Annotated in this window: 47 protein-coding genes and 2 pseudogenes; 20 read left to right on the forward strand and 29 right to left on the reverse strand. The window is 36.7% G+C overall.

The window, feature by feature from the left end; all coding sequences use genetic code 11:
* Window positions 1–258: 258 nt before the first annotated feature.
* Window positions 259–1,011 (reverse strand): DUF3891 family protein, encoded by a 753-nt coding sequence (locus ACJ2A9_RS21560; RefSeq protein ID WP_441423768.1) that lies wholly within the window; start codon window positions 1,009–1,011, stop codon window positions 259–261.
* A 192-nt stretch (window positions 1,012–1,203) separates the two neighbouring features.
* On the opposite strand from ACJ2A9_RS21560, the gene ACJ2A9_RS21565 reads away from it, so the two are divergent.
* Entirely contained in the window at window positions 1,204–1,656 is a 453-nt protein-coding gene (locus ACJ2A9_RS21565) for a BsuPI-related putative proteinase inhibitor (RefSeq protein ID WP_441423769.1), read from the forward strand.
* A gap of 100 nt (window positions 1,657–1,756) precedes the next feature.
* Here ACJ2A9_RS21565 and ACJ2A9_RS21570 read toward each other — a convergent pair whose 3' ends face one another.
* Window positions 1,757–3,031 (reverse strand): MFS transporter, encoded by a 1,275-nt coding sequence (locus tag ACJ2A9_RS21570; RefSeq protein ID WP_441423770.1) that lies wholly within the window; start codon window positions 3,029–3,031, stop codon window positions 1,757–1,759.
* A gap of 294 nt (window positions 3,032–3,325) precedes the next feature.
* On the opposite strand from ACJ2A9_RS21570, the gene ACJ2A9_RS21575 reads away from it, so the two are divergent.
* The 4 genes from ACJ2A9_RS21575 (at window position 3,326) to ACJ2A9_RS21590 (ending at window position 7,060) form a co-directional block, all read left to right on the forward strand.
* On the forward strand, window positions 3,326–4,324 hold the full coding sequence (locus ACJ2A9_RS21575) for an ABC transporter ATP-binding protein (protein ID WP_441423771.1): 999 nt from the start codon (window positions 3,326–3,328) through the stop codon (window positions 4,322–4,324).
* Complete coding sequence (locus tag ACJ2A9_RS21580; protein ID WP_441423772.1) at window positions 4,321–5,112, forward strand: ABC transporter permease; 792 nt, start codon at window positions 4,321–4,323, stop codon at window positions 5,110–5,112. The genes ACJ2A9_RS21575 and ACJ2A9_RS21580 overlap by 4 nt, the downstream gene beginning before the upstream one ends.
* Window positions 5,113–5,115: 3 nt before the next feature.
* Window positions 5,116–5,901, forward strand: a complete 786-nt coding sequence (locus ACJ2A9_RS21585) for an ABC transporter permease (RefSeq protein WP_441423773.1) — start codon at window positions 5,116–5,118, stop codon at window positions 5,899–5,901.
* 382 nt (window positions 5,902–6,283) lie between these two features.
* Window positions 6,284–7,060: an SDR family NAD(P)-dependent oxidoreductase gene (locus ACJ2A9_RS21590; protein WP_441423774.1), complete on the forward strand. Its 777-nt coding sequence runs from the start codon at window positions 6,284–6,286 to the stop codon at window positions 7,058–7,060.
* Between the two features lie 122 nt (window positions 7,061–7,182).
* Here the strand turns inward: ACJ2A9_RS21590 and ACJ2A9_RS21595 are convergent, their stop codons facing one another.
* The 4 genes from ACJ2A9_RS21595 to ACJ2A9_RS21610 all read right to left on the reverse strand — a co-directional run bounded on the left by ACJ2A9_RS21595 (window position 7,183) and on the right by ACJ2A9_RS21610 (window position 10,428).
* Window positions 7,183–8,925, reverse strand: coding sequence for an adenine deaminase C-terminal domain-containing protein (locus ACJ2A9_RS21595; RefSeq protein WP_441423775.1), 1,743 nt, complete (start codon window positions 8,923–8,925; stop codon window positions 7,183–7,185).
* Window positions 8,926–9,312: 387 nt separating this feature from the next.
* Window positions 9,313–9,789, reverse strand: coding sequence for an inner membrane protein YiaA (gene yiaA, locus ACJ2A9_RS21600; RefSeq protein WP_441423776.1), 477 nt, complete (start codon window positions 9,787–9,789; stop codon window positions 9,313–9,315).
* A gap of 140 nt (window positions 9,790–9,929) precedes the next feature.
* Window positions 9,930–10,214: a hypothetical protein gene (locus tag ACJ2A9_RS21605; protein WP_441423777.1), complete on the reverse strand. Its 285-nt coding sequence runs from the start codon at window positions 10,212–10,214 to the stop codon at window positions 9,930–9,932.
* Between the two features lie 49 nt (window positions 10,215–10,263).
* The gene (locus tag ACJ2A9_RS21610; RefSeq protein WP_441423778.1) at window positions 10,264–10,428 is read right to left on the reverse strand and encodes a hypothetical protein; all 165 of its coding nucleotides are present in this window, start codon (window positions 10,426–10,428) and stop codon (window positions 10,264–10,266) included.
* A 189-nt stretch (window positions 10,429–10,617) separates the two neighbouring features.
* Here ACJ2A9_RS21610 and ACJ2A9_RS21615 point away from each other — a divergent pair, with 189 nt between their 5' ends.
* Together ACJ2A9_RS21615 and ACJ2A9_RS21620 are read left to right on the forward strand one after the other, a co-directional pair.
* Window positions 10,618–11,463, forward strand: coding sequence for a protein-glutamine gamma-glutamyltransferase (locus ACJ2A9_RS21615; protein ID WP_441423779.1), 846 nt, complete (start codon window positions 10,618–10,620; stop codon window positions 11,461–11,463).
* A gap of 120 nt (window positions 11,464–11,583) precedes the next feature.
* The gene (locus tag ACJ2A9_RS21620) at window positions 11,584–11,772 is read left to right on the forward strand and encodes a YjcZ family sporulation protein (RefSeq protein ID WP_441423780.1); all 189 of its coding nucleotides are present in this window, start codon (window positions 11,584–11,586) and stop codon (window positions 11,770–11,772) included.
* A 124-nt stretch (window positions 11,773–11,896) separates the two neighbouring features.
* Here ACJ2A9_RS21620 and ACJ2A9_RS21625 read toward each other — a convergent pair whose 3' ends face one another.
* The gene (locus tag ACJ2A9_RS21625) at window positions 11,897–13,021 is read right to left on the reverse strand and encodes a cysteine desulfurase family protein (RefSeq protein WP_441423781.1); all 1,125 of its coding nucleotides are present in this window, start codon (window positions 13,019–13,021) and stop codon (window positions 11,897–11,899) included.
* A 347-nt stretch (window positions 13,022–13,368) separates the two neighbouring features.
* Here ACJ2A9_RS21625 and ACJ2A9_RS21630 point away from each other — a divergent pair, with 347 nt between their 5' ends.
* The 3 genes from ACJ2A9_RS21630 to guaC all read left to right on the forward strand — a co-directional run bounded on the left by ACJ2A9_RS21630 (window position 13,369) and on the right by guaC (window position 15,243).
* Complete coding sequence (locus tag ACJ2A9_RS21630) at window positions 13,369–13,851, forward strand: DUF2975 domain-containing protein (protein ID WP_441423782.1); 483 nt, start codon at window positions 13,369–13,371, stop codon at window positions 13,849–13,851.
* A gap of 10 nt (window positions 13,852–13,861) precedes the next feature.
* Window positions 13,862–14,083, forward strand: coding sequence for a helix-turn-helix domain-containing protein (locus ACJ2A9_RS21635; protein WP_126431723.1), 222 nt, complete (start codon window positions 13,862–13,864; stop codon window positions 14,081–14,083).
* A 176-nt stretch (window positions 14,084–14,259) separates the two neighbouring features.
* The gene (gene guaC, locus ACJ2A9_RS21640) at window positions 14,260–15,243 is read left to right on the forward strand and encodes a GMP reductase (protein WP_441423783.1); all 984 of its coding nucleotides are present in this window, start codon (window positions 14,260–14,262) and stop codon (window positions 15,241–15,243) included.
* Window positions 15,244–15,418: 175 nt separating this feature from the next.
* On the opposite strand, the gene ACJ2A9_RS21645 is transcribed toward guaC, so the two are convergent.
* The 3 genes from ACJ2A9_RS21645 to ACJ2A9_RS21655 all read right to left on the reverse strand — a co-directional run bounded on the left by ACJ2A9_RS21645 (window position 15,419) and on the right by ACJ2A9_RS21655 (window position 17,806).
* The gene (locus ACJ2A9_RS21645) at window positions 15,419–15,592 is read right to left on the reverse strand and encodes a hypothetical protein (protein ID WP_441423784.1); all 174 of its coding nucleotides are present in this window, start codon (window positions 15,590–15,592) and stop codon (window positions 15,419–15,421) included.
* Window positions 15,593–15,644: 52 nt separating this feature from the next.
* On the reverse strand, window positions 15,645–16,727 hold the full coding sequence (locus ACJ2A9_RS21650) for an acyltransferase family protein (protein ID WP_441423785.1): 1,083 nt from the start codon (window positions 16,725–16,727) through the stop codon (window positions 15,645–15,647).
* Window positions 16,728–17,203: 476 nt separating this feature from the next.
* Complete coding sequence (locus tag ACJ2A9_RS21655) at window positions 17,204–17,806, reverse strand: YitT family protein (RefSeq protein WP_441423786.1); 603 nt, start codon at window positions 17,804–17,806, stop codon at window positions 17,204–17,206.
* Between the two features lie 192 nt (window positions 17,807–17,998).
* Here ACJ2A9_RS21655 and ACJ2A9_RS21660 point away from each other — a divergent pair, with 192 nt between their 5' ends.
* A complete protein-coding gene (locus tag ACJ2A9_RS21660) occupies window positions 17,999–18,169 on the forward strand; it encodes an imidazoleglycerol-phosphate dehydratase (RefSeq protein WP_441423787.1) in 171 nt (56 codons plus the stop codon).
* Window positions 18,170–18,348: 179 nt separating this feature from the next.
* Here the strand turns inward: ACJ2A9_RS21660 and ACJ2A9_RS21665 are convergent, their stop codons facing one another.
* The 4 genes and pseudogenes from ACJ2A9_RS21665 to ACJ2A9_RS21680 all read right to left on the reverse strand — a co-directional run.
* Complete coding sequence (locus tag ACJ2A9_RS21665) at window positions 18,349–19,950, reverse strand: ABC transporter permease (RefSeq protein WP_441423788.1); 1,602 nt, start codon at window positions 19,948–19,950, stop codon at window positions 18,349–18,351.
* Window positions 19,950–20,858 (reverse strand): ABC transporter ATP-binding protein, encoded by a 909-nt coding sequence (locus ACJ2A9_RS21670; protein ID WP_441423789.1) that lies wholly within the window; start codon window positions 20,856–20,858, stop codon window positions 19,950–19,952. The genes ACJ2A9_RS21665 and ACJ2A9_RS21670 overlap by 1 nt, the downstream gene beginning before the upstream one ends.
* Before the next feature lies 1 nt (window position 20,859).
* Window positions 20,860–21,312 carry a TetR/AcrR family transcriptional regulator gene (locus tag ACJ2A9_RS21675; RefSeq protein WP_441423790.1) on the reverse strand — a complete coding sequence of 151 codons (453 nt, stop codon included), beginning with the start codon at window positions 21,310–21,312 and terminating at the stop codon, window positions 20,860–20,862.
* 6 nt (window positions 21,313–21,318) lie between these two features.
* Window positions 21,319–21,489: pseudogene (locus ACJ2A9_RS21680) on the reverse strand (TetR/AcrR family transcriptional regulator); the annotation flags it as partial.
* 232 nt (window positions 21,490–21,721) lie between these two features.
* On the opposite strand from ACJ2A9_RS21680, the gene ACJ2A9_RS21685 reads away from it, so the two are divergent.
* Window positions 21,722–21,937 carry a hypothetical protein gene (locus tag ACJ2A9_RS21685; RefSeq protein WP_441423791.1) on the forward strand — a complete coding sequence of 72 codons (216 nt, stop codon included), beginning with the start codon at window positions 21,722–21,724 and terminating at the stop codon, window positions 21,935–21,937.
* Window positions 21,938–22,021: 84 nt separating this feature from the next.
* On the opposite strand, the pseudogene ACJ2A9_RS21690 reads toward ACJ2A9_RS21685, so the two are convergent.
* The 3 genes and pseudogenes from ACJ2A9_RS21690 to ACJ2A9_RS21700 all read right to left on the reverse strand — a co-directional run bounded on the left by ACJ2A9_RS21690 (window position 22,022) and on the right by ACJ2A9_RS21700 (window position 24,821).
* A pseudogene (locus tag ACJ2A9_RS21690) lies at window positions 22,022–23,359 on the reverse strand (flavin monoamine oxidase family protein).
* A gap of 138 nt (window positions 23,360–23,497) precedes the next feature.
* Window positions 23,498–24,370, reverse strand: a complete 873-nt coding sequence (locus ACJ2A9_RS21695; protein WP_441423792.1) for a polysaccharide deacetylase family protein — start codon at window positions 24,368–24,370, stop codon at window positions 23,498–23,500.
* Window positions 24,371–24,608: 238 nt separating this feature from the next.
* Window positions 24,609–24,821 carry a hypothetical protein gene (locus ACJ2A9_RS21700; RefSeq protein ID WP_441423793.1) on the reverse strand — a complete coding sequence of 71 codons (213 nt, stop codon included), beginning with the start codon at window positions 24,819–24,821 and terminating at the stop codon, window positions 24,609–24,611.
* 126 nt (window positions 24,822–24,947) lie between these two features.
* Here ACJ2A9_RS21700 and ACJ2A9_RS21705 point away from each other — a divergent pair, with 126 nt between their 5' ends.
* Window positions 24,948–25,397 carry a CBO0543 family protein gene (locus ACJ2A9_RS21705; RefSeq protein WP_441423794.1) on the forward strand — a complete coding sequence of 150 codons (450 nt, stop codon included), beginning with the start codon at window positions 24,948–24,950 and terminating at the stop codon, window positions 25,395–25,397.
* A gap of 4 nt (window positions 25,398–25,401) precedes the next feature.
* Window positions 25,402–25,890, forward strand: coding sequence for a CBO0543 family protein (locus ACJ2A9_RS21710; protein WP_441423795.1), 489 nt, complete (start codon window positions 25,402–25,404; stop codon window positions 25,888–25,890).
* 66 nt (window positions 25,891–25,956) lie between these two features.
* Here ACJ2A9_RS21710 and ACJ2A9_RS21715 read toward each other — a convergent pair whose 3' ends face one another.
* The gene (locus tag ACJ2A9_RS21715) at window positions 25,957–26,679 is read right to left on the reverse strand and encodes a DUF2161 domain-containing phosphodiesterase (RefSeq protein WP_441423796.1); all 723 of its coding nucleotides are present in this window, start codon (window positions 26,677–26,679) and stop codon (window positions 25,957–25,959) included.
* 292 nt (window positions 26,680–26,971) lie between these two features.
* Between ACJ2A9_RS21715 and ACJ2A9_RS21720 the strand changes: the two genes are divergently transcribed.
* Window positions 26,972–27,184: a small, acid-soluble spore protein, alpha/beta type gene (locus tag ACJ2A9_RS21720; protein ID WP_441423797.1), complete on the forward strand. Its 213-nt coding sequence runs from the start codon at window positions 26,972–26,974 to the stop codon at window positions 27,182–27,184.
* Window positions 27,185–27,726: 542 nt separating this feature from the next.
* Window positions 27,727–27,876, forward strand: a complete 150-nt coding sequence (locus ACJ2A9_RS21725; protein ID WP_441423798.1) for a hypothetical protein — start codon at window positions 27,727–27,729, stop codon at window positions 27,874–27,876.
* Between the two features lie 99 nt (window positions 27,877–27,975).
* Here ACJ2A9_RS21725 and ACJ2A9_RS21730 read toward each other — a convergent pair whose 3' ends face one another.
* From ACJ2A9_RS21730 to ACJ2A9_RS21760, 7 genes are all read right to left on the reverse strand, one after another.
* On the reverse strand, window positions 27,976–28,395 hold the full coding sequence (locus ACJ2A9_RS21730; RefSeq protein WP_441423799.1) for a hypothetical protein: 420 nt from the start codon (window positions 28,393–28,395) through the stop codon (window positions 27,976–27,978).
* Window positions 28,396–28,641: 246 nt separating this feature from the next.
* A complete protein-coding gene (locus ACJ2A9_RS21735; RefSeq protein WP_441423800.1) occupies window positions 28,642–29,064 on the reverse strand; it encodes a VOC family protein in 423 nt (140 codons plus the stop codon).
* 608 nt (window positions 29,065–29,672) lie between these two features.
* A complete protein-coding gene (locus ACJ2A9_RS21740; protein WP_441423801.1) occupies window positions 29,673–30,878 on the reverse strand; it encodes an FAD-dependent monooxygenase in 1,206 nt (401 codons plus the stop codon).
* Window positions 30,879–30,913: 35 nt separating this feature from the next.
* Window positions 30,914–32,026 (reverse strand): cupin domain-containing protein, encoded by a 1,113-nt coding sequence (locus ACJ2A9_RS21745; RefSeq protein ID WP_441423802.1) that lies wholly within the window; start codon window positions 32,024–32,026, stop codon window positions 30,914–30,916.
* 24 nt (window positions 32,027–32,050) lie between these two features.
* Window positions 32,051–32,536: a DinB family protein gene (locus tag ACJ2A9_RS21750; protein WP_441423803.1), complete on the reverse strand. Its 486-nt coding sequence runs from the start codon at window positions 32,534–32,536 to the stop codon at window positions 32,051–32,053.
* Between the two features lie 3 nt (window positions 32,537–32,539).
* Window positions 32,540–33,481 (reverse strand): fumarylacetoacetate hydrolase family protein, encoded by a 942-nt coding sequence (locus ACJ2A9_RS21755; RefSeq protein WP_441423804.1) that lies wholly within the window; start codon window positions 33,479–33,481, stop codon window positions 32,540–32,542.
* Window positions 33,482–33,526: 45 nt separating this feature from the next.
* The gene (locus tag ACJ2A9_RS21760) at window positions 33,527–33,778 is read right to left on the reverse strand and encodes a YciI family protein (protein WP_441423805.1); all 252 of its coding nucleotides are present in this window, start codon (window positions 33,776–33,778) and stop codon (window positions 33,527–33,529) included.
* Window positions 33,779–34,034: 256 nt separating this feature from the next.
* Here ACJ2A9_RS21760 and ACJ2A9_RS21765 point away from each other — a divergent pair, with 256 nt between their 5' ends.
* From ACJ2A9_RS21765 to ACJ2A9_RS21775, 3 genes are all read left to right on the forward strand, one after another.
* On the forward strand, window positions 34,035–34,805 hold the full coding sequence (locus tag ACJ2A9_RS21765) for an IclR family transcriptional regulator (protein WP_441423806.1): 771 nt from the start codon (window positions 34,035–34,037) through the stop codon (window positions 34,803–34,805).
* A 290-nt stretch (window positions 34,806–35,095) separates the two neighbouring features.
* Window positions 35,096–36,460 (forward strand): MFS transporter, encoded by a 1,365-nt coding sequence (locus tag ACJ2A9_RS21770; protein WP_441423807.1) that lies wholly within the window; start codon window positions 35,096–35,098, stop codon window positions 36,458–36,460.
* A gap of 217 nt (window positions 36,461–36,677) precedes the next feature.
* On the forward strand, window positions 36,678–38,030 hold the full coding sequence (locus tag ACJ2A9_RS21775) for a D-serine ammonia-lyase (protein WP_441423808.1): 1,353 nt from the start codon (window positions 36,678–36,680) through the stop codon (window positions 38,028–38,030).
* Between the two features lie 162 nt (window positions 38,031–38,192).
* Here ACJ2A9_RS21775 and ACJ2A9_RS21780 read toward each other — a convergent pair whose 3' ends face one another.
* From ACJ2A9_RS21780 to ACJ2A9_RS21790, 3 genes are read right to left on the reverse strand one after another with little or no spacing between them, the layout of a single operon-like run.
* A complete protein-coding gene (locus tag ACJ2A9_RS21780; RefSeq protein WP_441423809.1) occupies window positions 38,193–39,467 on the reverse strand; it encodes a TRAP transporter large permease in 1,275 nt (424 codons plus the stop codon).
* 13 nt (window positions 39,468–39,480) lie between these two features.
* Window positions 39,481–39,972: a TRAP transporter small permease gene (locus tag ACJ2A9_RS21785; protein WP_441423810.1), complete on the reverse strand. Its 492-nt coding sequence runs from the start codon at window positions 39,970–39,972 to the stop codon at window positions 39,481–39,483.
* 24 nt (window positions 39,973–39,996) lie between these two features.
* Complete coding sequence (locus ACJ2A9_RS21790; RefSeq protein ID WP_441423811.1) at window positions 39,997–41,007, reverse strand: TRAP transporter substrate-binding protein; 1,011 nt, start codon at window positions 41,005–41,007, stop codon at window positions 39,997–39,999.
* Window positions 41,008–41,500: 493 nt separating this feature from the next.
* On the opposite strand from ACJ2A9_RS21790, the gene ACJ2A9_RS21795 reads away from it, so the two are divergent.
* Window positions 41,501–41,947: a hypothetical protein gene (locus ACJ2A9_RS21795; protein WP_441423812.1), complete on the forward strand. Its 447-nt coding sequence runs from the start codon at window positions 41,501–41,503 to the stop codon at window positions 41,945–41,947.
* A gap of 132 nt (window positions 41,948–42,079) precedes the next feature.
* On the opposite strand, the gene ppc is transcribed toward ACJ2A9_RS21795, so the two are convergent.
* On the reverse strand, window positions 42,080–44,830 hold the full coding sequence (gene ppc / locus ACJ2A9_RS21800) for a phosphoenolpyruvate carboxylase (RefSeq protein ID WP_441423813.1): 2,751 nt from the start codon (window positions 44,828–44,830) through the stop codon (window positions 42,080–42,082).
* Window positions 44,831–45,032 lie beyond the last annotated feature (202 nt).

Genomic DNA, 45,032 nt, shown 5'->3' on the forward strand with positions numbered 1-45,032 from the left:
AACGTGTCGTTGTTAGCGACAAGATTTATTATATCACAACATTAAATTCTGCGCAACAACTTTTTTCGAAGGTTATTTCGTTAGAATCAAATGTATTTGCTCGCTCATCAGCGACAAGTAATACTTTATCACACAATAAAATTCTGCGCAAGGATTAATTTGAAAAGTTTTTTCTTCTATTAAACTCCCACTTGTACAGAGTTATAAATTTATCATAACCGAACTAATATAACAAGACTTTTGATACTAACTAGTTTGTTAGCACATGATAATATTAACTAAGTGCTCTTTCATCATTTCATTTTCATATGTCTTAACAAGTCCGTTTTTATTGATATCATCTTTCTTTATTTCTTTATATTTTATTTTTATTTCAAAGTTTTGTTCAAATGGAAAATTTGTGACTGTTAACTGGGATTTACTCACCCATTTAGCTACGATTTTGTTGCCATTAGTAAATGGGAGTAACTCAGACCGGTTCATTGCGGCTTTCGTCGGGACACCCGGTTCACTGTTACATAAATAAATTGATAAATGGTCACAAAATTGAAGGATATTCAGCTGGGTTTTTATGGATTCTTTCTTCTCATACGAATTTATTCCAGTTAGTTTTTTCAATTTCTGTTGTCTTTCTCTTTCATTTATCAAAAACCACTTTGCTTTCTCTGGATTTCGTCCAATCAGAGCGCAATAGTGCATACTGCAAAGTAATGCTGCATAAGGATTTTCATCTTCAATCGTGTCAATTCCGTGTTTATAATGTACAAGCCTAGGAACTAAAGGAAAATCAATAAAAGAATAGGGTGCATTGATTTCGTCATTCCAGAATGGTGAACTGTCTAAATCGATCCAGCATTTATCGTGTTGATAGACTCCATAAAGAAAATCTTCTCTTTTTGATAAATCACTAAGAAGTTCCTTTTTCCAATGTTCTGCTAACTGCCCTGATATTTCCGCATGATCATGTTGTGTAACCAATATAAAACTACTAAACGTTTCACGTACGATCATAATACCAACTCCTCTTGTTTCACTTTTCACAAAATTCCAAAATACGTTTCATTTCTATTATGTTTACTTTTCTTCTATTCTTGATAGTACTAATAGCACCTAGTACCCCTTTATTTCGTCCCTTTTTAACAACAACAATTCTTGCAACTTTTTTCCATTCAGCAACGTCTAATTTATAAAGGGGTGATCTATATGAAATTAATAATGAAACGGCATTTCTCTTTGTTGTTGATTTTCCTTATATCTGTCTTTACTATTATTAGTTGTTCTGTTAATCCTGAAATTGATCAATCAGAAAATACTGAGGGTGAAGTGATGAGTGTATTAAATGATCTTGGTGACGGAACATTCGAATACAAATTGACCAATCTGAATGAAAAAGAAATAACGTTTTATTTTACGAGTGGCCAACGTTTTGATTATTCTGTGAAAACAAAAGATGGTAAGGAACTCTTCCTCTTTTCCAGTGTGGCTTCCTTTATACAAGAAACAGGAAAAGAAACCTTAAAACAAGGGGAAGAATTAGCCTATACAATTGATTTAAAGGATTTGCACCTTGATAAAGGAGAATACATCCTCGAAGTCTGGCTAACTTCAACAGAAGAAGAAGATTGTCGCATAGCGATGGATTATAACGTCTACTAAATAAAAGTATTCTCAATAGACTGATATAGTAAATTGGCTATATCAGTTTTTTATCGTCAAAAAGACTGTTACTTATCAGACATCGCATAAAAACCCATTCCTATGTGGACGTTGAACTTTGACCCACCTGTTGATTAAACCTAGTATTAGAAAGCTTAAGTTGATCAGGAATAAGGTATGAAATAATTCCTGCGCTAATTAATATCAATGCCGATAAACCAAAAGAAAAGACATGGGTGCCAAATACCTCATAACCCCATCCTCCAAGAAACGATGAGATCGCTCCTCCAATTTGATGACCAAGATAAGCCCAGCCGTAAAGCACACCAAGAAGCTTTACACCAAACAGATCCCCTAAAATTGCCGAAGACATCGCAATACTTCCTGACCATACCAATCCACCTAAGGCAGCAACCAAAAAAAGTTGCCACGTACTCTGTGAAAATACTAACCCTAAAAACCCTAGACCACGGATAAAATAAATCCAAAATAATAGCTTCCTTTTAGCAAAACGATCAGCAATTGAAGCTAAAACAAGTGTACTAAATATAGCAACAATCCCAATCAATCCAACTCCAAATGAAGCAGTCGCAGCTGCAAAATGATGATCTACTAACATTGGAACTGCATGGGAACCTAGCAAATTCATACTGAACCCACAAGCAAATAATCCAGCTATAACCTGCCAATATGCTTTTGAACGAACGGCATCCCGCCAAGTAAGATTTTCTGTTACAACTAGAGTTGAGACCTTTGTTCCAGAAGAATCAACTTCTAAATCAGCCCCTTCTGGAACATCTTCTTTATAGATGAACATTGCAGCAGGAACAATGATCATGACGAAAATCAAGGCAAAAGTGAATAAAGTCCCTCGCCAACCAATTGTTTCAATCAAAAATGTAGCCAATGGATTAAAAATAGCAATACCGGCCATTGAACCTGTGGAAAGAGAAAACAATGCCCGCCCCCTTTGACGAACAAACCAGCGACTAATAATCGGTGTTACAGCAACCGGGCTTGTAAATGAAAGCCCAAATGATAATAGAACTCCATACATTAAGAAAAAGATCCAGACATTGTCTGTTAACACCGTTCCTACTATCGATAACTCTATAATGACAAGGCCGAGTAGAAGGACAAATTTTGTACTATATTTTCCACATAAATAACCCGCCAGAGGCATACCAACACCATACATGATCATACTGACAGCGATGATTGTTGAAATAAATGTTCGTGTCATTTGTAAATCTTCCATCATCGGTAACACAAATGGCCCTATCCCTAAGCGAAGCCCTACAGTTAACATCGTGATGACCATGCTTACAATAACGATATACCATCCGAAATAAATGCCCCGTCGCTTTTCCTCCATTATATTAACCTTCTTTCTGGATCACTCATTTATACTACGAATCCATCTATTTTTGACTACATTTGTATATCATTTAACAACTGTTTTTCATCTCCTTAATTTTTTAGTTCTATTCCAATGAACGATCCCCACTTTTCTTACATGCTTTTTACTTATTTTACAAACACTCTTTCACATATACAAGTCATCAAACTTGCCTGATATACTAACACACGTTAAAATTATAGTTTATATTAAACCTACAATCGCAGTATCTCTATCATTCTCAGTCATACTCAAGGAGATGATCTACACATGAACGTCATAGAAGTTCAAAATTTACGGAAAGAATTTAAATCATATTCAAGTCGGGCTGGATTAGCCGGGGCTTTTCGGGACTTATTTACACGAAATTATAAAGTGCTTGCGGCCGTTGATAATATTTCATTGAATGTGAAGCAAGGAGAGATGGTCGGCTATATTGGTGAAAATGGAGCGGGTAAGTCAACAACGATCAAAATGTTGACTGGAATCCTGACCCCGACATCAGGTTCGATTGTCGTAAATGGGATGAACCCTCATAAAGAACGCGAACAATTTGTGCGAACGATCGGTGTTGTTTTCGGGCAGCGATCACAGCTATGGTGGGATATCGCTGTTCAAGAATCGTTCAGGTTATTAAAAAAGGTATACCGTGTATCAGATGAAGATTATGAACGACATATGGGCCATGTCATTGAAACGCTAGAAATCGCCCCTTTATTAGATAAACCTGTTCGAAAGCTGTCGCTTGGGCAAAGAATGCGTTGTGAGTTAGCAGCTGCTCTTATTCATAATCCTCCACTCCTTTTTTTGGACGAGCCGACAATTGGTTTAGATGTATTAGTAAAGTTAAAAATTCGTAAGTTTTTAAAAGAAATCAATGAACAATACAAAACTACGATTCTACTAACAACACATGACTTAACTGATATCGAGGCATTATGTGAGCGTGTAGTCCTATTAGATGAAGGAAAAATCATTTATGACGGCAAGCTCAATCAGCTTCAAGGAAAGGCAGTGGAAGGAAAACAAGTCGAATTTGAATTTCTTCGAGTTGTTGGAAGTGAAGACCTCCCTTCGATCGCCAACGTAACTTGGGAACAGAAAGACGTTACGACATGGCTTGCCTATGTCAATGGTGACGAACAGCTTGTCTCGCAATTGATCAGTATTGTTGTCCAGAAGAACCCAATTAATAATGTAAAGATTAATGAAGTCTCAACAGAAGAAATTGTCCGAAAGATTTATGAAGAAGGAATGGCGATCTCATGAGCAAATATCTTGAAATGATCCGAATTCGTTTTTTAATGATGCTCGCCTATCGGACGAACTATTATAGCGGGATTTTAATTTACAGTATTAACATTGGGGCCTACTATTTTTTATGGTCAGCGATTTATGGCGGTAAAGAAGAAATCCAAGGGTTGTCGGTCCTGCAAATGACGACGTATATCGCCGTGGCCTGGATGGCACGAGCATTTTATTTTAACAATATCGATCGTGAAATTGCTGCTGAGATCAAGGACGGAAAAGTCGCGATTGAAATGATTCGTCCTTACAACTATTTAGGGATGAAAACGATGCAAGGATTAGGTGAAGGATTGTTCCGGTTATTGTTTTTCTCTGTCCCTGGCATGTTCATTGTTGCACTCATTTTTCCGATTAGCTTTTCAGCTAGTTTATCGACATGGCTGTTTTTCTTTATTTCGCTAGGGTTCAGTTTTATCATCAATACGCAAATTAACCTGCTTACGGGCATTATGACTTTCTTCCTTTTTAATAATACAGGGTTAATGCGAGCAAAACGTGTCATCATCGACTTGTTTTCTGGACTTCTCTTGCCGATCTCCTTTTACCCGCTTTGGGCTCAGTCAATCATGGCCTACCTGCCATTTCAGGCGATCAGCTATATTCCGAGCATGATTTTTACTGAAGGCTTTGTCGGCCAGGAGATTGCGAACGCCGTGATGCTGCAAGCGATGTGGGCAGTACTGCTACTAGTCCCGATCTCGCTATTATGGACACTTGCGAAAAAACAATTAATTGTACAAGGAGGCTAAACAATGTTTCATGTTTCAATGTTTTTTCAATATGCCTCTCAATATTTAAAAACAAGATTAACATACCGTGTGGATACCGTTGTCGAGATTCTATCTGATCTCTTATTTCAAGCTGTAAACTTAGTTTTCATCTTGGTCGTCTTTGGTCACACGTCATTCTTAAGCGGTTGGAGCCGTGATGAAATTATCTTTATTTATGGATTTTTCCTCGTTCCTTATGCGATCTTTTCATCCTTTTTTAACATCTGGGATTTTAATGAACGCTATATTGTCAAAGGTGAAATGGATCGTGTCTTAACCCGCCCTGTTCATAGCCTTTACCAAATTATTATGGAACGGATGGAGCTAGAGTCGTTATTCGGCGTCATCACGGGGTTAGTGATCATGGGGTATGCCGGGGCAAACCTCGGATTAACGTTTGCTTGGTACGATATTTTTATCTTTATTATAATGGTTGTTGGAGGGGCATTGATCTATGCCGGGATTTTTATTTCCCTTGCTGCGATCAGCTTTTGGTCAGATAGTCGAACAGATATTATGCCAATGATGTATAACATCGGCAATTACGGCCGCTATCCTGTAGATATTTACCATCGCGTCATTCGTTTTGTCTTAACATGGATTTTACCATTTGCCTTTGTCGGCGTGTATCCTGCAGCCTACTTTTTAAATCGAGAAGAATGGTATTTCTATGCATTTTTAACACCAGTGATGGGCATTATTTTTCTAACGATTGCAATTTCCCTCTGGAATGCCGGGGTAAAAAAGTACCGCGGTGCCGGTAACTGATTATTAATAGCGTCTCTTTTGTCCGCATAACAATGCGCCAATAGCATTATGCGGACACAGGGGACGCTATTTTTGTTAATATTACTATTTTCATAGCCTTCACGGACACCAGCGCTCTTATTTGCCATATTCAACCTCAATATTCCCGCTTTTCCCCTCAATAAGTGCTCACACGTCCGCTTACTCTCCAATTCATCTTCTTTTTTCATCAATGCGTCTCTCTTGTCCGCGTAGCCTCGCGCACATGCTCCATATAGACTTAAACATTGTAATTTCAATTGCAGTTCATTTCTTCTTTTTTTCATATAATAAAGTTATGTGTTTACATTATAATGTAAAAAGGTTCCCATCTTGATATAGACTTAAAGGAGATGCAACAGTTATGAATGGTAAAAATACAGTCTTAATTACGGGTGCAAGCAGTGGAATTGGCTATGAACTGGCAAAAATATATGCAGCTAATGGACAACATCTTATATTAGTGGCTAGAAATAAATCGAGATTAGAGGAAATTAAGGAGGAACTCCACACTCCTGAAAATAGCATAGATATTGTTGCGATTGATTTATCTGCTCCTCATTCACCGAAAGAACTGTATGAAGAAGTAAAACAAAGACAATTGTATGTTAATATTCTCATTAACAACGCTGGCTACGGCATGACAGGTAACTTCGTTGACATGGACATAACACAACAATTAAATATGATCCAATTAAATATTGTTTCATTAACACACCTGACTCACTTGTTCTTACAGGACATGGTAAAAAATAAGCATGGGAAAATATTGAATGTAGGTTCCGTAGCTTCATTTATATCTACACCATCAATGAGTGTTTATGCCGCTACAAAGGCCTTTGTTCTCTCTTTTTCCGAATCTTTAGGATCAGAGCTCCAAGGGAAAGGCAATTTCGTCGTCACCGCTCTTTGCCCAGGCCCGACAAAAACGAATTTTGCAAAAGTGGCAAATGTCGGGAAATTGGAAAAGTATTTTAATCAATACGGAACATCAGCTGCCCGCGTTGCTGAAGCAGGATACCGTGCTTTAGAAAATGGACAACCCGTTGTTATCCCTGGAAAACGCTTTTCCGCAGCAATCCGGCTCACTCGTTTTTTACCGAGAAGACTTCTGCAAAACTTACTGGCAAGAAACACATAATTGTTAAATTGGTCAGAATACAAATCAAATAAAACGAAACACTCTGTCATTTGGTTTAGTCATGACAGAGTGTTTTTTAAAGTATATCTCTATTCAATAAAAAAGCTCACCGGCTATCCTGTTCACCTTTTCGTCGGCTGTACTAAAACTTCACTATTTTTTACATCATATAAACCTATTTGTGTTAATCGAATAAATGGCAAATGAGTGGCAGAGAAAAATAATAATGTGAAGGCAGGATCATCATATTGAAATCCTCTTTCCTTTAGTAAAGCTATCATTTTTTTCTCATCGTTTATTAAAGTGCCCATATCTAGGTTAGACATCATTCCCCGTAATTGCAGAGGCATTTCGTGAATGATTTGATTTTCTTCCACCAAGACCATTCCGCCGCCGATTTCTTTCATACGTTCAAATGCCATTTGCATATCTGCTTTTCTCTTCCCAATGAGTAAAATATCTCCCGTACCGGAATAGGAACTCGCAAATCCTCCAAGTTGCTTAGCAAATCCTTTGACCAATGTATTGATTCGCCAAGATCCATCTCTGGCAATCCTCATCATGAAACATTCATCATGGTCTAATGATAATTCATCACAATTCACATCAAGATTGCTTTCATATGGTTTAGTAATGACATTATTTACTAAGTGAATACCAATTGAGTTTGAAAACTGAAATTCTTCCGCTTCTAAATTCCACTTTATAGATAGGGGAGGTAGTCCGTACTTGTCCCAATCGATCGACGTTGTATCATTCGTATCATTTCCATCTTTCTTTATCCACTTCCCTTTTGCGATGACACTAATCGGTGTCGGATTATCTTTGCTCTCTAATAGATTTATATTCGCGATTCTGCCAGTCGCAATGGACCCATGTAAATGTTCTAAATTATAATAGCGGGCAACATTATAACTTGCCATTTTATAAGCATCAATGAGTGGAATGCCATGATCAATCGCTTTTTTAATCAGTACATCATTTAATCCGTTTTCATAAAAGTAAGGATGAGATCCATCGGTGGTAAAGAAAAAACGATCAAATTTTTTCACACCTAACTCTAGTAATTCTTTTAAAAGAATATCTAAATCTGGACGTATAGATGAATGTCTAAGAGATACTGTATATCCTTGCATGAGGCGTGTAAGTGCTTCTTGGCCTGTCATTGCTTCATGATCGCAATCAGCGCCCAACAACATAAATTTTGCTAACGAAAGTTCGGAAGCTCCAGGAAAATGCCCTTCTATTTTCTTATGCAGCTTCTTTGTCTCTTGTACCCAGGAAAGCATTTGGTCGTCTCCATTTAATAACCTCGGCCACCCCGTCAGCTCTCCCCCTTGCAGCACATCTTCATGCTCGATCCAAGACATTACATCTTCATTATTAAAAATATCGTGATGATTCGGCAGCTCAGTTTGTGCATCAAAGCGACTCCACCAATACATACTTGATGGAATGTTTTTAAACTCTCTCAATAATTCAAAAGCAACATTCGTAGGAAGCTCAACGAAAAGTGCTATATTATCACTAATTAAAGTCGTTGTCCCGAATTGCCCGGCATATTTTGCAAACGTAACAGGATTGCAAAGCTGATAAGGATGACAGTGCGGCTCAATATATCCAGGTACTACATATTGCCCCTGACAATCAATAACTTCCGTTTCCTCTGCATCTTCCGGAAGATTTTCGCCAACATAAACAATTCGATCTTCATATATCCAAATATTTGCCACAACCCATTGATCCAAATACGTATTTAAATAGGTAGCGTTTTTCAGAATCAGATGCGGACTCCTTTCATTATCAATGACCGCTACATGGTTTCTTATTTGTTTATTGCTCCATCTATAATTTTGATCTCCCATCGTGTTCCCCCCAGATATGTAACTGAATTGAAGTATTGATACTACGAAAAACATGATTCAATATCTCTTACCGCAAAAATGCCACTAAAAACTATTATACATCCCGTTTTAATAGGATTTGATATTCTTTCTATAAAATTTTCTAAAATATTACAGTTACTAATCAGAATATTACAACATTTTTGACTATCAATCAACTATTCTGCATCTCTTTTACACAATAACAAAAGACTATATTCCTAGATCCGCAATGGAAAAAGTTCCTGCCTTATGACAGGAACGCACTCGAAATAGAAAAATCTATTAATCTTATTCTCTAAAACCGTTAAAAACAAGATCTTGACTGATACCCAATTAATTAATTCAATGACCCAGGTATTAAAGCCTTTATTTTAACTCTTTTTCTCTTGCTCTTTGTGTATCTCTAATATTTTTTTGAACCGTTATTGCTGCGAATAAACTAAGAACAAAGGCCATACCATAAAAACCTTTTTCACTTAATATGATACTTTCAGCATTATATAAACCAATTGCCATTAATGATATAGCTATAATTAGTGCAAACCAACTAACACCATAATAAATGCCAGTAACAGGGATACCTTCTTCTTTATCTCTTACTGCTTTCTGTAAAGAAATTGCTGAATATAATCCAAATACTAAAACGGCAAAATAATAACCTTTTTCATTCAGCTGCATTGTTGCATTAAACAATCCTATCAAATAGGCTGTAACACCTACTAATAACGCCGCCCAAGATGCTCCTTTAAATGCTGATGTCGGTTCACCTTCCTTTCTTTCCATTTGAGGTTCAGGTTTCTTAGGTTTGTCAATTTCCAATTCAACTTCATTACTTTTAGACATTAAATTTTCCTCCTTATTTTTTTCTATTTATTCTGTTATAGCTAGATCTTAACAGCCTTATTACATTTTATTCCTATTTTCCTTGTAATTAAAGTAAAAAAAGCTGTCGAGTTCATCCCGACAGCCTGACTTCTACATTATTATGAAACTACCTGATTATCAATCCAGTGGAAATCCGTGAATTGTGTGTTTTCTATAATTTCAATCGGAAACGCTATTTTAAAATAGGCTGTTATCATTGAACTTTCAAGTGTTTTAAGCAGTTGTGCCGATGAAATGTTATTTTTATTTAGAAACTCACGTACGTTATACGCCATCGTTGGGTTGGATTTATTCAATTTAACATGTTTATTTAGTCGTATCAGTTCAATAAATCTAGTAATTATTTCTTTCTCTACCACAGCATCTTTATTAACAAATTTCACTATCCATCAATCCTTTCCTAATATGGTTTGAAAATATAACCGCTATCTACTAAATCTCTTCCGTTTCATCCTTGTCACCTTTTCTAGTATCAAACGACTTATTCACGTGTTCATCGGATCCGTTTAGATTATGACACGTTTTCTGCTTGTCCAATTGATACTTAGCCCAGTAAAGTTCTTCTTCGGTATATAGGGATAATTCGATATTTGTCATAATCATCACTCCTTGTTTTGTTCATACTGTGATTATAAATTAAAGTTATAATTTTCAGATAAAACAGGTTAGTTTATATGACAAAGAAATATTCATAAACTTCTATTTTATAGAAAAACATTTTTAATACGAAACGTGAATACGATTGGTAGTAATACAGATGAAATGCAAGTTTAAATGGAGGATTGTATGATACAAATATCAGGGTTTCCGTTTCAACTAAATAACAACTGGCAACTTGGGGATATTGAAAAAACAATCATTAAACATATGCAAGACGCACCTGTTTCTTTTTCTTATTCTTCCCTCACTGAATTATCGTTTGAACTCAAAGTACGAAAAAACATCATAAACAGCGCAAAAGAAATGAAACAAAGTCAAGCTGCTTTTACGAGCTTTGAATATGCACGCTGTAATCCACAATACTGGCATTTAACACCGGCAGGAGGATTCCAATTAAAACCTGGTGTGAAACCTTCTGATGCGATTCAAGACATTTACCGAAACAGCTCATTATATGCATTTGAATGCGCAACCGCTTCTGTTATCGTCATTTACCATGCTGTTCTCAATAGTATTGGCACTCATTTATTTGATTCTCTGTTTCAAAATCTTTATTTATATAGTTGGCATACTGATTCTGACCTTGGTATTTTCACCTTTTATTCAAATCATTTTTTACCCGGCGATGTTGTTTACTTTAATAATCCCGACTATGATCCAAGAACGCCATGGTATAGAGGAATTAATGCCGTTCTTCTTAACGATGGCAGATTTTTTGGGCATGGATTTTCAATAAGAACTGCTGAACAAATGATTGAAATTCTAAACGAAAAGAGAATACCGGGCAGTCATCAATCTTCTTATTTCACAAACTTAGTAACAAGGCCTTCATTTAGCTATTTAGCCAGATTTGTAAGTCCAGAGCGAAGTCAACGCGGCTATAAATTGCAACATCCTATAAGGCACCATAACAAAAGTTCCATATCATATGTACAATATCTGCATTATCTAAATCAATTAATAAAGGTGTAAAAATGGAATAGATTCGCACAATCCCTGACATTAACCCAATTTTATTATAGACGGGCTCCAATTTGACCTCTGTGAGTATGATATGTAGTGTCAGATATACTAAATGAAAGGAAGATGGAAATGTATTCTAACGTAAATGCAGCTCCGACACTTGGCGCAAATGTTCCACCTATGCCTACCTATACAGCTCCTGCATATTCTTATGGCTGTCCTCCTACTAAACGTTACGATGATTTTATCTTAATTGTAGTGTTATTTATCTTATTAATCATTGTAGGGGTAAGTGCTTTTAATCATACAAAATGTTAACTTAATACCTCTTGCTAAAAAAGTTCCTGTAGAGTATTACTCATACAGGAACTTTTTGATGTTTTACGCTTACGATAATCCGCATCTTGACAGAAGCGGATTTAAACTCTGATTGATTATTGAGTTATTTTTTCATAACTTTTTCTAATAATTGTATGGCTTTCACAATTTCTTCTTTTGTCGTATATTTACCTAAACTAAACCGAATCGTTCCTTTTCCGATATGTTCGCTAATCCCCATAGCCTTTAATACAGCTGAAAGTTCAACGGTTCCTGAATGACATGCCGATCCCGTCGACGCTGCGATCTGGGGAACTTGCGCTAGTATATCTGCTCCCACTCGACCAACAAAGCTGACATTTAATGTATTCGGTAATATATCTTCTAATTTACCGTTCAAAACAACATCATCTCCGAACAAATTTTTAAGTTCTTCCCAAAAATAGTTTCTAAGTTTCTGAATACTGTCTATCTGCACCATATTTTTGTTTGCTAATTCACTGGCTTTACCTAGTGCAACAATCAGAGGGGTATTTTCAGTTCCAGCTCGCCTTCCTGCCTCATGACCGGCTCCATGTATGAATGATGCGATTGGGGTACCCCTCTTAATATAAAGTGCTCCAATGCCTTTTGGGGCATAAAATTTGTGTCCGGCTATTGAAAGTAAGTCAACCCCAAGCTCACTAACCTTTACTGGAACTTTACCGATTGATTGTGCTGCATCACTATGAAAAATAATGTTATGTTTCTTTGCTATGTTTGCAATTTCACAAATCGGCTGAATGGTTCCAATCTCATTATTTGCATGCATGATCGATATAAGAATGGTATTTTCTTTAATCTCATCTTCTATTTGCTCAATATTCACTACCCCATATTGATCAACATCAATGTAACTAACTTCTGCACCAATTGACTCTAAAAATTTGCAAGGATTTATAATCGCAGGATGTTCAATTTTCGTCGTGATGATATGGTTTCCTTTTGCTTTTAGTGCGGTAAACACACCCTTTAAGGCATGATTATTTGACTCACTGCCTCCACTTGTAAAAACAACTTCATCCGGCTCACAGCCGATTAAGCCAGCCACATTGCTTCTCGCATTTGTAATCGCTTCACGTACATCTGTACTTGCCCAATGACTTGAAGAAGGGTTCCCAAATCCTTTTGAAAAATAAGGCATCATGACTTCAATAACGACTGAATCAATCGGTGTGCTTGCATTGTAATCTAAATAAATATTATCCAACGGTACCGCTCCAATCCCATTATAAGCATTAGTTGTATTGATAATTTATCCCTTTCCTATGGGGTTACTTAAGTTGTTTTAATTATCATACTAAAGGCAAAGAAATTTTAACAGTAGAAGAAGCATTAATTCTATCTAAAGGATGAAGAACTCTTAATTAATCTGATATTAAATTGAATAAGTAAAGTTATAAAGCATTTCTTTTTAATGAGGAATTCTTTTTATATTCGCCTATGATTTTTACTTGAATAACAACATAAATATTATTAAATTAGATAAAAATTTATTGTAAAACGATAAATAACATGGTAAATTCAAATTGACAATAAATAAGTGAGGTGCTTTTTATGAAACGAGGATCAACACTCTTTTTAAAGATCGCTGTTATTCTCATTGGACTCCCAGTTCTTGCTTTATGTATATTTGGCTTACCTTGGATTGCTAAGGATGCAGCAGAAGGCAGTGTAAAGATGGCTTATGTGCTGTATGGAATTTTAATCATTATGTATGTATCAGCGCTACCGTTTTACGGTGCATTATATCAAGCGTTTAAACTTTTAAGTTATATTGACAAGAACAAAGCTTTCTCGGAATTATCTGTTAAAGCTTTAAAGAATATAAAAAACTGTGCAACCACAATTAGTATTTTGTATGTTGTTGGTCTGCCACTCTTCTATATTGTAGGTGAGGTAGACGATGCCCCAGGTGTTATATTGATCGGAATGATCTTTATCTTTGCTCCTATGGTCATTGCTGTCTTTGCTGCCGTTCTCCAAAGACTTTTACAAGAGGCTATTAATATAAAATCGGAAAATGACTTAACGGTCTGAGGTGAATAACATGGCAATAATAATCAATATTGATGTGATGCTGGCAAAAAGGAAAATGAGCGTGACAGAACTTTCGGAAAGGGTTGGAATCACAATGGCTAACCTATCTATTTTGAAAAATGGCAAGGCAAAGGCCATTCGATTATCAACTTTAGAGGCGATTTGTAAGGCTTTAGAATGTCAACCTGGTGATATTTTAGAATACCGTAGTGATGAAGACATCCAAGATTAATAATACAGTATTTGGAGCTAAAATATAAAAGCACTAAAACAACTCGTTCGTTTAGGTTAGGAATGCATAACGTTTAATTGATCAGGCCAACCTAACTCCATATGAAATTATAGCCTACTTATTTACAAAATTTCATTGACAGCAAATGGCGTTTAGTAAAATTTAGGAGTGACATCATGGATAACGTTTTTGATTATGAAGATATTCAGTTAATCCCAGCAAAAAGTGTCGTAAATAGCCGAACTGAATGCGATACATCAGTAACCTTTGGAAATCGTACTTTTAAATTACCGGTTGTACCCGCAAATATGCAAACGATTATTGATGAGAAGATTGCTGTTTATCTGGCCGAAAACGGTTATTTTTATATCATGCATCGGTTCCAGCCTGAGAAACGGATCTCTTTTATTGAGGATATGATTTCACGTGGCTTATACTCATCGATTAGTGTCGGTGTCAAAGATGATGAATATGAATTTGTCCAACAATTAGCTGACAAACAGCTTATACCAGAATTCATTACGATTGATATTGCCCATGGTCATTCCAATGCCGTTATCAAAATGATTCATCACATTAAGCAACTCCTGCCTGATAGTTTTGTTATTGCAGGGAATGTCGGTACACCTGAGGCAGTACGAGAATTAGAAAATGCCGGGGCAGACGCGACAAAAGTAGGAATTGGACCTGGGAAGGTTTGTATTACGAAAATAAAAACTGGCTTCGGTACAGGCGGATGGCAGTTAGCGGCACTTCGCTGGTGCGCAAAAGCAGCAAGCAAGCCCGTCATTGCTGATGGCGGAATTCGAACACATGGTGATATCGCGAAATCGGTTCGATTTGGTGCATGCATGGTGATGATTGGATCATTATTTGCAGGCCACGAAGAATCTCCGGGAGATACAATTGAGATTGAAGGTAAGCTTTGTAAGGAATACTTTGGCTCAGCTTCAGAATTTCAAAAAGGTGAAAAGAAAAATGTAGAAGGTAAAAAGATGTATGTTGAGCATAAAGGTTCATTACAGGATACATTAAAGGAAATGGAAGAAGATCTTCAGTCTTCAATTTCGTATGCAGGTGGAAACAAACTCGATGCCATCCGTCATGTCGATTATGTCGTTGTGAAAAATTCCATCTTTAACGGCGATAAGATTTATTAAAACAACAATCGTAAACAAAGAATGGGCATCTCAAAAACCTCTTTAATGAACTGCACCCCAATTGTTGGACACCATCTAACAATTGGAGGTGCAGTTTTTCTATTCTATTAAGCTCCAACAAAAAAAGTCCCCTGCCTCTGTACAGGAAGACTTCATTGTTGCATTCAAAATTAAATCAGCGCATCCCTTGCCATTCACCTTGGTTTTTGGATGATTTTTGCTTTTTCACTTTTTCTTTGTGTGCTCGATTTGCCGCAGCACTGCCAAGTTCTTTCGAGAACTCTGAATCAGTTTTACCTGATCGTTTATTCTTTTGCTCTGCATCTGTTTTCCCATTGCGTTTTGCCATATGATCACCCCTTTTTTATTATGAGGAGAGAAAAGGGAATTATACATCGCACTTAAGCAGCTTTTGCTTTTTCGCTTCCTCTGAACACTTTCTTTCGCGTCCTAATTTTCCCAATGATAAATGCACCGAATGGCAACTTAGATAGAAGGGTTATAATGACGATTGGAACAACAACGCCAGCCGTATACTGAACAATCATATATGAAAATTCTGCTGACTCTGGTATATGAACCATTCGGCTTACTACATTTTGAATAAACGGATGCAGTAAGTAAATCCCGTACGAATAGCCGCTAAATGAAATAACCCAGCCAGGAATTCGTTTTACTTTTGAAACGAAAAAGAAAAAAAGCAGGAATAACATTATCGTATAAGGAACCATATCAAAACGAGCAGATGTCACTCGCATGAGCATTCCCGAATGGTAAATGTATTGAACAAGCCCAAGCGAGACTACAGAACCGAAGCCAATGAGCTTCCAATTTCTATTCAACATTTCAATCAAACGATCATAATTTCTACCACAATAATAGGCGACAACATAATAAAATAACCATCCTATAAAGACGATTCTTGAAAAGAAAAGCGTCAGATAACTCGAATGATTGACATAGTCAATAAAGTAAAAATAGAAACTGCCCCAGTACCCGACGCTAATCAAAAACGTCACAAATAGGACATGCGAAGCTTTAAACCTGTGCATATATTTGACAAATAGGAAATGTAACATATAAAACTGAAAAATAATTAAAACAAAATATCCGTGCCACTGACCGATGAAGTTATAACCGAGTTCTTTAGTAAAATCAATGAAAGTCCAGTTATATCTGTAGTATTTATCACTCGCATAAAATGTTGCCATAACTAAATATGGGATCAAAATGTACTTTACTCTTTTTAACAGGAAGCCTTTCGGAATGTTTTCTTTGTATGCATGTGTCATCACGATCGTTGAAATTAACACAAACATCGGTGTTCCGTATAGTAATATCATTTGAAGTGTCCGATAGACAACGCGTAAATCACCAGATAGAGAAAAGTCAGCGATAACCTTACTCACCGCATGAGTTAAGACAACACTTAAACAAGCAATGACACGGAGCCAATACACTTCTTTCATTTCTTTTGTACTCACATCATCACCGCCCCTTCCCCAATCAAAAAAGTAAACACACTTTACCTATTCTCTTCGATATCGTTCACTTTCTCAATTAAAAAAGCCATCCTTTTTTGGATATTTCTTCTATGATTTTAAGTAATATGTCCTACACGATATTCATCTCACTTGAATACTATAGGATGATTTTATATGAAAGGAGCTTTGTGATGTACCATTATTACTTACCTGGTTGGGATCCTTTCAGAATGCAGCGTGAAAAGTTATATTGTTGCATATACTGGGACGGTCGTGGCTATTGGAAAAGATGCGAAAAAGGAGGCTGCCAGCAGTACGGGATAAACAGCAGTATCCTATGGCAATCATACGAAGTTTCAAACTGCAGCGAGTGCAAAAGAACCCGCTATCGCTATTTCGGGTACTAAAAGAATAGACACGACAAGCGAAAAAAACTTGTCGTGTCAAAATTATTTTTTATCACAAATACCCCAAAATTATCCTGCTTTTTCTAATTTTCTCTCTGCAATTGCATTTTTCTCTCTGATGATCTTTTTAAAATAACTAATGACAGCAGAACAAACAAAGATACTTAATAATGTATAAAACCCATTTTTCATCCCTAAAAAATAAAACGTAATGAGCGACACCGTACTATCAAAAAAGAAAATGACTTTTCCTGGGTCCATTTTGTATTTTTGCTGTAGGAATACCGCCAATATTGTTGCTCCACCCATTGAAGAACGACTTAGAAAAATCACAACAGCCCCCACTCCAACGAGACATCCTCCAAACACAGCTCCTGCAAAAGGGTGGATGTCAAACTCAGGTAAAGTGACAGCGAGAAACGTAAATAATGATAAAAATCCGACTGAGAACGTTGATGTTAACGTATATTGCAACCCCAATTTCCAATAGGATAAGAGAAAAAAAGGGAAGTTCACTAAAATAAACATGAAAAAGAATGGAAGTCCCGATACATGGACTATTGTCAACGCAAGCCCCGCTGCTCCTGATGTTGCTATATGGGCACTTTTAGTCAGCCAAATCCCCATTGCTAAAATAAAGCACCCGAATCCGTTTAGCATATATGTTTTCATTTTATCCCTCATTTTTTTCCAAAACTAATTTGTACCCTTTCATTATAGCATTATGTACATAATGATACAGTGAAATATGTGATCGGTATAGTATTCTACAATATTTTCTAGTTCGCTCTTGAGGGGTTTTGTGTAATGAAACAAGTAAAGCTTGGAATGATATGAATGTGTGGTAAAAAGGAGGTGTAGGTCATGACAAAGCGTAACAATCGAGGCAGTAAAAATCAAAGCTCACCAAAAAATGGCGGAAAGCTGAACACCGAGTTTGGTCAAGAAGTAGCACCTGGTGATAACAGCAGAGGTAAACATTATAACTCCAAACGTGGCAGTAAGTCTCAATTGAAACATCCTAATAATCATTAATGTAAAGGATGTCTCATAAGGTCCAGCTCTCCTCGAAAATCACAAAATATAGTGACTTTATCACAGTATTTTGTGCTCGAGGTGACTGTTCCTTTGCTATGAGACATCCTCTTTCTGTCCGTTCCTATTTCCAAATGAAACTTTAGTGGATCTGGGTAAATAAATGGTATTTCCGCAGTTTAGCTTTCAATATCCCGATGATTATAGCCGACAAATCCGATCACAAACAATACAAATGCAACCATACATAATAACATTAGTGTCATAATAGAGAATTCCTCAATTGGTGCCTGTGGCACATGACCAAATGGCGACATTTTACCGACCCATTCAGAAAATTGAAATAAACCACCTAAATACAAAACGATAAACGAATAAAATACATAGAACCAAATGAAATTTGTGAACTTTGGCAGAACACCAATAAGAAAAACGGCTATACTAATCATGACAAGCATGGCTGGATAATAGGAAAGTGCTGCGCCAAAAATCATTGCAAAGGAGAGGCCACCTTCCATAACAGCAGTTCCTGCAGACCAAAGTCCAAGAGCAGCTAGTGAAATCATCACAAAACCATTAATTATCGCGATACATAAGTAACTGCCTAATAGCTTTTTTCTCGAAACAGCTCTACCCAAAAGGTGAACAATTCGTTCTTTCTTCTCCTCACCACGTAGCTTATTCATTGCCATCACAGGCGGGATAGTCGCCAATAAAGAAATGACGATCATTAACATCGGAATAAATTGCTCTGTTAATGTAACCCCCTCTGCAGGCTGCAGAAGTTGCATCATCATTTCGTTATCAGCAAAAAATGCTTCAAGATCACCCAAAACAGAACCATAAGAAGCCCCTAACACAAACATACCAATCGCCCAAGCAATCAACCCGGTTCTTTGCAGTCTTAATGCCAGACCTATTGGACTTTGCAGGAAACTTGAAGCATATTTTCGCCCTGGCTTTGAAGGTAAAAACCCTCTATCTAAATCACGAATAGCGTTCAAATAATTCGCTGTAAGAAAAAGAAGTAACGATGCTCCAAACATTAACCCGATTGGCCACCAATTGTTTGCTGAGTAAACTTCTGCTTTCGTTACCCACCCTAATGGGGAAATCCATGATAATGATTCGTTACTTACATCAGTAATGGCTCGAACAAGATAGGCTATTAATAGTACGGCAATCGAATAACCAATCGTTCCCCGTGAACTTTCTGACAGCTGAGCAAAAATTGCAGTCACTCCTGCAAAAAATAAGCCAGTAACTCCTAATGCCACACCATAAAGTAATGATCCTTCTAAATCCATACTTTCAATTCCAAGTGCATAGAGGCCTAGACCATTAATTAATGTTAAAGCAACACAAGTCCCTGTAATCACCACAAGAGTTGCATTTAAATATGAAAGGCGACCAGTCGGTAAAGAACGGATCATTTCCAAGCGTCCATCCTCCTCATCACCTCTCGTATGACGGGCAACTAGCAAAATACTCATTAATCCTACTACAGCAGCTGTCATTAGTAACATTTGATGAGCTGTCATTGCACCTATCGTATAATTCGCTAAATCACCAGGGCCAACCATTGCTGTCATTGCAGGATTCACCATTGTTTGTGCCATAACATCTCTTTCCTGCTGAGAACCATATAAACCCATAAACGAAAGAGGAACAATAAGTGTAAAAAAGGTGAGCCCGATTATCCATAACAGAATTCGAATCCGATCAAGCCGGAAAATAAATGCAGCAAGAGGAGCAGTTTTGTCGAGTAGATTACTATGCATTATTTTACACCTCCCACTCCTGTTCCCTCCGTTCCTTCGTAATGGCGCATAAATAAGTCCTCTAAAGTTGGCGGTGCACTTTCCAGCTTCACAATTCCAAATTGACTAATATGTCTGATAACTAAATCTATCTGCTCAGTATCAACTTGAAAAGAAACTCCTTGCTCTTTGTGATCTATTTCATGAATACCCGTAAGCTCATCCAGTCCTGTTATTGGTTGCTTTGTTTGGACAAGCATATGTGCACGTGTTAAGTGACGAAGCTCGTTTAGCGAACCTGTTTCAATGATTTTTCCTTGACGTATAATGCAAACACGATCACAAAGCTTTTCTACCTCGGATAAAATATGGCTAGAAAGCAGCACACTTTTACCTTGCCTTTTTATATCCAGCACGCATTCCTGAAAAATATTTTCCATCAATGGATCAAGACCAGAGGTTGGTTCATCTAGAATATAGAAATCCGCATCCGAACAAAAGGCAGCAATTAGAGCCACTTTTTGCCTGTTTCCTTTCGAATACGTCCGGCATTTTTTTGTAGGATCTAAATTAAATCGTTTTATAAACTCGTCTCTTCTTGCTTTATTCACTGTTCCATTTAATTTGGCAAAAAGATCTATAACTTCACCACCGGTTAAGTTCGGCCATAGATTAACATCACCTGGTACATAGGCAATCCGTTTATGAATCTCTACAGCATCATCCCAGGCGTCCTTGTTAAAAATTTTCACTTCTCCTTTTGATGCCTTGAGAATACCGAGCAAGACACGGATGGTTGTAGACTTACCTGCACCATTTGGACCAATAAATCCAAATACTTCTCCGCTTTTCACCTCAAAACTGATACGATCTAACGCCGTAAACGTTCCAAATTCTTTTGTTAAATTGGTCACTTTTAATAAACTCATATTATTCACCCTCTTTTTTATAAAAACAACTCTTCAGAAGCTCTGAATAGCTGTTCCATTCGTTGAGTATATCCATATGAATTTCACTAAAAGAATTTAATTTCTTTACTTCTCTTTCTCCAAATCCAATCATTGTCCAATTAAGAATATCTATTGCTTTTTGGATATCAACATCTTCCCGGAATTTTGACCAATCTATGTTTTCATAAATTCTTTCTAAGCCGCTTTCAAGACTTGCATTCGTTTTTTGATTAATGTCTTCAATCACTACAGGTGATTTTTCCTCTCTAATAGCCTTAAGAAAATCAAATATTTGGGGATATTTTTTTTGGAACTTAAACTTTATTATTCCTATCTTTCTCAGTCTTTCAAATATGTCACTTTCACTAAAATCAGTTTCCTCAAAGACTTTTTCAATGATCTCAATCGCATGTTCAAGTAAGAAATTATACAAATCCTTCTTATTATTAAAATAGTTGAAAAGTGACCCTTTCGATATTTTTGCTTCTTTTACAATTTCATTGGTTGATGCTTTTTCAAAACCACTTTGAACAAATTCTTTAATACAAGCATTGATAATTCGTTCTTGTTTCTCTAGCTCCAGACTGTAAAAACTTGAATTGATTATAATTAGCTCCTTTCTTCAGAGAAATTGACCACTCCGGTCATGTTCAATATAACAAAAGATGACCTGTTTGGTCAATGTATAATTTGTGAATTGTTTTCAATGAATATCCTAATAATTTTTTTTCAACGCAGTCAGTAAATCAGTGTCTAAAACGATCTTTCATCATATATTTTATATGGAGGGGTCTCTAAGATCATTGTTAAGTAAGAGATACCATATGAAATAGGTGAGAAGAATGATTACTGTACATTACTATGAAAACAAAAACCTGCTATTAAGTCAGCTGCTCGAAAACGTGCCATCCGTTGGTGATAATGTAAAAATCAAAAAACGTAAAGGCAAAGTGGTTAGTATTACTAAGTTGGATGAAATGACGCTACAAGTTCAAGTTACCTTAGAAGTCATCAAAAAGAATGTTACAGTAGATCCATCAAAAAAGAAAAAAAGGTAAGTAACACCAAAGATTTGATATTAACATTTCAAAGGTAAATTAAAGGGATGTCACTTATTAGGCATCCCTATTATTATTTGTCTTTCACTTCAGTTCTTTGATCAGTTCTTTGATCACTTCTTTTGCTACACGTTCTCCAGATGCCAACGCTCCTTCCATATATAAGCGCCATTCGGTTGACGTTTCACTACCAGCAAAATGGATCGGCCCAATCGGACGAAATAATGAATCTTTAAATTGCGTCAGCACACCCGGAGCAAAGTGGGCACCATATCCACCTCTACTGAACGGATCAGCAATCCAGTTTTTTTCAAAATATTCTACAGGTGTCTTTGCATCTTCTCCAAAAAGTTGTCCTACCGTCTGTATTACCGTATCACGACGTTCGCTCTCAGTACATTCATCAACGGCACGGGCTTCTTTTCCCGCAATAACAGCTGTTAACACACCAACTTCATTACTAATCGAGCTATCCATTGTCATATGGACCGGTCCTTCTCCTATATAGGAAAGGCCAGTAAGTTCAGACTCTCTCCAAAAGGGACGAGTATAAATCAGATTACATTTTATGACGGAAGATTGTCCAAGCCTCTGCGTCATCTGATCTCGTATAGCCGGCAGCGGAGGGTCATAACGAAGCCGGCCGCATAAAGCAGGTGGTAAGGTAACGACCACTTTTTTGGCATTCTATGTTTTATTGGCTTTACATCTAACGGTAACTACTCTTTTACCCCATTGAATCTCTTCTACTTCTATTCCTAATTCAATACAATCACGAGGTAGTTGTTTGACAAGAAATTGCACCAATGATTGGACTCCATCTTTCAACCAATATTTCTCGCCAGCCAAAATATCGTTAACCGATCCTGTTGTACGAATGCACCATAACAAATCAAGCAACGACACTTCGGTTAAGTCATTACATAACATTTCCTCGATTTTTCGCTGGATAAAAACTTTGTTTGTCTCTATTTTTAACCAGTGGTTACAATACGTTTCAACGGTTTGACTATCTAAAGCACGAGCGTTGATAGCCTCCCATGGGAATTGTTTTGGGATCGTTTCCGCTAGCTTTTCTAATTTTCTTTTAAAGCGAAACAACTCTACTTTTGATTGGAGTGAAAATGGCTGTGTTTGTATCTCCATTTCCTTGTCAAGGTTGGAATAGATTGTTTTTCCTTTCATATACGTTTTTGTTAACGTAAGTCCAGCGTCCTTGACCAACGACTTCACGCGATGATGCGTTGGGCCAATCCATTGTCCACCAAGTTCAAGTGCGCCCCCTTCATACGGGATCGAAAAAACTCTTCCACCTACTCGCGTCTGTGCCTCTATGACCCGGACTTGATAGCCTGCTTTTGTTAGTTCTACAGCCGTAGTAAGTCCTGCAAGCCCAGCACCAATAATGAGGACGTCAAGCACATAATCACCCTCCAGAAATTAACCATTTTTGTATAGTTTGTCCTTATCAAAGACTAACATCCTCGATAAATTTCATTTCCGTTCCAACAGGCTACTTAACGAAAACAAGCGGACAGTGCTAGCACTGTCCGCTTATACTTATTTTGCAAATGGAATATTCAATAACTCTGGAACAGTAACAAATTCGTAGCCCTGTTCCTGCAGTGTCGGAATGATTTGGTGAAGAGACTCGATTGTAAATGTTCGATCCCCGTCCCAATCTGCACCGTCATGCATTAGAATAATTGCTCCTGGATGAACGTTCTCTACTACGCGTGCAGCAATGGCGTCTGCACCATCTTCTTCCCAATCAAGAGAATCAAGTGACCAACCGATCACTGAATAATTCATTTCAGCAAGCGTTTCGACTAATTCTTCATACAAAAAGCCATATGGAGGGCGGAATAGACTTGTTCGATAACCAACAATCTCATTAAGAGCGTCTTCTGTTCTTGAGACTTCCCTCTCTAATGTTGGAATATCTGCTTCTTTTGCAAGGTTAGGATGGAAATATGTATGGTTTCCAATAACATGGCCTTCATTATTCATCCGTTGAACCATTTCCGGATAAGCAACAGCTCGCGATCCCATTACGAAAAACGTCGCTGGTACATTATACTGACTTAATACATTTAAGACCTCTTCAGTAAACCGTGGGTCTGGCCCATCATCGAACGTGATTGCAATTCGATTTTGATCAGTACGTCCACGTAAAAAAAACGTATCTGGATATTTCTGTTGTAAAATATTCATGTCAACCGGTGGCTGCTGGCGAGTTTGATCTTCAGGTCCCCCATTAAGATCAGGAAAATCCCTCTCAGCTTTATCTTGTTTGTCCCTTTTCCACCACCGCTGCTGCTCAACATCACCCGGACCAGTTTCATCATTCGCATGTGCGATCATGATATCCGAAATTTGAAAACCAAACAAAAGTATAACAGCTAACATCAACTTTAACATTTTCTCTTTCATCAATTCATCTCCTATCAAATAAATAACTCTCAGTTATTTTTAATAATAAAGAAGGGTTTATTCATGAAAAAAGAAATCTGTTTACTTTTTTATAGTTAAACTATTATTTGGCTTACTATACATATTCAAGATACCTGTCTAGATTAAAAATCCCTTAACCGAACAGTTGCTATGGACTGTCGGATAGAGGATTAAATCTAGAAAGTCTTATCTTCTTAAAGGCTTTCCATCTCTACTATTATTCTAATTCATATTCATCAATACTTACTATATGCTCGATGTGTCTCTCACCAAAGCCATACCCAGAGCCGTTAGGATTTTCCGGAAACCCTACTTCACCGTTTTCATCATAAGGTACCCAGCCAAAATATACTGAGCTTGGTTGAAAAAAGTCAAAAAAGCCTGGCTTTGAACCTTTCGATTTTTCTGCTTCTATAGATAAACGGTACATAAATCCTATCCATTTGGTAATAATAAACAATTATTAAAGATATTACAACAAATATTCTTGAATAATACAGGGATCATTACTATTGAATAATTTTCCCAGTTTGATTCAATTTGGAGACTTACGCATATGGTAACAATCGGAGTATTTATTTTTTCATGGGTCATATTTGCATTATTAGGGGATAAAAAAAGAATACCTGAATTATTTCCAACAGCTATCTTTTCGGCATTTCTCGGCTTGTTTACCGATTTAATCATGGTGCAATATGAACTTTGGTCTTACGAGGATCCGCCTCTTGCAAGCAAAAGTGTTAAACTATTTCTCGACTTTGGGATCTATCCTGTTGTAGCTTTTTTATTTATCCAATTTATCCCTGAAAAGCTTACGAAGAAAATAATTTACACAGCTGTTTGGGTCGTGTGTGCGATCATCTTTGAATATTTTTATCTCAAATACGGATTAATTAAACACCATCTCTGGTGGAATCTATGGATGTCTTTCTTTGCAGATGGGATAATCTTTGCATTTATTTATATACAATACTGCTTTTATGCGAGGATAGAGTTCAGGAGTTGATGATATGATGCTCATTTTAATATATAGTACAATTGCAATTCTTTTTTTTCTTATGTGGCGCAAACGTATTGATTTCCGCCACTATTATTCGACACTTTTAACAATTAGTTATTTACGTTTTTTAGAGCAGTTTATTCTCGTCCATATCCTTGAAGTGTGGGAATACGATAACCTGCCATTACCAGTTGCTTCTACCATCGGTGCTCCAATTTTGCTTAATATTACTTTTTTTCCGCTATTAGCCTATTTCTTTATAAAATATATTCCAAAAAGTCGGTTAAAAATTCTAGTTTACTATTTCCTGTGGGCATTCATTTTACTTGGTGTCGAAACTTCACTTATTTGGACGAACTATTTAGAGCATAAAAAAGAATGGAATTATCTGTTTTCTTATTATTTAGCCTTTTCTACCTTCGTTGTCGTTCATTGGCAATACAAATTATTTCTTACAACTGGCTGGTATCCTATCAAAACTGAGAAGACACAATTGTAATGCTTTTGTCCTTTTGAAGTAACGGGTAAATTTAGTACTCTCTATACGTAACCCGTTACTTTTCTTTTATTCTGTTTCCTTTTTCATCTGTTCTAAGTAATACTGGACAAGCTCAGGATACTGCTTTAACTCTTCGATCCCCTTTACACTAATGACATAAGTTCCTCTTTTAACCCGCTCGAACCATCCATAGAAGTTTTTCTGTAAAATGGATGACGTTTTACCCCCTGTTCCCATCTGGGTTAACCTTTTCGGAGATAGTGGTCCACATTGTTCGAGGTAGCAGGCAATTTGTATGCAGTTTTCTTTGTAGGCAGTCATAATTTTTGTTCGATTACTTCCGCCAATATTAAAATCAGCACTTCTCCCGTTTATTTCTTTCAACACATTCTCCCTTTTCCGCTTGTTATGTTTTTTTCGGTCAAATGGGGTCGGATGAAAAATAATCTCTGATCTTTTGCGTTTTGCAGTAAAAGAAACAACAATCAACCCTAATTCCAATCTTCGAACTAAATGACACAGATCCGTCCAACGCTTTGACCTTAGATTATATTTCGGTTTTGGGATGGCTATATAGACAAGATCAGTGATCCGTTGCCGTTTTGTTGCTTGCACGAGAAGATCAACACTCAACGTAAGCTTTAATTCAATTACGACTAATTCATCGTCTTTGACCGCAGTCATATCACAATCTTTCACCTCGCCATAAACCTCGTAGCCTTCCTTGATAAAAAAGGTTTGAATAGGCTTATATAAATCTGCCTCTAACAATTTTTTCGTTTCCGTCATAAAAAAACACCGTCCATTTCCCATAATGCCGCACCGCAATTCGAAAGGTTTGCAACCGAACCCTCTCCTCGATTTGTATATGTACGAAACTGTTTACGTTTATCGTAAACCTTTTTTTATATTTTCTCGAGCATTTTGATTTAGTCCTTTATTTTACGAGGATTCAAGTGTCAGTCACCAATTGGAATATAATACTATCGACTATTATGAATATCCTGTAACTATTCGTACACCTTAATGATTACAAGTTAGATATCTAACTTAATACTTTACAAGAAAGGAATGGTATAAGATGGCAAGCAACAACAATAGTAATAGTAACCAACTAGTCGTTCCAGGAGTAAAGCAAGCGTTAGATCAAATGAAGTATGAAATTGCCCAAGAATTTGGCGTACAACTTGGACCAGATGCAACAAGTCGTGCGAACGGTTCAGTAGGTGGCGAAATCACAAAACGCCTTGTTCAAATGGCAGAGCAACAAATGAACGGTTTCCAAAATAGCTAAATCTAAATCATATACAATACAAAAAGAATGGTGGTTATGGCTGCACCATTCTTTTTGTAATGACTGCAAAACTGTTCCTATTGATTAATATTAACTTTGGAGTATAATTTATTTTATAAAAATGCCTACCTATATTTTGAAATACACTTAACCTGACTCAAGGTGATAAATTTGAAAACATCCATTACTCTGTCTAAAATTTTCTTAATACTTACTTTATTGCTTGTAACAACTGAATCGAATTTGACAACCTCAAGCAAAGTAATAGGGACGGACAATACAATTGAACTATTTGATTCTGTGAATGACGCAAGTTTATTTTTCCCGCCAAATCAGACAGAAATCATTTTATTTACAATTATTTTATTTGTCATCACTCTTTTATTGCTTTGCAGATTCTTTGTAAACATAAGTAACGCTATCTACCTATTAAAAAGAAAAGAACTCCTCTATCCGATTAAATATAAGAGTAAGTATTTCATCTTGTCTCGCCAAAATATGAATTGATTACTAAAAATTTATATATTTTGGAGGAACAAATGATGAACGAAGAAAAAACAACCGAAAATGTATCTTCTGAAAACAGTTTCCTAATCAAGGAAGCATTAACAGGAGCCTTCATTGGGATCATAATGATGATTATTACATTTCTTGTCGTCCATTATGTGTTTGATATTAAAGCCTTTTCCTAAATGAAAAAGAATAGCGGGTCGCTGCACGATTCGCTATTCTTTCTTTATATTCTTCTATAGTATCCGTTTTGGCCTTCGAAATCACGAATAACAAAACTATTAATTACCAGAGATGCCCCCGAAAGACACTTCCTCATCATTGCGAAAAAGCCTGATCGTTTCATATTCTTTATTTATCTTCACTTTGTACAAAAGTTCATAATGTAATGACTGATCCGAAATGTCAGTTGTCTCTGCATCTCGATATAAAATGTCCATTGTGTCTCCGCTTCCTTCCACATCAAAATCTGTAAAATGGACAAGCATTTCACCTTCGTTAACGTTAGTACCATTCAAATACACATACATTAATTCTTGATTATCAAAATATAGATAAACACCATTTTCATCCTTCGCACCGTTGATAAATGATCGAATCTCTTTATGAACAGCTTCCTCGCTTACTTCTGAAAAAGTTAATTCTGTACTACATCCTGATAATAAAATGATCATGACGATTAATGATAATAACTTCCTCATTATAACCCCCTAAAATTTCCACATCTTTCTTTCATTCTACCATAAAAGTAAAAAGTGAAATGTTAATTTGTGTAAAGGTGAAGCCTTAAAACCCAATTACACAATATACAAAATGTAAGTTCGATTTCTAGACCGTAAACCAGATAGAAAACAATATTGGGTAATAAATATAGATGATCAGAAAAGCAAAATAGCATTACTGTAGTTCCAGTAATGCTACCCTTTACTTGAAAAAGCAATTTGAATTTATTCATCGAACTCCCAAAATGGATTCCAAACTACTTCCCACAAATGCCCGTCTGGGTCTTGAAAGTATCCAGAGTAACCACCCCAAAAAGTATCTTGCGGTTGAACTGTAATAACTGCACCAGCCTTTTTTGCTTGTTCCATTACCAAATTGACCTCTTCTTTACTACCAACATTATGACCAATTGTAAATTCGGTTGGGCTTTTTGCGCTCTGATTAACTTTTGAATCATAAGCTATATTTCTCCGATTCCAAAGTGCAAGTTTTAATCCTGATTGTAAGTCAAAAAATGCAACTGCACCATGCTCAAATTCCTTACCTTCAATACCTTTTGTTGGTAATCCAAGTCCATCCCGATAGAAATTTAATGACCTCTCTAAATCATCTACACCCAATGTTATTACCGAAATACGTGGCTTCATATACATCAACTCCTCTCTAGTAAATTCTATAGTTACTTCATTATATTATTTCACAACTAATCCACCAACTCTATTAAGAACTTTACCATAACATACATTCTAAATACTCCTACCCTAATCCATTTCTATTCGCAAATAAAACTGCTAAACTCCTTATGGTGTACATACCAAACTTTTGTTTTATTATTTTAGCTACGCGGACATACAGGCCCTTATTTCACTCAAAAACCCTATTTTCTTATGTTTCGCGGACATGACAGACCTTATCCCCCTAATTCTCAATGAAAATGAAGAGGTTTTATTGAAATAGGGCCTCTCATGTCCGCTCGGTTACAGAAAACCGTTCTTTTGTCACAGATAACGTCTCTCATGTCCGCTTCCTTTCAAGTTTCATTAATAGTGTGAGGGATAACTCTATCAAATGACCCAATGATCCTCATCGAAGAAACCTAGGTCTGCCTGATGGAGCGAGCCATTATGTAACGTAATGGGCAATCCCCATGTTTCGACTTCACAATCCCCTTGTAATGAATAAAAAAGAGACAGTCCCCAAATAGTTATATCATTAACTATCAAGGGACTGTCATGTATTTTAATCAAAGCTCAGATTACTTAATCGATACCTTTTTAGATCCTTGCCCGTATTTTTGGCTATATAACCAATCAGTATGACTATAGTCAGTTGCTGAACGTTGTTTGAAGATTGTATTTCTTAACAAAACAGAAATTTGGTCTTCCGCATGGATAATTTCTCCCCATGTACGTGCACTTGTTTGAACTTTTGCCGTTCTTGGCATACGTTCCTCTTGGTATTCTTTGAATGCGTCTTCATAGTTAGCACCATGTTTTTTAAGCATATCTGCTAAGTAAGAGGCATCTTCTAATGCTTGAACTCCACCTTGAGCCAAGTATTGAAGCATTGGATGTGCCGCATCACCAAGTAGTGCAATATTTCCTTTTGTCCAATTTGAGATTGGAAGTCTGTCATACATCGGCCAACGGAATTGGCGTTGAATAAATGAAAGGGCCTTTTCTACTTTCGGATGTGATCCTTCAAATACTTGGTCCATTTCTTCTGGTGTACCCCAGTCTTCTGCACCATCTTTATACGTTAAGCTCTTGAACACAACCACTTGGTTGTATAACTCACCACGACGTACAGGGTATTGAACAAGGTGGAGGTTAGGACCAATCCACATAATTACATCATCCATGTTGGCATCGTCACTAATCTCTTCAATTGGAATCGTTCCACGGTAAGCAACATACTCTGAACAAATCAGCTCATCATCGACAAATAGTTTGCGAGTTTTCGACTTAAGACCATCTGCCCCGATTAACGCTTTACCAACGATCTTTTCTCCTCTGGCATTTGTGACAACAACACCTTCTGTTGACTCCTCTACAGTTTCAATGTGTTGGTCTGTAACAAGGGTGATTAACGGATTTTTTTGACAAGCTTCTAAAAGAACACGGTGTAAGTCTGAACGATGTAACACAATGTATGGAAAACCGTAGCGTTCTTTAAATTCATCTCCTAAATCTAACGTTGTTAACTCTTCAGCTGTATAAACATCTTTTAAGACTAATCGTTTTGGAAATACAGCAACTTTTGCAATTTCATCAGCGACACCGAAGCGATCTAGAACGGCCATTGCATTTGGTGCCATTTGAATCCCTGCACCAACTTCTCCAAATTCAGGTGCTTGCTCAAGCACTGTCGTTTTTTCCCCAGCCTCAGCTGCAGCTAAAGCAGCTGCCAGACCACCAATCCCTCCACCAACAATAATCATTGTATCTTCAGATTTTAACATAACGTTTTCCCCCTATTCTATAATTGAAACGATTCTTAAACTAACACTGGCTGAAATTCACTTGTTACTTCTTGTTGACCGTTTCCGATTTCGTATGCTTCTTCTCTCTCAACATCAAAGTGTTCCATGATAGGTAAGTCACTAACTGAGAATAAGAAACTATCTTCTGACGCAACATGTTCATGCCATGCCCAGTTAGGAATAATGAAGTAATCGCCTTTTGACCAATCAAAACGCTGGCCATTAATAACGGTGTAACCTGATCCCTTGTGTACTTGATAAATCGTTGAATGTGTATGGCGATGCGCTTTCGAATGGAAGCCTTTCGGAAGCTTTTGCATCCAAGCGGCAATCGTTGGGTTCGCCGTCTGACCTGTTGATGGGTTAATATATTCGACAGCATAGCCATCATAAGGATCTGGGTCAAACTGACTTAACCCTTCAATTGCAGCTAATGTTTGTTTCCATTTATATGAACCAAGTGGAGCTTTACTCGGCTTGCGATCTGAAATCGGGCGAACCATCCCACCCAGATAACGTTGTGACGAATAGTTGTCAGGCACTTTCGGCTGTTCAAGCATTTCTGGATATGGTTCAAAGAACGTTCCACCCATCATATACTTGGTTGGAATATCAAGAACATCCATCCAAATCATCGGCTCAGTTCCCAGGTGACCATGACCATGCCACAAATCCTTCGGTGTAATGAGAAAATCTCCCTCTTCCATAAAGATTCGCTCACCTTGAACGATTGAATAGGCACCTTCTCCATGTGTAATAAACCGAAGTGCATTTTGCGTGTGTCGGTGAGATGGAGCCTCTTCACCTGGTTGGAGCAATTGAACAGCAGCATAAAGCGTTTGGCTCGTTGAAGCCCAGCCCCATGGTTGACGATAATCTAAACCTGGATTTTGTAAATAAATCGCTCTTCTCTCCCCACCGCGCTCCGGTGTGAAAATTTGTGCAGCTTCATCTAACTTCTTCTTTAATAGATCCCAACGCCAAAGATAGGCCTCAGCATGTGGCTCTGGTGTTTTGTGCATTAATTCTGGAATTGCTTCCCAAAGCGGCCCAAGGTTGTACTGCCGAATATCTCTCGTAAAATCCTGGACAATTTTACTTTTAAAAAAGTCATTTTTTTCTGCCATATGAACTCCACCCTCTTACTTTTTTTAGTTGGGTACTTTTGCTAGATTCCGATTGATTTGACCTTCATGTTTGTTGACGTGTTCATCAATTAAATGGTCAATAATCCATGAGATCGGTTTTGTACCAAAGTTCGGATTCACACTTGTCGCTTCAGCAGCAAGTTGTTCAGCCGTTAGCTTTTCAATTCCTGCTTGAACTTGTCCTTTTACCTCTTCAAGTGCTTGAATCATTTGTGCTACTGAAATCGCATTAAGCGTTTCTGGCTTCACCGCTTCTAAACGCGGCTCATGTAAATGGTTTCTCCCCCATACTTTCCCAGGTGTCTCAACAAGCTGTTCGATCTCATTAACCCAATAAGGCAATGCTTCTACAATATGGGCGATGATTTGCATAATCGACCATTCGTCCTCCGTTGGCTTCCAGCGGATCGTCTCTTCTGACAAACCTTTCACTGTTTCAAGAATGCGATCAATCGATTTATTAACAGACTCAATATTACGTTGTGTCATACCTTACTCCCCTTTTACAGAACGTACTGTATTCTCTAACACGCCTACTTGCTCGATTTCTACACGGACAACATCGCCATCTTTCAACCATACTTGTGGTTCCATCGCTTGAATGACACCACCTGGAGTTCCAGTAATAACGATGTCCCCTGGCTCTAATGTTGCAAGGCTAGATAAAAATGAAACGAGTTTCTTAACTGTAAATACTTGGTTTGCCGTATTTGTACGTTGACGTTCTTCTCCATTGACCGTTAAGACCATTTCTAATGTTTGTGGATCAGGAATTTCATCAGCCGTCACTAGCCATGGACCCATTGGTAAACTTCCATCAACTGTTTTCCCTTGTAACCATTGAAGTGTACGACGTTGAATATCACGATACGTAACGTCATTGGCAACTGCATATCCAGCGACATAATCGAGAGCATCTTCTTCTGATACATTTTTCGCACGTTTTCCGATCACAAATGCAAATTCTGCTTCATAATCTAATTGTTCTGAAACTGGATGGAATGGAATATCGTCTTGCGGTCCAATAATTGTATTCGCAAACTTAGCGAACAACACTGGATGTGATGGAAGCTCACGGCCCATTTCTAAAATATGTTCACGATAGTTATGGCCTACAGCAAAGATTTTCCCTGGTTGTGGAACCGGTGCTTCTACTTTGACTTCATTGTATGAATAAACAAGTTGGTAGCCATTATTTACTTTTTGTTCTAATGCATAGTTAATTGCTTTTTCAGCTAGTTCGATACTTTCTTGACCGCCTTGTAAAAATCCAGTCATGTCTGCTGGTACAAGTGCTTCAGCTATTTGCTTAGCGCGAAGTTTTCCTTCTGACTCTAGTAATGCTTTGTATGAAGCATGTAAATCGATGACTTCCTCATTAACAATTGCTCCGATACGTGAAATCCCTGCTTGTGTAAATGTAATTAGTTTCATAGTTTCTCTCCTCATCTAATCATTTGATTTATGTTTATTAATAAATTAACTAAAATTCCATTGCTTCAGTTTGTAAACCGTTTCATTTTCCTCATTCATTGGATCATTACTTACAATTTTTTGTGCTTCTTCCAAAGAATTGGCTTGAATAACGTAAGCTCCACCTGACTGATCTTCAAAGCCTCCAGCATAGACAAGGGAGGTTCCTTTTAGGTTCCCTAAAAATTCTCGATGGCCCTGAAGTAAGCTTCCTGTAAAAGTAGGCTTTCTTTCAATCATGACTAGAAATTTCTTCATCTGCACCCCTCCTTTCTAATTCTATTATCATTATAGATAACTTTGTTCACTAATCTTATAATTAATTTAATTTACTTCTGCTAATTTGTCAATAAATTTAAAATATTTTTTTAGTTTTATTGATTATTTTTAAGAAAATATTTTCTTTTTAGTTTTATAATTATTAATGTATAATTGGATCTATCATTTTAATTATCAATTGTACTGTCTGTGTTCATTCGTTATGATAGTAGATAGAGTTAGGAGGATATCATCTATGCAGGAACCTAAAAAAGGGACAACAATTCAGTCGTTACAAGTTGGGATGAGCATTATAGACTTACTTGCCAAACAAGGAAGACCACTGAAATTTTCTGACATTCATGAGTTAACGAACATTACAAAAAGTAATCTCTATAAATACTTAAATACATTCACTCAATTAGGGATTCTTTATCGTAATAAAGAATCTGGTTCCTATATACTTGGAAGTAAGCTAATAGAGTACGGGATGGCAGCCAGTGCTGAGGAAAATGTCGTTGATCGAGTAACACCTTATATGCAGGAAGTTAATATCAAAAGTTTAAGTACAGTTCTTTATTCAACATGGACATTCAATGGGCCAATGATTATCAAAGAAGTAAATACAAATCAAGGGTTTAATATCGGAGCTCAAGTTGGAACACTTCTTCCTGTCCTTTCTGCAACCGGCAAAATATTTGCCACCTTCCTAGAAGAAGAAAGCATTAGCGAGTGGCTCAGGAATGGCCTTTCTAATAGCCCAGAAGATAAAGTAAATCAGTTTAAAAAAGAATGTCATTTTATTAAAGAAAAAGAAATTTCATTTGCACAGGAACCAATTGTTTCATCTGTTTCATCAGTATCCTTTCCAATTTTTAACTACAGAAAAAAACTGTTAGGAGCGATTACAGTTGTTGGTTTCTCTGACTTAATTCCAACGCACGAAGAAGAAGAACTTAGTCAATATTTAGTGAAAATCAGTCAGGAAATTTCTGAAAGTTTTGGATACAAACGAGAAACAGTATAATTTGTGACCTCGGACAGTCTGGACTCAGTCCAGAAACCTGTCGACATACTTAAAAGCATCTCTTCTACATGAAGAGATGCTTTTTTATATCCGTTATACAACTTTGGTTATTACTGCCAATAATGTGAATATATAATTTTTTTAAAATTTTGACTTGTCACAAACTAAAACATCAGTTTATAATCACTATTAAGAAACATGTTATCTATTATTATAAACATGTTTAAGTTATAAATTGTATTTCTTGTAAACGTTAATCATTACAAATTTTATTCAGGAGGTGGATGTAAATGGCGAATATTAATACAACAGAGGTTATTAGTCAGAGTAAATTTAACCGTTTTCATTTCATACTATTATTTTGGTGCACATTCATTATTGCATTTGATGGATATGACCTTGTACTCTATGGTTCAGTAGTCCCCTATTTAATTGAAGAATGGTCGTTAAGCACAGTTCAGGCCGGAACAATAGGAAGTTATGGGTATATCGGTGTCATGTTTGGTGCTATATCCTTTGGCATATTAGCAGATAGAATCGGAAGAAAAAATGTGATTCTATTATGTATTATGCTTTTTAGCTTATTTACAGCCCTATGCGGTTTTGCTCCTAATCCCGAAATGTTTTCAATTTATCGCTTCATTGCAGGGTTAGGTCTCGGTGGGATTATGCCAAATATCATTGCATTAATGACTGATTATTCACCAAAAACGAGCAGAAGCACATTAGTTTCCATTGTACTTTGCGGGTATTCAGTCGGTGGAATGATGGCACCAACATTAAGTATCTTCTTAATTCCTCAGTTTGGGTGGGAAATTATTTTTTGGATTGCTGGAATCCCGCTTCTACTCCTGCCTATCATGTATAAGCAGATTCCAGAAACTCCTAATTTTCTTATATTGAAGGGACGTAACCAAGAATTAAGCAAGATGCTCACAAAAGTGAATCCTGGTTTTACCTATTCTAAATCTGTTCAATTTGAAATGAGAACGTTTACTGAAAACGGTTCATCTGTTGGACAATTATTTAAAAACAAACGTGGACTAAGTACGAGTATGATTTGGGTTACATTTTTCATGAGCTTGTTAATGATCTACGGATTAAATACATGGCTTCCTAAATTAATGTTTGAAGCTGGATATGCGATTGATTCAAGTTTAAGATTTTTAATAGTACTCAATTTTGGAGCGATTGTCGGGACACTGATTGTTGGAAGATTATCTGATAAGTGGGGTCCTAAAAAACTGTTAATCCCAATGTATGTAATCGGAGCCGTCTGTTTAGTCCTTCTAGGATTTAAAAGCAGCATGTTTATCCTTTATATACTAGTTGCAATTGCAGGAGCATGCACAATTGGATCGCAAAATATCGCCAATGCTTTTGTATCACAATACTATCCACCTGCCATTCGATCAACCGCTCTTGGAGTTTCTTCTGGAGTTGGAAGGATCGGAGCCATCATCGCTCCAACTCTTGGAGGCATCTTACTTGCTGCTGCCTTACCTATTCAATTGAATTTCCTTGCGTTTGCAATCCCGGGAATTATAGCAGCTATCGCATTATCGTTTGTACCAGAAAAATATGCTTATTATAAACAATTGGAGAAAAAAACATCTCAGGAAGTTTCACTTCATAAAGCTGCAGGAAATGACTAAAAAAAATACTATATAATAAGGAAGCAATTAATTTTATCAAAGGACTCAGCGCGCTACTGAGTCCTTTAGTATTCATAAATTGTTAATTATAATTTAACACTTTTAAATAATAATTAACAATTAAAGTTGTTCATGTTAAACTGTATTTAACATTTATTAAATTATTTTTCGAATAGTTTTGATGACTAATATTAAGTCAATGAGGAGGAATAAAAAAGTGAAAGAAATTAATTTTAGTGATCTACAAACATTGAAAGAACACTATCCTTTACTAAACAAACTCATCTCGATGGAGGAAATATTGTGGTTAAATCCTAATACTGAAAAGTTTAAAGCAGGAATAAATAAATCCCCCCTTACTCAAGATGATGTATGGGACGCAGAAGAAAGGCTAAAACGTTTCGCTCCATATATTTCCAAAGTTTTCCCTGAAACAAAAAAGATGAATGGAATAATAGAATCTCCTTTAATAAGAATTCCTTCCATGAAACAAGCCTTAGAACAGGATTATCAACAACCTATATTAGGGGAATTATTGCTTAAGTGTGATAGTCACCTCCCAATATCAGGGTCTATAAAAGCAAGAGGCGGGATTTATGAAGTTCTCAAACATGCAGAAGAATTAGCTCTTCAACATCAATTGCTGACGGTTCAAGATGACTATTCCATTTTAGATAGTGAAAAGTTTCGAAAATTCTTCTCACAGTATTCAATCGTAGTAGGCTCGACTGGAAATTTAGGACTTAGCATAGGTATCATGAGTGCAAAGTTAGGCTTTAATGTGACTGTTCACATGTCGGCTGATGCGAAACAATGGAAAAAAGACTTGCTTCGAAGCAAAAATGTTAATGTAATTGAATATGATTCAGATTATAGTAAAGCAGTAGAGGAAGGGCGACTCCAAGCAGATGCGGACCCTACATGTTATTTTATAGATGATGAAAATTCTCATGACCTATTTTTAGGATACGCAGTGGCAGCATCTCGATTAAAAAAACAATTAGAAGAGTTAGAGATAACAATTGATGAAAATCACCCTTTGTTTGTTTACCTTCCATGTGGAGTAGGCGGTGGTCCCGGTGGTATAGCTTTTGGTTTGAAGTTGTTGTATCAAGACCATGTTCACTGTTTCTTTGCAGAACCTACCCACTCTCCATGTATGTTACTTGGTTTAATGACGGGACTTCATGATAAAATTTCCGTACAAGATATTGGTATTGATAATGTAACAGATGCTGATGGACTTGCTGTAGGAAGACCATCTGGATTTGTGGGTAAAACCATAGAACCGTTTCTAAGTGGTAATTATACGGTTAGCGATGAACTGTTGTATAAGTTATTAAAGGAACTAATTGATACAGAGGGGATTCATTTAGAACCTTCCGCACTAGCAGGCATGATAGGACCAATTAAATTAAGTAAAGAAGGAACCGATTATTTACTGAAACATAATTTGACGGAAAAAATGAGTAAAGGTACGCACATTATTTGGGGGACTGGCGGAAGTATGGTTCCTGAAGAAATAATGATGCAATATTATCAAAAAGGTTTGGATTTAACACGGGGTTAGTTGACCCCGTGTTTTTTATTAAAAAAATTTGCCTATTTAGTAGTCATTATAAGTTGCATTTTCAATGTTTGCAATAGGTAACGGAACCGCCCGTTACCTGATCAATTGCAGATTTTACGGGAGAGACTTTTCGTATTTAACTTCATTTAAGAATACATATTATTATTTTGCTAGATTTGGTATCCATAATACGAGATCTGGCCAAACCGTAATAATGATTAATACGATAAATGATCCAATTAAAAACGGAAAAATAGCTCGTGTCAGCTCTTCAATTTTTACATTTCCAATCGCAGATGCGATAAACAATCCAGCTCCTACCGGTGGTGTTAACAGTCCTATCGTTAAGTTGATACAAATGATAATCCCAAAGTGAACGGGATCAATGTCATACATAACAATCATCGGCAAATAAATCGGTACTAGAATAATTAACGCTGCAATCCCATCAATGACTGTTCCAATTAATAATAATAATAGATTCGTTAGTAACAGAAAAAGTAACGGACTTTCTGTAATACCGGTCATTGTTTTGGCTAACATTTGCGGGATTCCTTCAAACGTTAATACCCAACCAAAGATATTCGCCATTGCAATCAGCAATGTTACCGTCGCTGTTGTCATTGCTGTATTGACCAAGATATTAGGAATATCTTTAATTTTTAGATCTTTATATAAGAAAAATCCTACAATTGCACCAATAAAACAAGCAATTGCTGCCGATTCAGTCGGTGTAAACACACCACTAATGATCCCAACAATAATAATTCCTGGAACAAATAAAGCTGGTATGATTTTGAAACTCGCTTCAAAGACTTCTTTCAGAGAAGCTTTCTCTGATCGGGGCAACTGCTGACGATAGCCAACATACATGATCACAAGGATAAACGAGAGACCTAGTAAAACCCCAGGCATTATCCCTGCCAAGAACATTGTACCGATCGACGTTCCAGATTGAACGCCATAAATAATAAATAGCATACTTGGCGGGATAATTGGTCCAAGTAAAGCAGCCGCAGATGTCGTCGCACTTGCAAAGGAACGCTCATACCCTTCCTTTTCCATTGATGGAACCATTACTTTGCTCATCATCGCAATTTGCGCAGTTGCCGATCCGATAATGGAAGCTAAAAACATATTCGCTACAACATTTACATACGCTAACCCTGATCGATAATGGCCAAACAAAACTTTTGCAAACCGTACAAGCCTTGTCGTAATTCCCCCTGAATTCATAAGTTCACCAGCAAGCATGAACAATGGAATCGCCAATAATCCATAGCTTTCTAAGCCTGAATACAGTCGTTGCGGAACTGTATGCAAAAGTCCCAGACTGCCGCTAATAACAATATAAGCAACACTTGTAATCCCTAAGACAATGGCTATTGGAACACGTAACAATAATAGAATAATAAATACGAATAATGCTAGTAACATATTAAACCACCCCTTATACAGATTCCTTAAGACTTAGTAGAAACAATTGCATTGAATGGATACTCATAAAGAGGAAGCCAATCGGAACACTTAAATAAGGGTAAATCATTGGTACTTGCATCGAATTTGATTTCTGTAAAACTATATTTGGTGAACTTAGCCATGTATACGAATAATAGACGATAAATACACAAAAAATAAGGAGAATGAGAAAGCCAATACTTGCTACAATCTTTCTTCCTCTTTCATTTAATTTATCAACCAAAATGGTAACGGCAGCAGCTTGCTGCCGTTTAATACTTATACTTCCGCCTATAAAAGTCAACCAAATTAGTGTAAAAATAGCAAACTCGTCACTCCAAATTAAGGGGCTGTTCAAAAAGTAACGGAAAAATACACCACCAGTAAGGATTAAAAACATGAGTGAAATCAAGACCATTACAATGGCTTTTTCAATTTTAAATACCGTATCACTTAATTTTCCGATCATAGTTGTCAAAGTCATTTTCAAAGCCCCCTATCATTCTTCTTACTGATTGTTTTCAATAAATGACTTAATGATGTCATTACTGCTATACTTCGAATAGATTTCTTCTTTAATAGAAGCAAAAGCTGATGTATCAAAATCATCAATAATCGTTAAACCTTTGTCTTTTAACACTTCAAGGTTGCTGTTTTCACGCTCGATTGCATCCTCAACTCCCCAATCAACAGCTGCCTGCATCGCGTCCACCACAATAGCTTGATCCTCAGCTGATAATGACTCAAATACTTGTTTACTCATTACAACTACTGATGGGAATGCCATTTGCTTTGTTAAAGTTAAATCCTGTGCAATCTCTTGCAGATTCATCGAAACTAATGCATCAAGGTCAATATCAATTCCATCAATGACACCTGTCTGTAATGAAGAATATACTTCTCCAAGCGGCATTGGTGTTGGGCTCACTCCTAATCCAGTCCAGAAGTCTTGCATGACTGGATTTCCAATGATACGTAATTTCTTCCCATTTAAATCTTCTGGAGAATGAATCGCACCGTCCTTCATTAATACATGTCGTTCCCCAGCAAAACTGAAGTCTAATCCAACTAGACCTTGTACATCCAGCTCAGCTAACATTTGTTTCGCTTCTTCGGAATTTCTAGCCTGACTCGCTGCTGCTAAATCTTCAAATAAAAATGGCATAAACCAAGCATTCAAAGATTCAGATCTTGTACTCATATATGCATTTGTAATAAATCCAAAGTCCAATGTACCAACTTCCATTAGCTGTACCATATCTGCCTCAGTACCAAGCTGTCCACTTGGAAAAATCTCAACACTCATACGTCCTTCTGAACGATTTTGAAGCTCTTCATTAAACTTTTCTGCCGTTACTGTCCACCCGTGTGTAGGCGGTGTTACTAACGATAATCTAAAATTATACGTCTTCTCTCCGTCAACTGTACCTGATTGAACATCCTCAGATCTCCCACATGCAGCTAGTAAGAGTACCATACTTGCTAAAAGCACTGTCAGAAAAACACTTTTTTTCTTCATCACAATCCCCCATTTTTATTTGATTTCTCACCAAATACCTATAATAGTTATGAAACTACAATAATTGCAATCGCTTACAATTATTGTTAAAACCAACTATTATATTATAAGTGAAACAAGTTTACTAATATGATAATAATTAAAACCTCACTAGTTGTCAATATTTTTAGACAATTTAACTTCTCTTATTTTAAAATTCTTATTAAGTAATAAACAGATTATCTTAAGAGAATTTTTATAAAATAATGATTAAGGATGCTCAAAAATATTAAGCCAACCTATTCGTTACTTTTCATTAAGGTTTTTTCGCACAAACTACTTTTCTTGAATATTTCTTGTAATGACACAAAAATAAAAGCATTCATTATCAAAAGATAACAAACGCTTGCTACTTTTTATTTCAAACAGGTATTTATGATCAGAAGTGTTTACCAACACCTTTACGTGTCTATGATAGATAAATAGTGATTTGTTTGAAAGGATGGATTTCTGCTTGGGACTAATACTTGTTTTCTCAACGATGCTGGTTTTTCTTATCATCATTATAAAGATGCAAAAACGATTAACGAAACTGGAAATGTATGCAACCATTTGGTTTGCTTTATATTTTGATTTGATTGTTGATGTTTATCTTAGCTTTAAAAACAATTTGTATGGTTATTTTAGCGAGGGAATTCAATATAAAATGTTACTTGTTTTCCCACTCTATCCATTATTTAATATTATTTTCTTAAATTATTTTCCGTTCGGTAGTATCCAAAAACAATTCCTTTATATCGGATTTACGACTGGTTTCCTTATCTGCTATGAATGGCTATTGGTTCAAACAGAAGTATTTTATTATAATCATTGGAAGCTATCATATTCGGCACTATCCTATCCTTTAATCCTCTATGTTCTTGTTTGGAATCTGAAAGCCGTCAGATACTTTAACCAGTAACCAACGCAATCGGGGTTCAGAAAAATTTATATAGAGGTTTCGTTTTGCCAGATTCATTCAAATCGTCCATCCAAAGATATGCACTTAAAAAATCCCGCATACAACTTGCTGTAAGCGGGATTCTCTCATCGATCAACCAGTATTTAGTACACCTGCTGCAATACCATTAATTGTTAGTAGCACTTCCGTTAATACTTCCTCTTCTTTCACATCAGAACTACGGAATTTTTGAATCAAATCGACTTGAAGGTAATTAAGTGGATCAACGTAAGGGTTCCGTCTACGAACGGATTCTTGAATATTAGGAGTATGATCCAGTAAATCAGCGTTCCCGGATATACGTAATAAAATGTCTTTTGTTTTCTTGTATTCTTCTGAAATTTCTTGATAAATACGTTCAGCCACTTCACGATTTTCAACTAAATTTACATATTCCTTCGCTGTTCCTAAGTCTGCTTTCATTAATGCCATTTGAAGATTATAGACCGTCGAACGGAAAAATGGCCATTTCTTATACATGTTTTGTAACAAAGTCATATTTTCATTACTTTGTGATACAAAAGCCGTTAATCCAGTTCCCGCTGCATACCATGCCGGGATTAACTGTCTGCTTTGCGTCCAAGCGAACACCCAAGGAATCGCCCGTAAATTTTCAAAGGATTGACTGTTTTTACGACTCATCGGACGTGAACCAATCTTTAATTCTCCTAACTCTGCAAGCGGAGTTGACTCATTAAAGTACATTAAAAAGTCTTTATCATCAAAAACGAAAGATTGATATTTTTTTAACGCATGAAGAGAAATTTCTTCCATCGCCTCTTCCCAAGCTTGTTCACGATGATGACCTTGCTCCGAGCTCTTTGATACTTTCGCTGAAGCTTCCAGCAGCGTTGAGGCTGCCTGCTCCAAGCTTCGATATGCGATATCTTCAAGGAGATATCGATTCGATAGTACTTCTCCCTGCTCAGTAATCTTTACACCATCTCCTAATGTTTCTACAGGTTGGGAGAGAATACTTCGGTTTAGCGGTCCGCCTCCACGACCTAATGAACCACCACGTCCATGGAAAAACTTTAGTCTGATACCAAAGTCTTTGGCCATATTATGAATTTCCTGCTGCGCTTTGAATAGTTTCCAATTTGCTGTTAACGTTCCGCCGTCTTTGCTTCCATCCGAATACCCAAGCATGATTTCCTGATGATGATTTCGTTTTTCTAAATGCTTACGATAAACATCCATTTCAAACAACGTCTTCATAATCGCAGGGCCAGCTACTAAATCATCAATCGTTTCCAGTAACGGCGCAACATTCATATTACTTTCAACGTCTCCGTTCGCATGTAAACGATAAATTCCAGCCTCTTTGGCAAGCACGAGCACTTCAAGCAAATCGCTTGCCGATTGGGTCATACTGACAAGATAGACTTCGATCGAACGGTTTCCGAACGTTTCGTGTGCCCGTTTAATCATCTTAAATACACTTATCATTTCTTGTGTTTCTTTCGAATAATCTTCTTCCGATAATAAAAGCGGTCTTGGATCATTTAAAATTGTCTCTAACAGGCTGATTTTCTCTACTTCAGACAACTGGCTATAATTGTGACAAACATTTACAGCCTGAAGGATTTCCGCTAATGCCGCTTCATGTTCCCCACTATGATTTCTAATATCAAGTGTGGCGAGATGGAATCCAAACAATTGAACTTGGCGAATTAATTTTCGGATCGTTTTTAACTTGTGATGAGCAGGTTGATGATGTTCGACACTTTGCTTAATTAAAATCAAATCATTGAGCAATTCATCGGCATTTTTATAACCAATACTCTCGTTATCAATATTTCGCAGACGCTTTAACATCACCGCAAACTTCCTGCGATACACTTCTGAATATACCGGCCACTCTTCCCCTTGTTCCAAGTATTGCTTTTCGTCTTTATCGACTGACTCGATGATTTGATCATTTGCAGAAACCCGAGTTGTCGATTGGCTAAACCTGCGCATTAAATCAGTGATTGCTTTATCATACTTTTTGATGACCAGCTTTCTCTGCATGCGCAATGTTTCCCATGTAATGTCAGGAGTCACATTTGGATTTCCATCACGGTCCCCACCGATCCATGAACCAAATCTCAAAAAGTTTGGAACACTCCATTTCGTATCAGGATAATATTCTTCTAACTGATCCTCTAACTCTTGGTGAATGTCCGGTAAAACATCGAATAATGTTTCGTCAAAATAGTAAAGTCCATACTTTACTTCATCGATGACTGTTGGCTTACGATTTCGCAACTCATCCGTTTGCCACAACACAGTGACTTCATTAAATAAACTTTCATCTAATTTCATACGTTCTTTCTTAGTTAATAATGGATTATCCAACTGTCGAAGAATCGTTGAGATACGTTTTTGAACTTCAAGCACCGTTCTTTTCGTTGCTTCAGTTGGATGTGCTGTAATGACAAGTTCTAAAGACAAATCGTTCAACACTTGTTGTATCACGTCATCTGAAACATGCTTGTCTTTCATTGAAACGATAGCACTTTCAAGTGAGAATGGCTGAGTTACCCCATCACCTTCGAGCTGATATTGACGTCTGCGGCGAATTCGATGATTTTGTTCTGCTATATTTACAAGATGAAAATAAATCGAAAAAGCACGGATGACTTGCTGACGCATCGGAGGTTTAAGCTGGCTAATTTCCTCTTTTAGTTGTATGTACGTTTCATTATCATAATTTTCCCGTAACGATTTCGTTGTTTTACGGATCAGCTCAACTGTATTTAGCAGTTGAATTCCACCTTGATGAACGAGAATTTCTCCTAGGATATTTCCTAGTTTTTTAACATCACTTCGTAATTTAGAATTACTCTCCGTTCCTATCAATTTATTGCCTCCTTATAAAAGATTAAGTATTCTCACTATTATACACAACTCTATCATTTTTGTAATATAAAATAATACTATAAATGTTAAATATATTACACAGTACAAAGGGGGATGTCTCATAAAAGACATCCCCCTTTGGTTAATCGTATAATTTTAGTGGCTCATGCTTGATTCGCCTTCAGGTCCACCTGATTCATTT

This window comes from Anaerobacillus sp. MEB173 (genome assembly GCF_052119505.1).
Lineage (GTDB): Bacteria > Bacillota > Bacilli > Bacillales > JBJMAU01 > JBJMAU01.

Bases quoted from the DNA above. Each gene is read 5' to 3' on its own strand.
- ACJ2A9_RS21560 (WP_441423768.1), bottom strand. From the start codon at position 1,011: ATGATCGTACGTGAAACGTTTAGTAGTTTTATATTGGTTACACAACAT.
- ACJ2A9_RS21565 (WP_441423769.1), top strand. From the start codon at position 1,204: ATGAAATTAATAATGAAACGGCATTTCTCTTTGTTGTTGATTTTCCTT.
- ACJ2A9_RS21570 (WP_441423770.1), bottom strand. From the start codon at position 3,031: ATGGAGGAAAAGCGACGGGGCATTTATTTCGGATGGTATATCGTTATT.
- ACJ2A9_RS21575 (WP_441423771.1), top strand. From the start codon at position 3,326: ATGAACGTCATAGAAGTTCAAAATTTACGGAAAGAATTTAAATCATAT.
- ACJ2A9_RS21580 (WP_441423772.1), top strand. From the start codon at position 4,321: ATGAGCAAATATCTTGAAATGATCCGAATTCGTTTTTTAATGATGCTC.
- ACJ2A9_RS21585 (WP_441423773.1), top strand. From the start codon at position 5,116: ATGTTTCATGTTTCAATGTTTTTTCAATATGCCTCTCAATATTTAAAA.
- ACJ2A9_RS21590 (WP_441423774.1), top strand. From the start codon at position 6,284: ATGAATGGTAAAAATACAGTCTTAATTACGGGTGCAAGCAGTGGAATT.
- ACJ2A9_RS21595 (WP_441423775.1), bottom strand. From the start codon at position 8,925: ATGGGAGATCAAAATTATAGATGGAGCAATAAACAAATAAGAAACCAT.
- yiaA (WP_441423776.1), bottom strand. From the start codon at position 9,789: ATGTCTAAAAGTAATGAAGTTGAATTGGAAATTGACAAACCTAAGAAA.
- ACJ2A9_RS21610 (WP_441423778.1), bottom strand. From the start codon at position 10,428: ATGACAAATATCGAATTATCCCTATATACCGAAGAAGAACTTTACTGG.
- ACJ2A9_RS21615 (WP_441423779.1), top strand. From the start codon at position 10,618: ATGATACAAATATCAGGGTTTCCGTTTCAACTAAATAACAACTGGCAA.
- ACJ2A9_RS21620 (WP_441423780.1), top strand. From the start codon at position 11,584: ATGTATTCTAACGTAAATGCAGCTCCGACACTTGGCGCAAATGTTCCA.
- ACJ2A9_RS21630 (WP_441423782.1), top strand. From the start codon at position 13,369: ATGAAACGAGGATCAACACTCTTTTTAAAGATCGCTGTTATTCTCATT.
- ACJ2A9_RS21635 (WP_126431723.1), top strand. From the start codon at position 13,862: ATGGCAATAATAATCAATATTGATGTGATGCTGGCAAAAAGGAAAATG.
- guaC (WP_441423783.1), top strand. From the start codon at position 14,260: ATGGATAACGTTTTTGATTATGAAGATATTCAGTTAATCCCAGCAAAA.
- ACJ2A9_RS21645 (WP_441423784.1), bottom strand. From the start codon at position 15,592: ATGGCAAAACGCAATGGGAAAACAGATGCAGAGCAAAAGAATAAACGA.
- ACJ2A9_RS21655 (WP_441423786.1), bottom strand. From the start codon at position 17,806: ATGAAAACATATATGCTAAACGGATTCGGGTGCTTTATTTTAGCAATG.
- ACJ2A9_RS21660 (WP_441423787.1), top strand. From the start codon at position 17,999: ATGACAAAGCGTAACAATCGAGGCAGTAAAAATCAAAGCTCACCAAAA.
- ACJ2A9_RS21665 (WP_441423788.1), bottom strand. From the start codon at position 19,950: ATGCATAGTAATCTACTCGACAAAACTGCTCCTCTTGCTGCATTTATT.
- ACJ2A9_RS21670 (WP_441423789.1), bottom strand. From the start codon at position 20,858: ATGAGTTTATTAAAAGTGACCAATTTAACAAAAGAATTTGGAACGTTT.
- ACJ2A9_RS21685 (WP_441423791.1), top strand. From the start codon at position 21,722: ATGATTACTGTACATTACTATGAAAACAAAAACCTGCTATTAAGTCAG.
- ACJ2A9_RS21695 (WP_441423792.1), bottom strand. From the start codon at position 24,370: ATGAAAGAGAAAATGTTAAAGTTGATGTTAGCTGTTATACTTTTGTTT.
- ACJ2A9_RS21700 (WP_441423793.1), bottom strand. From the start codon at position 24,821: ATGTACCGTTTATCTATAGAAGCAGAAAAATCGAAAGGTTCAAAGCCA.
- ACJ2A9_RS21705 (WP_441423794.1), top strand. From the start codon at position 24,948: ATGGTAACAATCGGAGTATTTATTTTTTCATGGGTCATATTTGCATTA.
- ACJ2A9_RS21710 (WP_441423795.1), top strand. From the start codon at position 25,402: ATGATGCTCATTTTAATATATAGTACAATTGCAATTCTTTTTTTTCTT.
- ACJ2A9_RS21715 (WP_441423796.1), bottom strand. From the start codon at position 26,679: ATGACGGAAACGAAAAAATTGTTAGAGGCAGATTTATATAAGCCTATT.
- ACJ2A9_RS21720 (WP_441423797.1), top strand. From the start codon at position 26,972: ATGGCAAGCAACAACAATAGTAATAGTAACCAACTAGTCGTTCCAGGA.
- ACJ2A9_RS21725 (WP_441423798.1), top strand. From the start codon at position 27,727: ATGAACGAAGAAAAAACAACCGAAAATGTATCTTCTGAAAACAGTTTC.
- ACJ2A9_RS21730 (WP_441423799.1), bottom strand. From the start codon at position 28,395: ATGAGGAAGTTATTATCATTAATCGTCATGATCATTTTATTATCAGGA.
- ACJ2A9_RS21735 (WP_441423800.1), bottom strand. From the start codon at position 29,064: ATGAAGCCACGTATTTCGGTAATAACATTGGGTGTAGATGATTTAGAG.
- ACJ2A9_RS21740 (WP_441423801.1), bottom strand. From the start codon at position 30,878: ATGTTAAAATCTGAAGATACAATGATTATTGTTGGTGGAGGGATTGGT.
- ACJ2A9_RS21745 (WP_441423802.1), bottom strand. From the start codon at position 32,026: ATGGCAGAAAAAAATGACTTTTTTAAAAGTAAAATTGTCCAGGATTTT.
- ACJ2A9_RS21750 (WP_441423803.1), bottom strand. From the start codon at position 32,536: ATGACACAACGTAATATTGAGTCTGTTAATAAATCGATTGATCGCATT.
- ACJ2A9_RS21755 (WP_441423804.1), bottom strand. From the start codon at position 33,481: ATGAAACTAATTACATTTACACAAGCAGGGATTTCACGTATCGGAGCA.
- ACJ2A9_RS21760 (WP_441423805.1), bottom strand. From the start codon at position 33,778: ATGAAGAAATTTCTAGTCATGATTGAAAGAAAGCCTACTTTTACAGGA.
- ACJ2A9_RS21765 (WP_441423806.1), top strand. From the start codon at position 34,035: ATGCAGGAACCTAAAAAAGGGACAACAATTCAGTCGTTACAAGTTGGG.
- ACJ2A9_RS21770 (WP_441423807.1), top strand. From the start codon at position 35,096: ATGGCGAATATTAATACAACAGAGGTTATTAGTCAGAGTAAATTTAAC.
- ACJ2A9_RS21780 (WP_441423809.1), bottom strand. From the start codon at position 39,467: ATGTTACTAGCATTATTCGTATTTATTATTCTATTATTGTTACGTGTT.
- ACJ2A9_RS21785 (WP_441423810.1), bottom strand. From the start codon at position 39,972: ATGACTTTGACAACTATGATCGGAAAATTAAGTGATACGGTATTTAAA.
- ACJ2A9_RS21790 (WP_441423811.1), bottom strand. From the start codon at position 41,007: ATGAAGAAAAAAAGTGTTTTTCTGACAGTGCTTTTAGCAAGTATGGTA.